The sequence below is a fragment of the Actinomyces respiraculi genome (assembly GCF_014595995.2).
GTDB classification, from domain to species: Bacteria; Actinomycetota; Actinomycetes; order Actinomycetales; family Actinomycetaceae; genus Actinomyces; species Actinomyces respiraculi.
The window spans coordinates 229173-286843 of the sequence record NZ_CP063989.1 but is presented as its reverse complement, the minus strand read 5'-3'; the positions used below and the strand labels follow the sequence as shown (position 1 = coordinate 286843).

General features: G+C 70.4%; 45 protein-coding genes, 2 tRNA genes and 2 riboswitches (2 of these 49 cut by a window edge). Of the genes, 22 read left to right on the top strand and 25 right to left on the bottom strand.

The features are described 5' to 3' along the window. From ID810_RS01205 to ID810_RS01175, 7 genes are all read right to left on the bottom strand, one after another. Positions 1–1446: the 5' end (the start) of a DNA helicase gene (locus ID810_RS01205; protein ID WP_166857153.1), read on the bottom strand. 2736 nt of this gene lie to the left of the window's left edge; 1446 of the gene's 4182 nt are visible here — the first part of the coding sequence; the start codon lies at positions 1444–1446; its stop codon lies beyond the left edge, outside the window. 244 nt (positions 1447–1690) lie between these two features. After that, a tRNA-Arg gene (locus ID810_RS01200) sits at positions 1691–1763 on the bottom strand. A gap of 1098 nt (positions 1764–2861) precedes the next feature. Then, the gene (locus ID810_RS01195; protein WP_166857152.1) at positions 2862–3803 is read right to left on the bottom strand and encodes a universal stress protein; all 942 of its coding nucleotides are present in this window, start codon (positions 3801–3803) and stop codon (positions 2862–2864) included. Between the two features lie 189 nt (positions 3804–3992). Further along, positions 3993–4742 carry a C40 family peptidase gene (locus ID810_RS01190; protein ID WP_166857150.1) on the bottom strand — a complete coding sequence of 250 codons (750 nt, stop codon included), beginning with the start codon at positions 4740–4742 and terminating at the stop codon, positions 3993–3995. A 7-nt stretch (positions 4743–4749) separates the two neighbouring features. After that, positions 4750–4905: riboswitch (cyclic di-AMP (ydaO/yuaA leader) on the bottom strand. A 223-nt stretch (positions 4906–5128) separates the two neighbouring features. Continuing rightward, positions 5129–5887 (bottom strand): C40 family peptidase, encoded by a 759-nt coding sequence (locus tag ID810_RS01185; RefSeq protein WP_166857148.1) that lies wholly within the window; start codon positions 5885–5887, stop codon positions 5129–5131. A gap of 7 nt (positions 5888–5894) precedes the next feature. Beyond that, a riboswitch (cyclic di-AMP (ydaO/yuaA leader) is annotated at positions 5895–6047 on the bottom strand. A 198-nt stretch (positions 6048–6245) separates the two neighbouring features. Beyond that, complete coding sequence (locus ID810_RS01180) at positions 6246–6917, bottom strand: metal-dependent transcriptional regulator (RefSeq protein WP_166857146.1); 672 nt, start codon at positions 6915–6917, stop codon at positions 6246–6248. A gap of 106 nt (positions 6918–7023) precedes the next feature. Then, complete coding sequence (locus tag ID810_RS01175) at positions 7024–8469, bottom strand: MFS transporter (protein ID WP_235931546.1); 1446 nt, start codon at positions 8467–8469, stop codon at positions 7024–7026. 230 nt (positions 8470–8699) lie between these two features. Here ID810_RS01175 and ID810_RS01170 point away from each other — a divergent pair, with 230 nt between their 5' ends. Genes ID810_RS01170 through ID810_RS01160 form a run of 3 tightly spaced genes read left to right on the top strand, consistent with a single transcriptional unit; the run spans position 8700 to position 11808 of the window. After that, a complete protein-coding gene (locus ID810_RS01170) occupies positions 8700–10904 on the top strand; it encodes a PrsW family glutamic-type intramembrane protease (protein WP_166857143.1) in 2205 nt (734 codons plus the stop codon). After that, a complete protein-coding gene (locus tag ID810_RS01165; RefSeq protein WP_166857141.1) occupies positions 10834–11136 on the top strand; it encodes a Tox-REase-5 domain-containing protein in 303 nt (100 codons plus the stop codon). The genes ID810_RS01170 and ID810_RS01165 overlap by 71 nt, the downstream gene beginning before the upstream one ends. A gap of 33 nt (positions 11137–11169) precedes the next feature. Then, positions 11170–11808 carry a hypothetical protein gene (locus ID810_RS01160; RefSeq protein ID WP_166857139.1) on the top strand — a complete coding sequence of 213 codons (639 nt, stop codon included), beginning with the start codon at positions 11170–11172 and terminating at the stop codon, positions 11806–11808. A 200-nt stretch (positions 11809–12008) separates the two neighbouring features. Here the strand turns inward: ID810_RS01160 and ID810_RS01155 are convergent, their stop codons facing one another. The 3 genes from ID810_RS01155 to ID810_RS01145 all read right to left on the bottom strand — a co-directional run bounded on the left by ID810_RS01155 (position 12009) and on the right by ID810_RS01145 (position 17530). Then, on the bottom strand, positions 12009–13454 hold the full coding sequence (locus ID810_RS01155; RefSeq protein ID WP_166857137.1) for an NCS2 family permease: 1446 nt from the start codon (positions 13452–13454) through the stop codon (positions 12009–12011). A gap of 100 nt (positions 13455–13554) precedes the next feature. After that, positions 13555–15033: a DUF3027 domain-containing protein gene (locus ID810_RS01150; RefSeq protein ID WP_235931547.1), complete on the bottom strand. Its 1479-nt coding sequence runs from the start codon at positions 15031–15033 to the stop codon at positions 13555–13557. A gap of 55 nt (positions 15034–15088) precedes the next feature. Continuing rightward, positions 15089–17530, bottom strand: coding sequence for a helicase-associated domain-containing protein (locus ID810_RS01145; RefSeq protein WP_166857135.1), 2442 nt, complete (start codon positions 17528–17530; stop codon positions 15089–15091). A gap of 117 nt (positions 17531–17647) precedes the next feature. On the opposite strand from ID810_RS01145, the gene ID810_RS01140 reads away from it, so the two are divergent. Further along, the gene (locus ID810_RS01140; protein ID WP_166857132.1) at positions 17648–18817 is read left to right on the top strand and encodes an ATP-binding protein; all 1170 of its coding nucleotides are present in this window, start codon (positions 17648–17650) and stop codon (positions 18815–18817) included. Positions 18818–18885: 68 nt separating this feature from the next. Continuing rightward, entirely contained in the window at positions 18886–20568 is a 1683-nt protein-coding gene (locus ID810_RS01135) for a DNA repair helicase XPB (RefSeq protein WP_166857130.1), read from the top strand. 143 nt (positions 20569–20711) lie between these two features. Here the strand turns inward: ID810_RS01135 and ID810_RS01130 are convergent, their stop codons facing one another. Beyond that, entirely contained in the window at positions 20712–21605 is an 894-nt protein-coding gene (locus tag ID810_RS01130; RefSeq protein WP_166857128.1) for a type 1 glutamine amidotransferase, read from the bottom strand. 161 nt (positions 21606–21766) lie between these two features. Between ID810_RS01130 and ID810_RS12620 the strand changes: the two genes are divergently transcribed. The 7 genes from ID810_RS12620 (at position 21767) to ID810_RS01095 (ending at position 30802) form a co-directional block, all read left to right on the top strand. Next, positions 21767–23845, top strand: a complete 2079-nt coding sequence (locus ID810_RS12620; protein WP_166857126.1) for a TPM domain-containing protein — start codon at positions 21767–21769, stop codon at positions 23843–23845. 997 nt (positions 23846–24842) lie between these two features. Continuing rightward, positions 24843–25664 (top strand): PspA/IM30 family protein, encoded by an 822-nt coding sequence (locus ID810_RS01120; RefSeq protein ID WP_166857124.1) that lies wholly within the window; start codon positions 24843–24845, stop codon positions 25662–25664. 194 nt (positions 25665–25858) lie between these two features. Continuing rightward, positions 25859–26461 carry an NYN domain-containing protein gene (locus tag ID810_RS01115; protein ID WP_166857122.1) on the top strand — a complete coding sequence of 201 codons (603 nt, stop codon included), beginning with the start codon at positions 25859–25861 and terminating at the stop codon, positions 26459–26461. A gap of 66 nt (positions 26462–26527) precedes the next feature. Further along, on the top strand, positions 26528–27268 hold the full coding sequence (locus ID810_RS01110) for a response regulator transcription factor (protein WP_166857120.1): 741 nt from the start codon (positions 26528–26530) through the stop codon (positions 27266–27268). Positions 27269–27305: 37 nt separating this feature from the next. Then, the gene (locus ID810_RS01105; protein ID WP_166857118.1) at positions 27306–28916 is read left to right on the top strand and encodes a sensor histidine kinase; all 1611 of its coding nucleotides are present in this window, start codon (positions 27306–27308) and stop codon (positions 28914–28916) included. 153 nt (positions 28917–29069) lie between these two features. Beyond that, positions 29070–30329, top strand: coding sequence for a hypothetical protein (locus ID810_RS01100; protein WP_166857116.1), 1260 nt, complete (start codon positions 29070–29072; stop codon positions 30327–30329). 170 nt (positions 30330–30499) lie between these two features. Next, entirely contained in the window at positions 30500–30802 is a 303-nt protein-coding gene (locus ID810_RS01095; RefSeq protein WP_166857114.1) for a WXG100 family type VII secretion target, read from the top strand. A 137-nt stretch (positions 30803–30939) separates the two neighbouring features. Here the strand turns inward: ID810_RS01095 and groL are convergent, their stop codons facing one another. Together groL and ID810_RS01085 are read right to left on the bottom strand one after the other, a co-directional pair. Then, complete coding sequence (gene groL / locus ID810_RS01090) at positions 30940–32562, bottom strand: chaperonin GroEL (RefSeq protein ID WP_166857111.1); 1623 nt, start codon at positions 32560–32562, stop codon at positions 30940–30942. 267 nt (positions 32563–32829) lie between these two features. Then, positions 32830–33462 carry a LytR C-terminal domain-containing protein gene (locus ID810_RS01085; RefSeq protein ID WP_166857109.1) on the bottom strand — a complete coding sequence of 211 codons (633 nt, stop codon included), beginning with the start codon at positions 33460–33462 and terminating at the stop codon, positions 32830–32832. A gap of 71 nt (positions 33463–33533) precedes the next feature. Between ID810_RS01085 and ID810_RS01080 the strand changes: the two genes are divergently transcribed. Then, on the top strand, positions 33534–34211 hold the full coding sequence (locus ID810_RS01080; RefSeq protein ID WP_166857107.1) for a uracil-DNA glycosylase: 678 nt from the start codon (positions 33534–33536) through the stop codon (positions 34209–34211). A gap of 84 nt (positions 34212–34295) precedes the next feature. Continuing rightward, entirely contained in the window at positions 34296–35105 is an 810-nt protein-coding gene (locus ID810_RS01075) for a Rossmann-like domain-containing protein (RefSeq protein ID WP_166857105.1), read from the top strand. A 432-nt stretch (positions 35106–35537) separates the two neighbouring features. Here ID810_RS01075 and ID810_RS01070 read toward each other — a convergent pair. From ID810_RS01070 to ID810_RS01060, 3 genes are all read right to left on the bottom strand, one after another. Then, positions 35538–35613, bottom strand: a tRNA-Thr gene (locus ID810_RS01070). A gap of 63 nt (positions 35614–35676) precedes the next feature. After that, positions 35677–36513 carry a DsbA family protein gene (locus ID810_RS01065; protein ID WP_166857103.1) on the bottom strand — a complete coding sequence of 279 codons (837 nt, stop codon included), beginning with the start codon at positions 36511–36513 and terminating at the stop codon, positions 35677–35679. Between the two features lie 143 nt (positions 36514–36656). Beyond that, a complete protein-coding gene (locus tag ID810_RS01060; protein ID WP_166857101.1) occupies positions 36657–38486 on the bottom strand; it encodes a serine/threonine-protein kinase in 1830 nt (609 codons plus the stop codon). 224 nt (positions 38487–38710) lie between these two features. On the opposite strand from ID810_RS01060, the gene ID810_RS01055 reads away from it, so the two are divergent. The 4 genes from ID810_RS01055 (at position 38711) to ID810_RS01040 (ending at position 42603) form a co-directional block, all read left to right on the top strand. Further along, entirely contained in the window at positions 38711–39838 is a 1128-nt protein-coding gene (locus tag ID810_RS01055; RefSeq protein WP_166857099.1) for an ABC transporter ATP-binding protein, read from the top strand. A 107-nt stretch (positions 39839–39945) separates the two neighbouring features. Then, complete coding sequence (locus ID810_RS01050) at positions 39946–41322, top strand: DUF4032 domain-containing protein (RefSeq protein ID WP_166857097.1); 1377 nt, start codon at positions 39946–39948, stop codon at positions 41320–41322. 247 nt (positions 41323–41569) lie between these two features. Then, positions 41570–42013, top strand: coding sequence for a LytTR family DNA-binding domain-containing protein (locus ID810_RS01045; RefSeq protein WP_166857096.1), 444 nt, complete (start codon positions 41570–41572; stop codon positions 42011–42013). A gap of 143 nt (positions 42014–42156) precedes the next feature. Beyond that, positions 42157–42603: a DUF3021 domain-containing protein gene (locus tag ID810_RS01040; protein ID WP_166857094.1), complete on the top strand. Its 447-nt coding sequence runs from the start codon at positions 42157–42159 to the stop codon at positions 42601–42603. A gap of 58 nt (positions 42604–42661) precedes the next feature. Here ID810_RS01040 and ID810_RS01035 read toward each other — a convergent pair whose 3' ends face one another. The 5 genes from ID810_RS01035 to ID810_RS01015 form a co-directional block, all read right to left on the bottom strand. Continuing rightward, a complete protein-coding gene (locus tag ID810_RS01035) occupies positions 42662–43858 on the bottom strand; it encodes an ADP-dependent glucokinase/phosphofructokinase (protein ID WP_166857092.1) in 1197 nt (398 codons plus the stop codon). A gap of 51 nt (positions 43859–43909) precedes the next feature. Next, positions 43910–44770: a ketose-bisphosphate aldolase gene (locus ID810_RS01030; RefSeq protein ID WP_166857090.1), complete on the bottom strand. Its 861-nt coding sequence runs from the start codon at positions 44768–44770 to the stop codon at positions 43910–43912. 34 nt (positions 44771–44804) lie between these two features. Continuing rightward, on the bottom strand, positions 44805–45647 hold the full coding sequence (locus ID810_RS01025; RefSeq protein WP_166857089.1) for a carbohydrate ABC transporter permease: 843 nt from the start codon (positions 45645–45647) through the stop codon (positions 44805–44807). A 1-nt stretch (position 45648) separates the two neighbouring features. Beyond that, on the bottom strand, positions 45649–46590 hold the full coding sequence (locus ID810_RS01020) for a carbohydrate ABC transporter permease (RefSeq protein WP_166857087.1): 942 nt from the start codon (positions 46588–46590) through the stop codon (positions 45649–45651). Positions 46591–46663: 73 nt separating this feature from the next. Next, positions 46664–47947, bottom strand: coding sequence for an ABC transporter substrate-binding protein (locus tag ID810_RS01015; RefSeq protein ID WP_166857085.1), 1284 nt, complete (start codon positions 47945–47947; stop codon positions 46664–46666). 170 nt (positions 47948–48117) lie between these two features. On the opposite strand from ID810_RS01015, the gene ID810_RS01010 reads away from it, so the two are divergent. Both ID810_RS01010 and ID810_RS01005 read left to right on the top strand, forming a co-directional pair. After that, positions 48118–48924 (top strand): DeoR/GlpR family DNA-binding transcription regulator, encoded by an 807-nt coding sequence (locus tag ID810_RS01010; RefSeq protein WP_166857083.1) that lies wholly within the window; start codon positions 48118–48120, stop codon positions 48922–48924. A 13-nt stretch (positions 48925–48937) separates the two neighbouring features. Next, the gene (locus ID810_RS01005) at positions 48938–50158 is read left to right on the top strand and encodes an AGE family epimerase/isomerase (RefSeq protein ID WP_166857081.1); all 1221 of its coding nucleotides are present in this window, start codon (positions 48938–48940) and stop codon (positions 50156–50158) included. Between the two features lie 157 nt (positions 50159–50315). Here the strand turns inward: ID810_RS01005 and ID810_RS01000 are convergent, their stop codons facing one another. The 3 genes from ID810_RS01000 to cysS form a co-directional block, all read right to left on the bottom strand. Beyond that, positions 50316–51557 (bottom strand): hypothetical protein, encoded by a 1242-nt coding sequence (locus tag ID810_RS01000; protein WP_166857079.1) that lies wholly within the window; start codon positions 51555–51557, stop codon positions 50316–50318. A gap of 105 nt (positions 51558–51662) precedes the next feature. After that, positions 51663–52658: a 23S rRNA (guanosine(2251)-2'-O)-methyltransferase RlmB gene (gene rlmB / locus ID810_RS00995; RefSeq protein ID WP_166857077.1), complete on the bottom strand. Its 996-nt coding sequence runs from the start codon at positions 52656–52658 to the stop codon at positions 51663–51665. 92 nt (positions 52659–52750) lie between these two features. Then, complete coding sequence (cysS, locus tag ID810_RS00990) at positions 52751–54253, bottom strand: cysteine--tRNA ligase (protein ID WP_166857075.1); 1503 nt, start codon at positions 54251–54253, stop codon at positions 52751–52753. Between the two features lie 119 nt (positions 54254–54372). Here cysS and ID810_RS00985 point away from each other — a divergent pair, with 119 nt between their 5' ends. After that, positions 54373–54837, top strand: a complete 465-nt coding sequence (locus tag ID810_RS00985) for a transcriptional accessory protein (RefSeq protein WP_166857074.1) — start codon at positions 54373–54375, stop codon at positions 54835–54837. A gap of 344 nt (positions 54838–55181) precedes the next feature. After that, entirely contained in the window at positions 55182–56405 is a 1224-nt protein-coding gene (locus ID810_RS00980; protein WP_244960921.1) for a methyltransferase domain-containing protein, read from the top strand. Between the two features lie 14 nt (positions 56406–56419). On the opposite strand, the gene ID810_RS00975 is transcribed toward ID810_RS00980, so the two are convergent. After that, positions 56420–57671 carry the 3' portion of a PAS domain-containing protein gene (locus ID810_RS00975; protein ID WP_188232604.1) on the bottom strand. It continues 254 nt past the right edge of the window, so 1252 of the gene's 1506 nt are visible here — the last part of the coding sequence; its start codon lies beyond the right edge, outside the window; it ends in the stop codon at positions 56420–56422.

The following is a 57671-nucleotide window of genomic DNA, read 5'->3' as shown; positions in this document are numbered from 1 at the left end:
GGCGGACACACCCCAGGGCTCACGGTCCTCGTGGAGGGCGTCGACGCTGCCGCCCAGGCGCTCACGCAGGGTGGTCAGGCGCTCACGCAGGTCGACGATGGCGGCGACGTCCAGCTCCGGCGGCTGGGCGCCCAGGGACTCCTTGATGGCCTCGGCCGCGTGGCGGCGCCAGGCCGCGTCCTCCGTGAGGTCCAGGACCAGGCCTCCCAGCCCCAGCTCGCCCAGGGCATCGGCGACGGCGTGGCCGTCTGCACTCGTGGCGGGCACGTGCAGGACGGTGCGGCCGGAGGCGGCGGCGTCGGCGAGGACGGCGGCCAGGGTCGCGGCGACGTCGGAGCCCGGAGGCGCGTCCAGGAGGATGGAGGCGCCGGAGGAGACGGCTTCGACGGCGGCGAGCTGGGCGACGTCGAGGTCTCCGGCACCCCGCTCCTGCTCGGGGGCGCGGTCCGTGAGCTGGGCGGGGGGCAGGGCGACGTCGAGGGCCTGGCGGGCGGGCTCGTCGCCGGCGAGGGCGGCGACGAGGGCGGAGGCTCGGGAGCGCTCGAGGGTGGCGTCGAAGTCCTCGACCAGGGCCTGGCCCGGGTGGACGAAGGCGCCGATGACCAGACGTTCATGGACGATGAAGTCGCGCAGGAACTCACGGCCGAGCGAGCCGATGCGGGTGAGGGCGGCACGGGGGGTGAAGCCCTCGGCGGACAGGGAGTCGCTGGCCAGGGCCTCGACGTCGGCGCTGGAGCCGGCCTCGCGCAGCGCCCGGGTGAGGACCGGGTTGAGCTCGACGGAGGGGTCGAGGGTGATGGCGGTGTCCGTGCTGGTGGCGGCCAGGCGCACGGGGCGCAGGAGGACCGGGGCGTTGACACTGCGGGTGAAGGGGACGGGGGCCGGATCCACGGCATCGGCGTCAGCAGGGGTGCTGTCGGCAGGGGCGCCGGTGCCGGCACTGTCGGCAGCCTCAGGCGCGACGGGTCCCTCGCTGTCGGGTCCCTCGCCGTCGGGCTCGACCACCTGGGTCCAGGAGGCGACGCCGATGGCCAGGTAGACGGGGGCGACACCGAACTGCCGGGCCAGCAGGTCCGTTCGCCCGGCGACCTCACGCAGGGACTGGCGGGCGACGCCGAGGGCGCTGCGCTCACGCACGAGGCTGGACAGGAGGGTGGCGCGCCCGGCGTAGAGCTGGGCGATGCCCGAGGGGTGGGCCGCCGTGAGGTCGACGACGCCGTCGAGCAGGGTGATGTCATCGAGGCTGGCGACCCCGCCGAGGTCGACGAGCTCCTGGCGCCAAGTAGCGAGGGCCTCCTCGACCGCCTGGGAGCGGGCGCTGAGCGGCGCCGGGACGGGCGGCTCGGTGGGGGCGCTCGGCGCGGACGCGGTAGTGCCCTCCGCCGCGTCCTGGGACGCGGCGGTCTCGCGGCGGTTGCGGCCGAATGAGAAGAGTGAGGGCGTCATATCCCACAACATATCGGGCGGTAGGCGGCGCACCGCGGCGGCGCACCGGGACGAGGGAGGCAAGCGCACATCGAGCTCGTCGTCACAAGGGGATCATCGTCCCCGAGGCCGTCCAGGCTAAGAACGACGGCCCGTGGTGCCGATGTGCGGGCATAGAGAGGAGATAAGAGCGGAGATCGGGGCTCCGAGCGCTTTCGCGACCCCGAGCCCCGATCTGCATGCCCTGGAGCACCAGGGGCTTGCGTGCCCCCGAGACGATTCGAACGTCCGACACCCGCTTTAGGAGAGCGGTGCTCTATCCCCTGAGCTACGAGGGCCTGTCGGCAACACTACCAGCGTCAGGCCCGTGCCCCGCCACCCTGCCCCCATGCCCGCCAGCATCGAACCCCTTGTTTTGCTCTGGAGAGTACGGTGTTTGGCCGTTGTGATGTCTTAGGACGTCGGTGGCGCTTGGGAGCTGTTGCTGTGTGTGCCCAGATCCGCTGCCGTGGCGCGCCGGTGGGGGAGCTGGGGCCCGGCACCTGTCACTGATCCCTGGTCAGAGAGTGTCGCGACTTCTCAGGTCGTTGGGGTTCCGTGGTTTCTGCGGCGCCCAGACAGGTCGGGGCGGGCTGTGGCCAAGAGGTGCATCAGGCGCCCCGCCCCCCCCCGGTGGGGCCGGGTGCCAGGCAGGCACGTGCCCCACACGGCGCACACGGCCGGCCTCGACGCTCATCCCGCCAGGAGGAACACGGCATGATCGCGGGAGCCCGGACGTCGGTGGTCGGCGCCGGCCGTGGTTGGTGCCCGCCGCACGCACACCAGCGCGGTGCAGGCGGGCGACGCGGTCGGAGCGCCCTGGAGGAGAATCGCGGTGATCACACCAGCACGGTGCAGGCGGGCGCCGCGGGGCCCGGGGCTTGCACGCTCACAGTTTTCGACACTCGTCGACAACGGCGCCATTGCTAGGGTTTGTCGACCGGTGCCCTCCAGTGCGCCGGCTCCCATGTGCACGGAAGCCGCCCACGCACATGGGAGCGTGGGCCACCACCGCAAACCCCAGTGCAACCGTTAACACCTGTCACATGAGCGTGCGAGCCCCCCCTTGCCGCCACCCTGCGGGGCACGCCCCCAGCCCCGCCGGCGGCCGGCCGCCGACGGATGCCGACGCCAGGCTCAAACCGTCACGGGCTCAGCACAGCAGGGTGCCGGAGCACACCACCACCACGACCAACCAGAAGCGTCCCCACCCCCACAAACCCCCGGAATTGCCACCGACGCCCTGGGACAGAACCGCCACCGACGCCCTGGGACAGAACTACCACCAACGCCCTTGAGGCAGAACCGCCACCAACGCCCCAAGACACCACAACGACACAACACCGCACTCCCGACAGCAAACCGAGAAGTTCGGTCGAGCGCGCGTGCCTCACGCGTCAGGCGCGTCCCCACGGGGTGCCGGAGTTGCGCTCGGGGACGGGGTCGCCCTCCTTGACACGCCACGGCACCACCATGACGGGGCAGGCGGCGTGCGAGAGCACACCCTGGCTCGTGGAGCCCAGCAGCAGGCCGGAGAAGCCGCCGCGCCCGCGCGAGCCGACGATGACGAGGTCAACGGCTGTGGAGAACTCGCTCATGAGCTGGGCGGCGTTGCCGTCGAGCGCGTGCCGGCGCACGGTGACACCGGAGTGTCCGTCCAGCGCCTCCGCGATGGCGCGGTCGAGCCCCGCCCTCACGTCGGCCAGGACCTGGTCACGGTCCACGGCGGCGGGCAGCCAGGCCAGGGCGCCGGCTCCGGTGGACATGGGCACGGCCGCAACGGCGGTGAGCTCAGCCCCCCAGGCCTCAGCCTCCCGCACGGCGTGGCGCAGGGCCTTGCGCGCGGAGTCCGAGCCGTCCACACCAACGACGATGCGCTTGACCGGCGTATAGGCGGCGCCCTCGGTGTGGCGGGGCACGACGACGGTCGGGCAGTGGGAGTGCGCGGGCAGGGCCGAGGAGACGGTACCGAGCAGCCGGTCGGCGAAGCCTCCGCCGCCACGCGTGCCGACGACGGCGATGGCGGCATCCTCACTGAGGTCCACGAGCACACCGGCCGGGTCACCCGTCTCGAGCGAGCTGGAGACCTTCACCCCCTGGCCCTGGGCACGGGCAACAGCCTCGTCGACGACGGCCTGTGCCCCGGCGCGGATGGCGCTGTCATCCAGGGCCGCGTAGCCGCCGTCGAGGGAGGCAGTCGTGAACGAGGGGAGCGAGTAGGCACACAGGATGTGGACGCGCCAGCCGTTGCGTGCGGCGCGGGCGACCGCCCAGTCCACCGCTCCGAACGACTCCGGTGATCCGTCCACGCCGACGAGGACGACTTTGTCTTCGTTCATGAGTTCTGCCCCTTTCTTCGGGCGTCGCCTGTCCGACACCCCCATTCTGTAACGAAGGGGCACTGTGCTCCAAACCACTTTCCTGAATTCCGACGTCGTGTCCGGTGCGCTTCGCCGGGGGCATGACGACGGCGAGGGCCCCGACCGTGGCAGGTCGGGGCCCTCGTGCGCAGTGCGTGAGGAACGGCGTTAGCCGACGCGGACGTAACCGCTCGGGGATCCCCAGACCGGGCGGTAGACGGTGCCGGTGCCCGGGTTGCCGGCGTCGACCATCATGCCGTCACCGACATAGATGCCGACGTGGTAGCCGTAGTAGACGATGTCGCCGGGCTGGGCCTCGGCGGCGGAGACGAGTGTGCCCGCAGCGCCCTGGTCGTAGGAGGTGCGCGGCAGGGCGATGCCGGCCTGAGCGTAGACGTACTGGACGAAGCCGGAGCAGTCCCACCCGTTCGGCGAGGCACCGCCGGTGACGTAGGGAACGCCCTGGTACTGCATGGCAATGCCGGCGATGGACGAGCCGCCCGGGTTGGCGGCGGTGGTCGTGGTGGAGGCCTCAGCAGTCGCGGCCTGCTCGCGGGCAGCCGCGGCCTGCGCTCGGGCAGTCGCGGCCTGCTCCTCGGCAGCGCGGGCGGCAGCCTGGTCCGCTGTCTCCACCTCGACGGCGACGTCGGAGGCGACCTCCTGCGCGCCGGCACTGACCGAGATGGCGGCGTTGGTGGCAACGGCCGCGCGGGCGTCGAGCGTGATGGTGCCCAGGGAGGCGTCCAGCGAGCCGACCGAGTCGGCCACCTCAGTGCTCGAGGCGGCATTGGCACCGGAGGTGAGCATGGTGATCGCCATGCCGGAGGAGGCGGCGAGAGCAAGGCCACGACGGGTAGCAGGGGCCATGCTCGACAGCGGCGTCAGCGGTCGTGAGGCCTTGCGGTGACGGGTGGTCATAATCGAGATGATCTCCTGGTGTGCCGACGGGGTGAGCTGTCGGGTTCGAGCTGGAGACGCCCGGCCCACCGAAGTGGGCTTGACCCCAAGGTTCCGGATTGCTCCGGGACCACACGTGGTTCCCCCCGTTCCTGCCGTGTTCTGGAAGCCGCCGGAGCGAGCGGCAGGACTGAGCCCCGTTCCGACGACGATGCCAACCAAGGTCGGCATCACCTAGGACGCTACCCGAGACTCCGACCTCGCGTCACGCTTTCGTTAGGGAGCCCACACCTCGCGCCGTGACGATCGCCACGCGCGCCCCTGGCGCAGGCTCAGGCCACCAGGAGCACGACGGCGCCCCCTTCCGTTTCGGAAGGGGGCGCCGTCGTGAAACGTCAGGAGACGGATCAGAAGCGCAGGTAGGTCGCGCCCGAGTCAACCGACTCGTAAACCACGCCGACAGACGGGTTGTTGGCCGAGACCATCATGCCGTTGCCGGCGTAGATGGCCACGTGGCCGGGCCACCACAGCACGTCACCGGGCTGAGCCTCGGCGGCGGAGACGGCGGTGCCGGAAGCGCGGATCTGGCTCGAGGAGTGCGGCACGGCGATGCCGTGCAGGCTGTAGACGTAGGCCACGAGGCCGGAGCAGTCGAAACCAGCGGGGCTGGCGCCTCCGCTGAGGTAGGGGGAGCCGACGTACTGCGTGGCGGTGGCAGCGATGCCGCCAGCGCTGGCCCTCGGGGCGCGGTCCGAGCCGTCGGCGGGCGCCTGGGTCGCATAGCCGACCTGCTCGGCCGCCGCAGCCGCCTCGGCGGCGGCCTGCTCCTCAGCGGCGCGGGCGGCGGCCTGGTCGGCGGTCTCGACGACCTCAACGGCGGCGTCGGAGGCGATCTCCTGCGCAGCCGCCTCGGCGACGACCGGGGCATTGGTGGTCACAGCGCTGCGTACTTCAGCAGTGAGGGTGCCCAGGGAGGCGTCCAGCGAACCAGCGGAGTCGGCAACCTCAGTGCCAGAGGCAGCGTTGGCGCCGGTGGCGATCATCGTCAGGGCCAGGCCGGACGAAGCGGCGACGGCAAGCCCACGACGGGTGGACGGGGCGAGGCTCGACAGCGGCGTCAGCGGGCGGGATGCCTGGCGGTGACGTGCAGCGGGGCGTGTGGTCATATGACGGTTCTTCTCCTGTGGTGCCGACGGGGTGAGCTGTCGGGTTCGAGCTGGAGACGCTCGGCCCGCCGAAGCGGGCTTCACCCCAAGACGCTGGATGGTGTCCGGCGCCGAGATTGGGTCCCCCGTTCCTAGCCTATGCGGTTGGCCCCAGACCGAGCGGCAGGATTGAGCCTCGGCATGGGGGACATCCCCTAGGGGACATCCAGGTCACACGCTACCCGAACAGGTCGGCGACGTCCTGGAGAGATGGCACTCATCTTCGTGACTCACGTTACATTTGTGTAAAAGCTTGAGAACACCCACCACTACGACCTCATGGCACCCATCAAGCGGTTGGCAGGCCATCGGAGCGCGCTCAGCGCGCGAGGAAGAGGTGCCGGGCAACGTCGTTGGGCAGGACAACGGGGTCCTCGGCGTCGGAGACAATGCGCACACCGCCACTCACCCGCCGCAGCCGCACCCGGGCCCCCCGGACAATGCCCGCATCGATGAGCTCGGCGATGAGCTCGGTGTCCGCCTGGATGGGTTCGCCGATGCGGCGCACAGTCCCCTCGACCTCGACCTCGCGCACGGCACGATCCGCCGACAGATCCTCAGCGGCCGGGTGCGGGTGGCCGACGGCGCGCGCCGGCACGGGGTTGCCGAAGGGGTCGGTGGTGACGTCGTCGAGAATCTCGGCAAGCCGGTCCTCGACCTGCTCACTCATCACGTGCTCCCAGCGACAGGCCTCTTCGTGGATGAGACGCGAGTCCAGCCCGATGACGTCCAGCAGCAGCCTTTCGGCAAGACGGTGCTTTCGGATCACCTCGGTGGCCACGCGCCGACCCTCGTCGGTCAGCTCGAGGGAGCGGTCCTCGGCGACCCGGATGAGCCCGTCGCGCTCCATGCGCCCGACCGTCTGGGAGACCGTCGGGCCGGAGTGCCCCAGGCGCTCGACAATGCGCGCGCGCAGCGGAAGAACGCCGTCCTCCTCCAGCTCGTAGACCGTCTTGAGGTACATCTCGGTGGTGTCGATAAGCTCGCTCATAGTCGGGTCCTCCTCGGGGTATCGGGGCAGCGGCCCGTGCCGTCCCGGGTACGGACGGCGGGCGGGCCTTGGGCGCGTCAACCGCTCCCGGCAGGATATCGGCCGGTCAACGAGGACTCCCGGGAGCCCGGCCGTCGGCGTCATCGACCCGTCCGTCATCGACGTCGACCCGACCCTCCTGAGCATCCCAGCCGTCGCCGTCGTCACCCGCCTGGGGCGGCGCCCCCTCGACGGCCCCCTCCTCAGCCCGGGCGTCGCCGTCGGCCCGCCCGACCTCCAGGGCCCGCTCGCGTGGACCCACGGTGGACAAGAACGGACGCGAGGAGGAGTAGGCCAGCCCGACCTGCCACTGCCTGCGGGCCCACAGTCCCGCCAGGACGGAGACGACGACGGCGGCCGCCCCGCCCACGGCAATCGCAACCCTGGGCCCCCACTGGTCCGAGACCCAGCCCATGAGCGGCGAGCCGATCGGGGTCGTCCCCAGGAAGAAGAGCATGTAGATGCTCATCACGCGCCCGCGCATCGAGGGCTCGGTCGTGAGCTGGACGCTCTGGTTGGCGCTGGTGAGGACCGTGAGCACGGCGAGGCCCACGGGGATGGTGGACAGGACGAAGAGCGGGTAGGTGGGCATCACCGCCATCACGAGGCTGGAGACGCCCAGGAGGAAGGAGGCGATGACGAGCGTGCGCACCCTGGGGGCCTTGCGGCGCGCGGCCCACAGGGCGCCGCCGAGCGAGCCGACGGCGAAGATGGAGGAGACGGTGCCGTAGGCGTCGGACTCGAGGTCGAAGGCGCTGCGCACCATGGCCGCCATCGTCACCTGGTAGTTGAGGGTGAGCATCGACACCACGGAGATGACGACGATGATGACCACGATGTCGCTGCGCGAGCGCACGTAGGCCAGCCCCTCACGCAGCTGCCCCTTGGCGCGTGCGACGCGGGGCACGTCATAGAGCTCGTTCGCGCGCATGAGCATCAGGGCGACGGCGGGCACGAGGAAGGTCGCGGCGTTGAGGATGAAGACCCAGCCGGGTCCCACCCAGGTGATGGCGACGCCGCTGGCCGCCGGCCCGAGCAGGCGGGCCGCGTTGAAGGAGGCGGAGTTGAGTCCGACGGCGTTGGACAGGTGGCTCGGGGGCACCATCCGCGAGACGAAGACCTGGCGGGCCGGGGCGTCGTAGGCGGCGCCGAGGCCGGACAACAGGGCGGCGAGGTAGACGTGCCAGAGCTCGGCGCGCCCGAGGACGGCGTCGATCCCGAGCAGCAGGGAGACCACGCCCATGAAGGTCTGGGTGGCGATGAGGAAGCGGCGCTGGTCGACGCGGTCCGCGATGAGGCCGGCGTGGGCCGATAGGAGCATGGCGGGCAGGAACTGCAGCGCCGTCGTGACGCCGGTGGCGGAGGCGGAGTCGTCGGTGAGCACGCGCAGCACGAGCCAGTCCTGGGCCACGCGCTGCATCCAGGTGCCCGTGTTGGTCACGAGGGCCGCGATGAACCAGATCCGGTAGTTGTAGAACTTCAGGGAGTCGAAGGTTCGGGAGGGCGTGGACACGGGTGACGGATGCCTCTGGTTTCGTGTGGGGTTGGTGGGTCGGTGCGGCGTGACCGCCCGGCAAACGACGGTCCGGGCGGTCGTCATATCCTACGCTCCGACGTACGGGGCTCCGCTCCCGACGTTCCGCCCATAGGTCGCTGGTTCCGAGACGATAACGGTAGTGTGACCCACGTTACGTCTTATCGGGGAGCGCTGACCCGGTCCCCGCGCACGAGGTCAAGGGGCCCATGTCCGAGTTCGAGCCGTTCACGCACCCCGGCGGGCAGTCGGAGCCCCGTCGCGAGTGGTGGGAGGACCTCGGGGCGCGCCTGGCGGGCGCGCGGACGCTCGCACCGCTCAGGCGTGTACGTGTGGTGGTGACATGGGCGGCACTCGTCGTCGTACTGATCGCCGTGGCGGTCTGGCCACTCATGCGCACGGCGCTCGGAGCCTGGGTGGGGTGCGTATGGGCGATGGCCGCGTGGTTCCTGCTCGCACGCGCCAAGACCGTCTCGTGGTCGCTGGTGTCGGGCGTGTTCTCAGTGGGGATGGTGCTGGCACCGCTGGCAGCCCTGGTCTCCGCCCGACTTGCCCTGGCCGCCGAGGTGTCCGTGAGCAGTGCCTCGGCGGCGGTGGTGGTCGCCTCTCTTGTGGAGGAGACCCTCAAGCTGGTGCCGCTCGTCGCGCTGGGCCTGATCGCCCCCGGACGCACCCGTCGTCTCCTTGTCAGCGACTGGCTGGTACTGGGCGTCGCCTGCGGAACGGCGTTCACCACAGTGGAGGAGACGGCCAGGCGGTTGGTGCTGCTGGGTAAGCCCAGCGGGTTGTTCGATCTCTTGACGGCCCTGGCGTGCCCTTCCACGGGCACCGAGGCGCTCGAGTGCCGGGGCATCAGCGTCTTCTCCCTCAACCCGATCTCGGGCGCTGCGGGCGAGTACGTCATGTTCGCGGGACATGGCGTAGTCACCGGCCTGATTGCGGGGGCGGCGGGCCTAGCACTCGTGACATGGCGACGCGCATCCCGCCTGGGCGGTGCCCGACGGGTGCTGGCACGCGCTGGTGCGGGGGCGCTGGTAGCGGGCGCGTGGTGGATGGCGGTCGTCGACCACATGGGACGCAACGGCTCGTACTCCAGCCTGTGGTCGCGGACAGGAGGCGAGGCACCATGGTGGCCAGTGGGTGCCACTGCCACCCTGACCGGCAACGGCCACGGGCGGGGGCTGCTCCTGTTCGTCATGCTCGCCATCGCCTGGGTGGTGGACGTGCGCACGCTGTGGGCCAGCGGCTACACCCTCTCGTTGGAGGGCGACGATGGCGGCGGCCGGTGGGGCCGGTGGCGGTGGCGAACCTGGCACCGGCTGCCCGGGTCGGCCTGGCTGAGGTTGCCCGGCAGCGGGTGGAGGGCGCTGGCCGCCGACGTCGTCGACCTCGTGGCCACGACCGCCCTGGAGGTCCGTGCGGTCCTCATGAGCGTGCGCGAGGCGCAGACGACCCGCCGACCCGGACTGCCAACGGAGACGCTCATCCGGTTGCGCCTGGCCCGCCAGGACGCGGCACGCGAGCAACTCGACCCGCCACCCGAGCAGTGGTGGCGCACCCGCGTTGCCGCCGCCTGCGCCGCGGTGCTCGGACTGCTGGTGCTCACGACAGTACCGCCGCTCACCCACTCGCTGGCGGTGAGCCTCGGTGAGACCGACGTGTTCTGGCTCGCCGGTGTCCTGGAGGGCCTGGCGGATGTGTGGGACTCCCTGTCCTGGGGGCAGAAGGGACTGCTGCTGCTGGTCGCTGGGGCAATTGTCGTCTTGTCGGGTGGAACGCTGGGCATGGCGCTCAACGTCGGCATGGGCCTGATGACGGTGATGAGCGCACTTCGCGGCGGGGCCGCCTTCCTGCGGGACCCGCGAGGAGCGGTGCGCTCCTACCTAGCAACCCATACTCCTGGTGAGATCGCGGCTGAGGTCGCGCTATGGGTCCTGACCTCCCTGGGCGGCGGGGTGCTGGGCTACCTCGGGGGTCAGGCGGGACGCCTGTCCTACTATGCCTACCGGGAAAGCCGTTGGGGCGCCTACCTGTGGCGGCACAACCGTCACGCGTGGCACTCCTACGCCGCTGAGCGACGTGCCGCCGTGCGGCGCTTCCTCCGGGACGAGACTGGGGGCGCCCGCCCCGGCCATCCGTCCAACGATTTGACTGACGGCACACACTACCCCGGGGTACGTAGCGTCCCCCACGGGCACGCCGACGGCGGGCCCGGCGCGTGGGGGCCGGGCTGTCATCACGTCGGGGGTGCGCGAGGTGCGTGGCGGCGGGCCCGGCGCGTGGGGGCCGGGCAGCAACAACGGCTCGCTACGCGCCCAGCTCTACGAGGAGCAGGTCACAGGCGTGCGGGTGCAGGACTCCTACCACGTCGACGGGATCGAGTTCGACGGCTGGGATGGCACTACTCTCATTGAGGCCAAGGGACCGCGCTGGGACGCGCTCCTCAACGAGGACTGGGCGACCAGGGCCCGAGATGAGATCGTCGAGCAGGCACACCGTCAGATCACTGCCGTCCGCAACACCCGCCCCGGCACTCCCATCCAGTGGCACTTCGCCGACGACGGAGCACTCGAGTATGTGCGCAACCTTCAGCGGCAAGGTTTGTTCCCCGCGGACATCGATCTGATCTTCACACCCAACGCGTGAGACACCAAGCACGCACGCGAAAGGAACTTCTCCATGGATTGGTACATCAGTTTCCGAACCCGTCGTACAGACAAACTTGAGGACGACGCACACCGGGTCTGGACGTGGATGCAGGCCCTGGCCCCTCTGACACCCGCCCTGTCACTGTGGCGACCCACCAGTGACAGCCGCAAGAAGGCCTACGCCTCACCACCCATCACCGAAGCCGAGCTCACCCAGCGCATCCTCGACGCCGAGACCCGCACTGAGTTGCCCATCTTCACCTGCTCACCCACCTTCGTCGGCACCATCGACGGGCAAGGTTCCAAAACCCTTATCAGTTTCAATCTGCCCGAACCCGGCGACATGGGAGTCTCCCTCGAAGGCGGCGTACAGCTGAGTGCGGCCATCGACGCCAGCGAGGACCTCGCCGACGCCATCATGCGCACATCCATCACCGTCCTCGCCCCCACCATCGGAACCATGAACCTACTCAGGAAGAGCGCCTACATGTACGGAGGCGGCCCCGCCCCCTTCACGTACTCACCCGGCTGGAAGATGTTCTTCTCCACCACCTCACCCCACCACGCACACGCCCTCCAACTCGCCACCCGCACCGAACCCACCACCCACGGCACCCTGTGCACCTTCGGCACACCCGACACCTACCCCGACATCCTCGACCAGTGGTAGCGACACCACACCGCCAAGGGGCGTGGACACGGGTGACGGATGCCTCTGGTTTCGTGTGGGGTTAGTGGGTCGGTGCGGCGTGACCGCCCGGCAAACGACGGTCCGGGCGGTCGTCATATCCTACGCTCCGACGACGAGGCGGCGGCCCGGTGGGGCCGCCGCCTCGTGCTCAGCGAGGGATCGCCGTGGAGGCCGCAGTGTCAGCCGACGCCGAGGATCGCCTTGATCGGCTCGAGCGTGAAGTACACGACGAACAGGGCCGAGGTGAGCCACATGAGCGGGTGGACCTCCTTGAGCTTGCCGCGCGCGATCTGCACAACGAGGAAGGCGATGAAGCCCGCGCCGATGCCGTTGGTGATCGAGTAGGAGAAGGGCATCATGATGATCGTGATGAAGGCCGGCAGGGCGATCTCCGGACGCTTCCAGTCGATCTCCGTCACCTGCATCATCATGAGGAAGCCGACGATGACCAGGGCGGGGGTCGCCGCCTCGTAGGGCACCATCGTCACCAGCGGGGCCAGGAACATCGAGGCCAGGAAGAGCACGCCCGTGACCACGGAGGCCAGGCCCGTACGGGCACCCTCGCCGACACCGGAGGCGGACTCGACGTAGGAGGTGTTGGAGGACACGCCACCGACACCACCGGCGACCGCGGACAGCGAGTCGATGATGAGGATCTCGCGCATGCGCGGCGGGTTGCCCTGCTCGTCCAGAAGCTCGGCCTCAGAGCCGACGGCGACCATCGTGCCCATCGTGTCGAAGAAGTCCGCGAGCATGAGGGAGAAGACGAGCAGGACGACGGAGACGATGCCGACCTTCTCGATGGAGCCCAGGAGGTTGAACTGGAAGAAGGTGGAGAAGTCCGGCAGGGACACCGGCGAGCCGCTCAGGGCCGGCACCGACAGGGACCAGCCGGTCGGGTTGTCCTCGGGGTTGTAGGGGCCCAGGTGCGCAATCGCCTCGATGACGACGGCGACGGCGGTGGAGCACAGGATGCCGATGAGGATCGCGCCCTTCACCTGGCGCACGTAGAGCACCACGATGAGGAACAGGCCGAAGAGGAAGACGAGGACCGGCCAGCCCTGGAGGCTGCCGCCCAGGCCGAGCTCGAGCGGGGTGCCGCCGGGGCCGACGATCTTGGCGTTGATGAGGCCGATGAGGGCGATGAACAGGCCGATGCCGACGCTGATGGCCGTCTTGAGGTAGGCGGGCACGGCCCGGAAGACCGCCTCACGGAAGCCCGTGAGCACCAGGACGAGGATGATGACACCCTCGATGACGATCAGGCCCATGGCGTCGGCGTAGGTCATGCCGTTCGCGCCGACGAGCGTGTAGGCGACCATGGCGTTGATGCCCAGGCCGGCCGCCATGCCCATCGGGAAGTTGGCGATCAGGCCCATGAGGATCGTCATGACGCCGGCGACGGCGGCGGTGCCGGAGGCGATCGCCGTCTGGGAGACGTCGCTCGTCGCCGACAGGATGAGCGGGTTGAGCACGAGGATGTAGGCCATCGCGAAGAAGGTGACGAAACCGCCACGGACCTCACGGGCCACGGTGGAGCCGCGCTCGGTGATGCGGAAGAATCGGTCGAGGGCGCTGGAGGGGGCCTGCGCGCTCTGGGAACGGGGGGTGGTTGTTGCACTCACCCACCGGATTCTTCCTCAGGTGGCCGCCCCTGCGCGCCGGGATGCTCGTCACACCGGCGGGCGCGCGCCAGGCGGCCTGGGTCGGGCCGGGGCGCCGAGCTCAGTCGCGGAAGGGGAGGACGGCCTCGAGCTCAGCGAGGGCCTCGGGGGTGGGCTTGTGCTCGGGGGCGACGTCCGGCAGTGACGCGGTGAGGTCGGCGACGGCGTCCAGGGCGGCGGCGTGACGATCCTCCTCCGTGGCCCCGGCCGAGGTCTGGGCGGCGGGCTCGGGAGCCGTCTCCGCCTTGCGACTACGACGCCGAGCGGCACGCGCGGGCTTGGTAGGCCCAGCGGACCCGGTGGCAGTGGGCTCGTTCTCCTTCGTCCGGTTCGTCCGGCGAGCGGTCCGACGTCGAGGTGCGCGTGCGGTCGGCACCTCAGTCCCCGGCTCCGGGTCAGCGGGCTCAGGGCCCTCCGACTCCGGGGTCTCCGACTCCGGGCCGCCGGATTGCGTCGGCGCGTCAGCCGGCTCCTGCTCGGACGACGGGCCGGTGTCCTCGGCAGCGCCCTCACCAGTGTCCTCAGCCGACTGGACGGGCGAGGACTCCTCAGCGGCCGCCTGCGCCTGGGTGGCCCCATCGCGCAGCGACACGCCGTCGGTGCCGATCGGTTCCATCGCCGTCTCGTCCAGACGCGAGGGCACCACCGGCCACTCAGGCCCCTGGTCCGGCAGGTCCGTCTCCGAGTGGGCGCCGCAGCCGTGGTCAAGGGAGACCACACGGCCGTCGTCGGCCGCCCACTCGTTGGCACACACGCCGAAGACCGCACGCATCGGCCCCGCCATCGGCATGAAGAAGCCACAGGTCGAGCAGGTCGCGTGGGCCTTGCGCACACCGTCCGCCTGCGGGCCGTGCTCGCCGTCGTACCAGCGCTGGGCGGCGCGCTGGACGCCCTCGGGGCTCAGCACCCGGGCACGACCGAAGTCGACGGCGTCGGTCCCCGCCAGAACCACACCGTCCGGGGTCTGGTCCCCCTCGCCGTCGGCCGTCGCCTCCCAGCCCGGCTCCAGCCGCTCGTCCGTCTCCCGACGCGGCAGGCGGTCCGAACGGCTGATGTCACCGGGCTGAAGCCGATCCGCCCACGGCACCCACGTCGGTGCCAGAAGCGCCTCCTCACCCGGAAGCAGCCCCATCTCGCTCACCGTCGGCGTGCGCGAGCGCGGCACCCGGGTCAGCGTCACGGCCCAGCGCCAGCCGCGGTAGCCCGCGAGGTTGCACTCGAAGAGGTGGGTGATGACCCGCTGCCCCTCGGGGCGGGCCGCCATGTACTCGCCGACGCTCAAGGGCTCCGTGATCTCGGCCAGGCAGTCGCGGGCCAGCGCGATGGCCTCGTCGGAGGTCAGGGTCTTGTCCTTGCCCGCGGCGCTCGCCTCGGCGAGCGAGGGCATGGAGCCGGGGCGGGGCAGGGCGGAGGTTGCAGGGTCCTTGAGGGTGCCGGCCGCACCGGGAGCCAGGGGCTCGACCACGCGCGCGGCGGTCGTGGCGCTCGCCGGCGAGTCGTAGGACTCGAGCTCAGGCGTCGCGTTCATTACGTCAGTCACTCCGCCAGTGTAGGCGGCGACGCCACCGGCGGTCACCGACGGGCGTCCCCGGCCCTCACTCCTCCTCGACGGAGACGACGCGGTGCACGGCCACCGTCAGCTCGGTCTCGCGCTCCACGTCCGCCAGCCGCACCCGCCCGGCCTCGACGGCGAGCACCCTCACCCGGCGCTCCTGCACCACGCCGTCGGGACCCGCCAGGCGCAGGCGCAGTCGGGACCGTGAGGACTGGGCCTGGCGCATCACCGCCAGGGCGTGCACCGGGTCCGTGGCGGCGCCGGCGGGCACGGCCGGATCCCGGCGCGCCCGCTCCCCGGCGCGCAGGCGCCCCACCAGCACGGCCAGCTCCCGGGCGGAGTGGCGATGGCGACGCGTGGCGGTCACGGCGCCCGGCCTCACGGGCTCAACACCGGGGCCGCCACGTCGGGCGGTGACGGCGTCGCCCGCCAGCAGCAGACGCCCGCTCGTATCCTCCAGCACCGGGGACAGGCCCGCGGCGCGCAGTTCGCGCAGCACCTGGCCCGCTGGGGCGGTGGCCAGCAGCACCCCCGGGGCAACCTCATCGAGCCCCAGCCCCTTCAGACGCGCCTCAGCCAGGAGACCCGCCGCAGTGGCCGGGTCAGGGACCCTGAGCACGCTGGCGACCTCGCGCACGCGCACGGCACCGTGGTGGCGGGCCACATCCTCAATGAGGGTGGTGAGGGCGGAGGGCAGGGGCGTCGGGGTCCAGCGCTCCAGGGCCTGCCGCAGCTCGACGGCGGACCAGCCGGAGTCCAGGGCGGCGCGCACCGACTCGTCGGTGAAGCGCACGGCGAGGGCGCTGCCACGGGACTCGACCGTGGCGGCCTTGTCCAGCAGTGCTGCGAGGTCGGGCTCGGGACGGCCGGGGACGACCGCCGTGAGGTCGGACTGCACGAGCAGGAGGCCGACCGGGGCGGCCAGGTCCTCCTCCAGGGCCCGCTCCAGGGCACCGAGCAGACGGGGATCGGCCTCGCCGTCGGAACTCAGCAGCGTCTCGTGGCGCACAGAGCGGGCGAGCAGTCGGCCCGCACGGGACAGGGCTCCCCCGCCGGTGATGCCCAGGAACTCAGTCTCATCGAGCACACCGGTGACGTCGCCGTCGAGCACGGGCCTGCGCGGGCGGGCCCAGGTGAGGGCCTCGTACACCCAGGTGGGAGTGACGACGGCGCCCTCCGGCAGGGAGTCGAGCAGTAGGAGTATCCGACGGCGCAGGCTGCCGGCCCGGGCGGTCTCGAGGCCGTCGCCGAGGACGGCACGCAGGGCGCCGTCCTCACCACGGGTGCCGACGAGCCAGGGGGCGCGCGCCGAGCAGGCCCAGGCGACGGCCAGCGGGGCCCAGCGCTCGGGCAGGGTGGCGGTGCGCCAGAGCGGGACCTGCGTGGAGGGCACCCAGGTGGCGCCCGCATCGTCGAGGCCGAGCAGGCCGGCACCGGCGGCCAGCTCGATGACCCGGGCCGCGGGCGCGCCCTCCAGGCCGAGGGCGTCGGCGGTCCTGGCCAGGGCGCGCACGCCCACGCCGCCCGTGCGCAGGATCGGCCCGCCCTCGCGGCCCCACTCGTCCACGAGGGCGGCGACGAGGCGGACGGCCTCCTCGGCGGCGCGCGAGGACTGGTCGGCGGTCGTGGCGGGGTCCTGGATGGGCAGCGCGGCGGGGTCCGGGGCCGTGGGGGGCCGGCGCAGCAGGCGGCCACCGCGCAGGGCGAGGGCGACGCGGCGCGGCAGCAGGAAGCGCGTGGTGCCGGACTCGTCCTGGGTGCGCTCAAGCCAGCCGCGCTCGACCAGTGAGGCGGCACCGGGTGCCTGGCCGCCCTCGCGCAGAGTTCCGGTGGGTGGGCCCCAGGTGAGCGCGTCGAGCACGGCGAGAGCGGCCGGGGACAGGACGGGGGTGTCCTCCAGTGGGGTCGCGTCGCGGGCGGCGGCCTGCTGGGGGCCGGGCCGCTCGGCGGCGGCCCGCTGGGAGTTGGCGTGCTGGGACGCGGCCGACCGGGCGGTGGCGTGAAGCGTCTGCAGCGAGGGTGGCGGGGGTGCGTCGGGCCTGCCCTCCTGCGGTGCCGCTGCCGGGGCGAGCCCGAGCGGGTGGGGACCCACGGCCTCCACGAGGCCGGCAACGGGACCCGAGTCGAGGACGAGCGCAAGGCGGCGCAACGTCGCCAGGTGGGCGGCGACGTCGTCGGAAGAAAGGAGAAGGGCGGGACCGAGGAGGCCCGGGTCCTGAACACCGGTGGCGACGACGGCCTCGGCAACCGCGAGCACAGCGGCGTTGAGGTCCGCGAGCGCAGTCTCAACGCTTGGGCGCGCCCCGGCGCGGGCGGCAAGCATGGTGAAGGAGGACGATGGCGGGGCGAGAAGATCCGGGCGGGCCAGGAGGAGGTCGGCGATCTCGCGGTCGGGCAGGGCGGTCAGGCCCGCAGCCAGGTCCTCCACCGTCGCTGGGACTGGTGCGCTCGCCGCGCACCACCACGCTGCCTCATTGCTCATCTCACCAACGGTACAGCCCCGCACCACCCCACCCCGCGCCGACTACTTCTACAGTCATATACACGTGTATCTGAAAACAATATACTCGTCTATAGGCCTATAGATTCGGAGGGCTTCATGGACCCCGTGCTGAACCCCTACGTTCCCGGAGCAGGTCGCCGACCTGCCGCGCTTGTGGGACGCGATGACGTCATCAACGTCTGGGACATCATGCTGCGTCGTGCCGAGCGCGGGACGACGGACCAACCGCTCGTGCTCTACGGGCTGCGAGGAGTCGGGAAGACCGTCCTCCTCACCCGCCTGCGCCACGATGCGGACAAGCGCGAGTGGATCACGGTCCAGATCGAGGCCGGGACCGGCAAGGGCCTTCGCGAGATTGTGGGTGAGGGGCTGTACGGCCCCCTGAGTGACCGCGCGCGCCCCTCCGCCGGAACTCGCCTGCTGCGCGCTCTGAAGACCGCTCTCTCCTTCAAAGCCTCCTACGACCAGACGGGCTCATGGTCCTTCGGCATCGACCTGAGCGGGCGAAGCGGCGGCGGCGCCGACTCGGGAGTACTTGAGACGGATCTCAAGAAGATCCTCAAGGACGTCTCGCTCGCAGCTGCGGAGGAGGGCAGCGGGCTCGCGCTCCTCATCGACGAGGCGCAGGACCTCTCAGCCGAGGACCTCACCACGTTGGTGGCCGTCTCCCACGCCGCAGCCCAGGACGACTGGCCGGTGCTCTTCGCGCTCGCCGGCCTTCCCAGCCTCCCACAGACGCTCTCGGAAGCGCGGTCCTATTCTGAGAGGTTCCGCTTCGTCAAGGTCGAGCGTCTTGACCCGGATGGCGCTGCCGCAGCGCTCGCCGATCCTGCGAAGGCGGAGGGTGTGATGTGGGACAACGACGCTCTATCGCACGTCGTGGAGCACTCCGGGCGCTACCCGTACTTCATCCAGCAGTTCGGGCAGGAGGCATGGAACGCCGCATCCGACACACGCATCGACAGGCCAGCGGCTGAGCTCGGTGTCGTCTCAGGTCTGACCCAACTCGACAACGGGTTCTTCCGCGCCCGCTGGGACCGCACGACCCAGGCGGAGAAGCGTTACCTGCGGGCCATGTGCCCCGAAGGCGAGGATGGTATCGGCAGCGGCGAGGTCGCCAGCCGGCTGAACCGGACCATCCAGAGCCAGAGCGGGGTCCGCAACTCCCTCATCCGTAAGGGCATCGTGTACGCGCCCGACCACGGTGTCGTCGCCTTCACAGTCCCGGGCATGGCCGGATTCATCTCCCGGCAGCATGGGGAGTAGGGGCCGGCTCCACCGACGTTGGTGAGCACTCATACCCTCTTCCGCGCCAGGAGCGCGATACTCCCCCCATGCCCGCCACGCCCGGCCCGCCCGACGGCCCCCTCATCGTCCAGAGCGACAAAACCGTCCTGCTTGAGGTCGCCCACCCCGCCGCCGACGACGCCCGCCGCGCCATCGCACCCTTCGCCGAGCTCGAGCGGGCCCCCGAGCACATCCACACCTACCGCATCACCCCGCTGGCCCTGTGGAACGCCCGCGCCGCCGGCCTCGACCCCGAGACCGTCATCCACGTCCTCATCACCTACTCGCGCTTCCCCGTCCCGCACTCCCTGCTGACCGAGGTCGCCGAGACGATGGGCCGCTACGGCCGCCTCCAGCTGCTCTCCGACCCGGCGCACGGGCTCGTGCTGCACGCCACGGACGTGCCCGTGCTCGAGGAGGTCGCGCGCTCGCGGCGCACCGCCGGGATGCTCGGTGAGCGCCTGTCCCCCGAGGACGTCGTCGTCCACCCCTCCGAGCGCGGCAACCTCAAGCAGGCGCTCATCAAGCTGGGCTGGCCCGCGGAGGACCTTGCCGGCTATGTCGACGGCGAGCGCCACCCCATCACCCTGACCGACGACCCCGCGGGGGCCGCCGCGCACGCACCCGGCGCCTTCGCGCTGCGCCCGTACCAGTCCCAGGCGGTCGAGGCCTTCTGGGCGGGCGGCAGCGGCGTCGTCGTCCTGCCCTGCGGGGCCGGCAAGACCCTCGTGGGGGCCGCCTGCATGGCCAGGAGCTCAACGACGACGCTCATCCTCGTGACCAACGCGGTCTCGGCCCGCCAGTGGAAGGAGGAGCTGGTGCGCTTCACCTCCCTCACCGAGGACGAGATCGGCGAGTACTCGGGCTCGCGCAAGGAGGTGCGACCGGTCACCATCGCCACCTACCAGGTGCTCACCACCCGCCGCAAAGGCGTCTATCCCCACCTGGACCTGCTCGACGCCCACGACTGGGGTCTTATCGTCTACGACGAGGTGCATCTGCTGCCCGCCCCGGTCTTCCGCATGACGGCGGAGCTGCAGGCACGCCGTCGGCTCGGGCTGACGGCAACGCTCGTGCGCGAGGACGGCCGTGAGGACGAGGTGTTCAGCCTCATCGGGCCCAAGCGCTACGACGCGCCGTGGAAGGATCTGGAGAACCAGGGGTGGATCGCGCCCGCCGTCTGCACGGAGGTGCGCCTGGCCCTCGAGGCCGGCGAGCGCATGACCTACGCGACCGCCTCGCCCGAGGACCGCTACCGGCTGGCCGCGACGACCCCGCGCAAGATCGGCGTGGTCGACCAGCTGCTTGCCCGCCACCCCGGCGAGAGTGCGCTCGTCATCGGCCAGTACGTCGACCAGCTCGAGGAGATCGCCGAGCACCTGGGGGCCCCACTCATCACCGGGGCGACGACGGTCCGCGAGCGTCAGCGGCTCTACGCCGCCTTCCGCTCCGGTCAGGTGGGCACGCTCGTGGTGTCCAAGGTCGCCAACTTCTCCATCGACCTGCCGGGGGCCTCAGTGGCGGTGCAGGTCAGCGGATCTTTCGGCTCGCGCCAGGAGGAGGCGCAACGCCTGGGCCGGATCGTGCGGCCGAAGGAGGATGGGCGCCAGGCCCACTTCTACACGGTGGTCGCGCGCGACACGGTGGACCAGGACATAGCGGCGCACCGTCAACGTTTCCTGGCCGAGCAGGGGTATGCCTACGACGTCGTGGACGCCGCGGACCTGTAAGGGAACGTGGGTCCGACGGCGTGGCCCGGCCGATCCGGACAGATCACGGCCGTCACGCCCACCTGGGCTCGACGACTGGTTCTTCCGTGCACCCGGGTGGGCCCGCCGTCGTCGGCCCCCTCACCTACCCGGCCGCCCGCACCTCAGCGGCGCGTGACCGCGTAGGCCCGGGCACTGAGGACCAGCTGCCGGGCGAGCTCACGACCGAAGGCCTGGATGACAGCATCAACCCTCTCCGCCTCAGCGCGCGCCTGCCTGCCAGCCTCGACCGCCTCGGCGGGCAGGTCGGCGTCGTCCATCGTCTCACCCGCCTGCCCCTCCAGGTCGAGCCCCATCTCGCGGGCCGCGTTGCGCGCCTGCCAGTGCTCGATGCGGGCGGGCGTGGACTCGGGGTGGTGCTGCAGAGCCAGCAGGCGGCCGACGCGCCAGGCGTGGATGGGCGCTGCGTCGGAGGTGGCGAGCAGGGTGGCCTCCTCGGGCAGGCGGGCAACGCCGTCGGCATGGGAGACGATGACGGGCAGGTGGGTGCCGTCCTGCGTGGGGACACCGGTGCGCACCGCGGCACGCACCGCGGCGTCGATAATCGGGGCGAGGAAGGGGTCCTTGGTGGCCGCCTCGGTGAGCTCGATGTCGACGACGCCGTTCTCGGGCCCGTGGGGAGAGGGGACGGCGGTGGCGCCGCCGAGCGCCTCGGCAGCGACCTGGGCGCCCAGGCAGATGGCGACGGTCGGCACACGCTCCTCGACGACGCGGCGCACCAGGTGACGCAGGTCGGCGAGCCAGGGGTGGGCGTCGTCGTCGTGGGCGCTCATGGCACCGCCCAGGAGGACGAGGCCGTCGCCGACGTCGGCCAGGTCGGGGATCGACTCACCCTGCCAGGGGCGCACCACACGCAGGCGGGCGCCGCAGGCGAAGAGCCACTCGCCCAGGCGGCCGAGGGGGGCGAAGGCCTCAGGCTCGATGACCGTGAGGACGGGGGCGCTGGCGCTGCGGGCTCCTGTGGAGTCCTGCCGGAGGGGTTCCTCTATGTCAGTCATGCGGACTATTCATGCCATGAACCGGGGGCCGTGCAAACCCGACCCGCCGCGGTGCGGCGTGCGCGCCGGGCGCCCGGCCGAGGTCCGACGTCCCTGCTCTGGCGCGTGCTTGCGGTGAAACGGCTTGCGGCAGGCGGGCGCTCAGGCGACGATGACGGGTGATGGAGACAACACGCCTTGCCCGTCCTGGGGCACTCGCCCGTCTGTCCGCCTGCGGCCTGCTCGTCGCCGGGGCCCTGGTGCTGCCCGCGACGGCGGTGGCCGCCCCTGTCACGTGGCAGGAGCCCGCCCGGGTAGCGCCCGCGACGACGTCGACCGTCCTGTCCCAGCCGGTCACCGACGGTGCCGGGGTGTTGGACGACGACGCCGCCCAGGATGTCGTCGACCAGCTCGCCAAGGAGGGGGTCGGGCTGTGGGTGGTGACGCTTGATGACGACTCGGTGACGGCCGAGAGCTACGCCGCGCAGGCGTGGGTCGACTCGCGTCTGGGCACGCAGGACCTCCTGCTCGTCATCAACACGTCGAGCGCAGGGCGCACCTACGCCTTCTCGGGCTCTGCCCGGGACAGCGTGTGGAGCAAGGAGACCACTGACCGGGTGCGCACCGCGATCTACGGCCAGTTGCGCAACAGCGACTACGACGGCGCCGTGCGGGCGGTCCTCACGGGGCTCTCGGGCGCCGACGGCGACGCGGGTGCGGCCTCCGGTGCCGGCGGCGGGCGCGGTGGCGCCGGGGGCATCGGCCTCGCACTGGGGGCGGCGGCCGTCGTCGGCGGCGGGGCCCTGGTGTACTCCCGCTCACGACGCAAGAAGACCCCCGGCCAGGCGGGCGGGTCGGCCGGGCAGGTCCCGCTTGCGGAGCTGTCGGTGCAGGCCGGCAACGCGCTCGTGACCGCCGACGACGCCGTGCGGGCCGCGGATGAGGAGCTGTCCTACGCGCAGGCCCAGTTCGGCCTGGCGTCCACGGACGCCTTCGCCCAGGCGCTCGCCACGGCCCGCGAGCATGTGGCCCACTCCTTCGAGCTGCGCCGCCTGCTTGACGACGCGGTCCCCGAGACCGAGGCGCAGCAGCGTCAGATGAACACGGAGATTCTCTCGCGCTGCCAGGAGGCGGTGCGGGTGATCCAGGAGCAGGAGGCGGCCTTCAACGAGCGGCGCGGGCTCGAGGCGAACCTGCCGGCGTCGATCGCGGAGACGGCCCAGCGGGCTCAGGAGACCGAGCAGTCCATCAAGGCCGCCCAGACGCTGCTGGTGACCCTGCACGCCTCCTACCCCGCCTCCGCGCTCACGAGCGTGTCCGAGGCCCCGGCCGAGGCCGAGCGGTTGCTGGCGGCCGGGCGCACGGCCCTGGACCAGGCGCGCGCCTCGGTTGAGGCCGGCGAGCAGTCCACGGCCGTGGAGCAGGTGCGCATCGCCCAGGGTTCTATCGCCCAGGCGGGCCGGCTGGCCGCGCAGGTCTCAAGTGCCCGCGAGCGCCTGTCGACGGCGGCGGCGGACCTGAGCGCGGCCATCACCTCGATCTCCTCCGACCTGGTGGATGCGGCGCGGCTCAAGGCCCAGGTTCCTGCTGCCTCCTTGGCGCCGCTCGTGGCGGATGCCGAGGCGGCTGTGGCCGAGGGGCGGGCCGCGTCCACGGGTAGCGGCTCCGGTGGCACGGGCGGGGACCCGCTGGCCGCCCTCGACCACCTGGCGCGTGCGGAGAGCGCGCTCGACGCGGCCCTGGCACCGGCGCGCGCCCAGGAGGAGAACGACTCGCGCGCCCGCACCCAGCTGACCTCCCGCCTGGCGCGGCTGGGCGCCCAGGTCGAGGCGGTCACCTCCTATGTCACCACGCACCGCGGGGTCATCGGCCCCTCGGCCCGCACGGCGCTGAGTGAGGCCGCGCGCCACGCGGCGGCGGCCACGAGCCTGCAGACGACGGACGCGGCGGCGGCCCTTGCTGAGGTCGCAGCTGCGGAGCCGCTTGTGGCGCAGGCCCAGGCCCTGGCGGAGGCGGATGTGCGCAACCACCGGGACTCGTGGGGCTCGGGCTCCTCGGGTGGCTCCGGCATCGACCTGGGCTCGCTCGTCCTGGGCGGCATCCTCTTGGGTGGTGGTGGTCACCGCGGCGGCTATGGCGGCTGGGGCGGCCACGGCGGCGGTTTCAGCGGAGGCTTCGGCGGAGGCTTCGGAGGCAAGAGCCTTGGAGGTGGCGGCTTCGGCGGAGGCGGAGGCTTCGGCGGCGGAGGCGGCCGCTTCTGACCCGTCTGCGAGCCACCTACCGGCCGAGTCCGGCCCGATGATCGGGCGGTGGCGGCCGTCGCGGTGACATGTGCGGTGGGGCTTGCACGCTCACGCTTATCGGCCTCTGTCGCAAGCCGCGGAATCATGCGGTTTTCTCGATCGGCGCCCTCGAGAGCCTCGGCTCCCATGTGCATGGACCACGCCCATGCACATGGGAGCCAAAACGCCGTTTTGACCAAGAGAACCAAAACGGCGCAATACCAACGAAAAACCCAGATCCGCCAGATCACACCAGTCACATGAGCGTGCACGACCCCTCCCAGCACCCCGGGCACGAGCCCGCACGGCACCGGCCGACCACCGCACGTCACCCCCGAACTCGCGGCGCACCAAGACCCACCGGGGCGCGCGCCAGTGGACCCGAGCTGGCGCGCCCACGGGGGCAGTGCCCCGGCGCCAGGGATGCCCACACGGCGGACATGACTGCCACCTCGGCGCCGGGCACCTGGAGGCAAGGGCCAGATTGCGCAGCTCTGGGCGTGACCATCATTGGGATGCGCCGCCCATGTCCGCCGCGTGGACACCGGCGGTGAGTGCCACCGGCAGCTGAGCCCGTGGCAGCACGCTGGCCTGGTGGCGCTAAGGCCGCCAGGCCAGCGCGCTCCCACGGGCCCGGCGAGCGCGCAACTGGAGGACACCACCCCCAAACCAACCGGAAGTCTCACCCCCGCAAAGCCCCACAGCGTCTCCGATGTCCTGAGACGTCACAACGCCGTGGCGCCGTACGTTCGAGCGCAAAGCGAGGAGTTCGTCGGCTGAGTTCCGCGCCCACCCGGCCGCCGTCGGGACGGTCGGCGCCAGGGCTCACGCCATCAGCGATACGAACCTCTTACCGGCCGCGGTCGCCCGGACACGGCACCCCTTTCCGTGCGAACATCCTCACGAGGCACGCACGCGCCGCTCCCATCGACGCGAGGCCCGCCCTGCCACCGTGAGAGAACGAAAGGCCACCGTCATGGTTGAGAAGCAGTCGATCCTGGGGCGTATCGCCCAGCTGACCCGAGCCAATGTCAACGCCCTCCTCGACCGCGCCGAGGACCCGGAGAAGATGCTCGACCAGCTCGTGCGCGACTACACCGCATCCATTGCCGAGGCCCGCGACGCCGTCGCCCAGACCATCGGCAACCTCCGCCTGGCCGAGAAGGACTACGAGTCCGACCTCAACGAGGCCAAGGACTGGGGCGCCAAGGCGCTCGCCGCCTCCACCAAGGCGGACCAGCTGCGCGCCGCGGGCGACGCCGCCGGTGCCGACAAGTGGGACTCCCTGGCCAAGGTCGCCCTGACCAAGCAGATCTCCGCTGAGAACGAGGCCAAGGCCTCCGAGCCGATCATCGCCTCACAGCGCCAGGTGGTCGACCAGCTCAAGACCGGTCTGCAGCAGATGGAGGCCAAGCTCTCCGACCTCAAGTCCAAGCGCGACACACTCGTCGCCCGGCAGAAGTCCGCCCAGGCCCAGGTCAAGGTCCAGGGAGCCATCCGCTCGATCAACGTCATGGACCCCACGAGCGAGCTCTCCCGCTACGAGGACCAGGTGCGTCGCATCGAGGCCCAGGCCGCGGGCCAGGCTGAGATCGCCAGCGACTCTCTTGAGGCCCAGTTCGCCGAGCTGGAGGCCTCCTCCGCGGTCTCGGAGGCCGAGCTGCGTCTGGCCGCCCTCAAGTCGGGTGGCGCCATCGAGGCGCCCGCTCCCGCGGCCCAGATCACCGACGGGCAGGTCGACGAGGCCTTCGCCTCCCTGAAGGACGAGGCCGAGGAGACGCAGGAGTCCTCCTACTGAGGTGACCTGCTGAGGGACCCGGCCGAGCACCACGGTCCCCAGCGCCACCGTGAGACACCTGTGACACCACAGTGACGGCGGCCGCGCATGAGGCGCGGCCGCCGTCGCGCGTCCGGGCGGCCGTCACGCGTGCCCGGTCCTCCGACGCACCGCGCCCGGGCCGCCGACGCACCGCGCCCGGCTAGCATGGGCGCATGACTGCGACCCCCACGTACCTGCTCGTTGACGGTGAGAACATCGACGCGACCCTGGGCATGAGCGTCCTTGGGCGCCGCCCCGAGCCGGAGGAGCGTCCCCGCTGGGACCGGGTCCTGTCCTTCTGCGACGACCTGTCCGACTCCACGGCCGGTGGCCAGGGACCGGACACGACCGCCCTGTTCTTCCTCAACGCCACCAGCGGCCACATGCCGATGGGTTTCGTCCAGGCCCTCATGGCGATGGACTACCGGCCGCTGCCCCTGGCCGGCTCCGGCAGCGCCGAGGAGAAGGTTGTCGACATCGGTATCCAGCGCACACTGGACGCGCTGACCGAGCGGGCCGAGTCCGGCCAGCTGGTGCAGGTGCTGCTGGGCTCTCACGACGGCGATTACGTACCCCAGATCGAGCGCCTACTGAGCGCGGGCGCCACCGTGGGGGTGCTGTGCTTCCGCGAGTTCCTCAGCACGCACCTGGCAGCCCTACAGGACCGGGGCCTGCAGGTCCACGACCTGGAGTACGACGTCGACGCCTTCAACTCGCCGCTGCCGCGCGTGCGCATCATCCCGCTGGCGGAGTTCGACCCCTTCGCCTTCATCTGAGCTGCGGCCCGCCGCCCTCCAATTCCGTTCAGCAAACACTCAGCCGAGGCGGGCACAGTGCCATCCATGGACCGAACCCAGGACTCACAGAAGCGAGAGGCACACCTGCTCGTCGTCGACGACGAGCCGAACATCCGAGACCTGCTTGCCTCGTCCCTGCGTTTCGCCGGCTTCGAGGTCTCCACGGCCGCGGACGGAAACGGTGCCCTGCGCGGCGTGGACGAGGGCGAGCCGGACCTCATCGTCCTCGACGTCATGCTGCCGGACATGGACGGCTTCACGGTGGCCCGTCGCCTGCGCGAGCGCGACATCATCACACCGATCCTCTTCCTCACCGCCCGCGACGACATGTCCGACAAGGTCCAGGGCCTGACCGTCGGCGGGGACGACTACGTCACCAAGCCCTTCGGCCTGGAGGAGGTCGTGGCCCGCATCCGGGCGATCCTGCGCCGCACTCGGGCGGTGTCCGAGGACGACGACGGCACCCTGCGGGTGGCGGACCTTGTCCTGGACGAGGACGCCCACGAGGTCCATCGCGCCGGCATCGAGGTGGACCTGTCCCCCACCGAGTTCAAGCTGCTGCGCTACCTCATGCTCAACCAGGGGCGCGTCGTGTCCAAGGCACAGATCCTCGACCACGTCTGGGAGTACGACTGGAACGGGGACGCCGCCATCGTTGAGTCGTACATCTCTTACCTGCGCCGCAAGGTGGACCAGGTCGAGACCGCCGACGGTGAGCAGGTCACCCCGCTCATCCAAACCCGCCGCGGCGTCGGCTACATGCTCCGTGAGCCCAAGGGCGAATGAGCACCGGCCGCGCGGAACGCGTCGGCCGACGACCAGCATGGCGTCCCTCGCGGCGGCGCGCGACCAGTGGGCCTGCAAGCCCCCGGACCGTCAGCACCGGCCGCTGAAGAAGGGCCGCTTCCACCCGGTGGTCAAGGTCAGCCGCCTGTGGCGCGCCCAGCCGCTGCGCTCACGCCTGGTCCTCATCACCACGGCCCTGCTCACCGTCGGCCTGCTCTCCGCCTCCCTGGCGATGACCTCGCTGCTCCAGACGCACCTGCTGAGCCAGGTCGACGATCAGCTGCGCACGACGGCGACGGCCATCGGCTCCCAGGGCGCGGCACAGATCCGCACGGGCAACGAGTCGCTCATGCCGTCGTCCTACTACGTCGAGGCCCAGTACCTCGACGGCGAGTCCGGCTTCATGATCAACCCCGACACGGCCCGCGAGTACGGCGTCCCCCAGGTCGGTGAGCTCAGCCTCGAAGAGGCCCTCGACCAGATCTCCACCCCCCGGCCCTACACGGTCGCCTCCGACCTCATCGGGCATCCCTGGCGGGTCATCTCCCTGCCGCTGCGGGACTCGCACACGGGCGAGTACCTGGGGGTCGTGGCCATCGCCCTGCCACTGACGGACCTGCTCGAGGCGGTGGAGCGCTCCCGCCTCGTCGTGGCGCTGACGGACGTGGCCATCATCCTCGTCGGCGCCGTCGCGGGAACCTACCTCGTCCACCGCTCCTTCGGGCCCCTGCGCCAGATCGAGGCGGTGGCCGGGCGCATCGCCTCGGGCGACCTGTCCGCCCGTGTGCCCCTGACGGAGCCGCGCGACACCGAGGTGGGCTCGCTCCAGCGCGCGCTCAACCAGATGCTCCAGCAGAACGAGCGGGCCTTCAGCGTCCAGGTGGTGGCCCAGGAGCGCATGACGCGCTTCGTCTCCGACGCCTCCCACGAGCTGCGCACGCCGCTGGCGGCGATCCGCGGCTACGGCGAGCTGTACCGCATGGGCGGCGTGCCGCCCGAGCGGCAGGCCGAGGTCATGGGCCGCATCGAGACAGAGGCCTCGCGCATGGGCCGTTTGGTGGAGGACCTACTGCAGCTCGCGCGCATGGACGAGGGCCGCAAGATGGTCTTCGAGCCGGTGGACCTCACCGGTGTGTGCGCGGGGGCGCTGGCGGACATGACCGTCCTGGCTCCCGAGAGGGACTGCACCCTCGTCAACCTGATCGACGACGGCGCCGAGCCGGGTCCCGTCGTCGTCACCGGTGACCGGGACCGCCTGAGCCAGGTGATGACGAACCTGCTGGGCAACGTCACCCGCCACACGCCGTCGGGCTCCCCGGTGGAGATCGCGGTGGGACCTGTGGGTGCCGACGGCGGCGGCCGCCTCGCCGTCGTCGAGGTGCGTGACCACGGGCCGGGGGTGCCGGCCGCGGAGGCGGAGAAGGTCTTCCAGCGCTTCTACCGTGCGGACACCTCCCGCAACCGGGAGACGGGTGGCTCGGGCCTGGGGCTGGCGATCGTGTCCGCGATCATCGCTCGGCACGGGGGCAGCGTGCGCATGCTCGAAACGCCGGGGGGTGGCGCGACCGTGCGCATCGAGATCCCCATGGCGGCGCCGGACTCACAGGGCTCGCCGGACTCACCGGGCAGCACGCCCGCGGCCGCCTGAGCCCAGGACGAGGGTCCCGGCGTAGGGCGGCCCGAGTGCCTGCGGTGTGACCTCGCTTGCCCTGAGGTGGTCTTTGGAACACCGGTAGAGTCTCTGCCAACCGTGTGGCGGTCCTACGATGGGGCGTCCTAGGTTCCGATCCGGAGGCTCTCTATGGGCGTCATCGACGCACCGCAATGGCTCCTGCCCGCCTACGTCCGCTCTGTACGGGCGTTGGGCTCGACTGCACCCGCCGAGCAGGTGCGCGAGGCAGGTGAGCGTCTCATCGAGATGTGGGCGAGCCCCGAGCGCCGTTTCCACAACCTCAAGCACGCCATCGACATGCTGGCGCGTGTCGACGAGCTCCAGGACGAGTCGCACAACCCGGACGTCATGCGTCTGGCCGCCTGGTACCACGGCTGCGTCTTCTCCTCGACCACGGAGCAGATCTACCGCCGCAACGGCGGGGAGGACGAGGAGGCCTCGGCGGCCTACGCCCGTGAGGACCTGACGGCCCTGGGCGTGCCCGAGCGGGTCACCGAGCGCGTGTGCGCGCTCATCATCAACCTCAAGCGTCACAACCTGGATCAGGGCGACATCGACGCCCTTGCGCTCAATGACGCGGACCTGGCCACGCTCGCCGCGGACCCGCAGGAGTACAAGCGCTATCGCGAGCTCGTGCGCCAGGAGTACGCCCACATTCCCGACCGCGACTACCTGCGCGCCCGCCTGGAGATCGTCTCGAGGCTCCTCGCGCGCGAGAACCTGTTCTGTTCTCCGCTCGGTCAACGCTGGGAGGTCGCCGCGCGCGAGAACCTCGAGGCGGAGCGCAAGCGCCTGGAGGACTGTCTGGCCGCTATGCCGGAGGGTGACGCCGCGCCCGCGGCCGACGTCGCTGACCGTTGTGAGTGCGCGGTCGTGCACGACGGCGAACCCTCCTCCGCCCAGTCTCCCGCTGCCGCTGCGCCGACGACGCCGGGCGGATCGGGTGCACCGGGTGGCCCCGTTGTGCCGGGCGGGTCCGCCGCGCCGACGACGCCGGCAGAGCCGGCCGACTCGGCTCAGTCGGCTCCCGCCGCCCCCACCTCTGCTGGCGGCCCGCAGAACGTGAGCACGCCGTCGACCACCCGCACAAGCCCACCTGCCGCGCGCCGCGCCGAGCCCGCACAGGGTGCACCGGAGGTCTCCCGGGTCATGGAGCACGCGACCTCGATGGAGTCCTGCATCGAGGACATCGACGCGATCCTGTCCTCCAAGCCGCAGGGCCAGAAGGCGCCGCCGGACCGTCAGGCCCAGGCCGAGTCCGAGCGCCAGAGGATGGCCGAGCGCCTGCGGCTCAAGGCCGAGGAGGCCAAGTCCCTGCGCGAGGCGCGCACGGGTGAGATCGCGCCGGTGATCGCTGAGATCGTCGACGACGGCGCCGACGAGCTCTGAGGCACCGGGCTCCGAGGCGCCGGGCTCCACAGGCCCCTCTCACGGCTGCCGCCCACCCAGTTGTCCACAGGTGGATGACCGGGGTCTCGCCGCCGGCGCGCCGTCTTCCTAGCGTGGTCCTGCGCCCATACCGGGCGCTTCCCCCAAGGACCCCCAGGAAGGACCCCGCCATGCCCGTCTTCGCCGTCGACACCCAGGCCGTCATCGACACGGCCGCACGTACCCGCGCACGCGTGACCACCATCCAGGAGGAGGTGGACGCCATGAGCGCAGACATCAGCCTGCTGCAGGAGTCCTGGACCGGTGGCGCGGCCACCTCGATGGCTGCCTGCGCCAGCGACTGGCACCTGACCCAGCTGCAGGTCCAGTCCAGCCTCGACGCTATCAGCCTGGCCCTGGACCAGTCGGCGACCTCCTACGACGAGGCGGAGAGCGCGAGCACCTCCCTGTTCACGACCACGCCGGCGCGCTGAGCCGACGGTGCCGCCCGCCACCCGGCGGCGCGTGCGGCACCCCGCGCCGAACGAAGGCGAGAAATGCGACCGGGCCGCCCCTGCAGCAGGGGCGGCCCGGATCATGGCCGTGCGAGGTCAGCCGTCTGATCGTGGGATCAGTACATGCCACCCATGTCGTCACCACCGCCGGCGGCCGGGGCGGCCGGGGGCTCGGGCTTGTCGGCCACGACAGCCTCGGTGGTGAGGAACAGGCCCGCGATGGAGGCGGCGTTCTGCAGGGCCGAGCGGGTCACCTTGACCGGGTCGGCGATGCCGGCGCCCAGGAGGTTGACGTAGTCACCGGTGGCGGCGTTGAGGCCCTCACCGACGGGCAGGTTGCGCACGCGGTCGACGACGACGCCGCCCTCGAAGCCGGCGTTGACGGCGATCTGCTTGAGCGGGGCCTCGACGGCCACGCGGACGATGGTGGCGCCGGTGGCCTCGTCACCCTCGAGCTCGAGGGAGTCGAGGACCTTGGCGGCCTGGATGAGGGCGACGCCACCACCGGCGATGATGCCCTCCTCGACGGCGGCCTTGGCATTGCGCACGGCGTCCTCGATGCGGTGCTTGCGCTCCTTGAGCTCGACCTCGGTGGCGGCACCGGACTTGAGAACGGCGACACCACCGGCGAGCTTGGCCAGGCGCTCGGAGAGCTTCTCCTTGTCGTACTCGGAGTCGGAGTTCTCGATCTCGCCGCGGATCTGGGAGACGCGGGCCTCGATGGCGTCCTTGTCCCCAGCGCCCTCGACGATGGTGGTCTCGTCCTTGGTGACGACGACCTTGCGGGCCTGGCCCAGGTCCTCGAGGGTGGCGTTCTCAAGCTTGAGGCCGACGGTCTCGGAGATGACGGTACCGCCGGTGAGGATCGCCATGTCCTGCAGCATCGCCTTGCGGCGGTCGCCGAAGCCGGGGGCCTTGACGGCGACCGACTTGAAGGTGCCGCGGATGCGGTTGACGACGAGGGTGGCCAGAGCCTCGGCCTCGACGTCCTCAGCGACGATGACCAGCGGCTTGCCGGACTGCATGACCTTCTCCAGCAGGGGCAGCAGATCCTTGACGTTGGAGATCTTGGACTCGACGAGCAGGATGTAGGTGTCCTCGAGGACGGCCTCCTGGCGGTCGGCGTCAGTGACGAAGTAGGGGGAGATGAAGCCCTTGTCGAAGCGCATGCCCTCGGTGACCTCGAGCTCGAGGCCGAAGGTGTTGGACTCCTCGACAGTGATGACGCCGTCGTGGCCGACCTTCTCCAGGGCCTCGGCGATGAAGGAGCCGATCTGCTCGTCGGCGGCGGAGATCGAGGCGGTGGCGGCGATCTCCTCCTTGGTCTCGACGTCCTTGGCGTCCTCGAGCAGGCGCTCGACGATCTTGGAGACGGCCTTGTCGATGCCGCGGCGCACGGCGATGGGGTTGGCGCCGGCGGCCACGTTGCGCAGACCCTCACGGACGAGTGCCTGGGCGAGGACGGTCGCGGTGGTGGTGCCGTCACCGGCGACGTCGTCAGTCTTCTTGGCGACCTCCTTGACCAGCTCGGCGCCGATCTTCTCATAGGGGTCTTCCAGCTCGATCTCCTTGGCGATGGTCACACCGTCGTTGGTGATCGTGGGGGCGCCCCACTTCTTGTCGAGGACGACGTTGCGGCCCTTGGGGCCGAGGGTGACCTTGACGGTGTCGGCGAGAACGTTGAGTCCCCGCTCCATTCCGCGGCGGGCCTCCTCGTCGAAGGCGATGATCTTGGCCATGTGGTGATTCCTCCACTGGGGTTGGGTGACCGGCCGGTGCCCGCGACGGACGAGTCGGCGCTCCGCGTTCCTGTCCCGCGGGGCGCCGGCCCTCACCTGCTGGTCTGGTTGCCTCACTGGGGCCGCGTCGTCGCCAGAACGGGTCCGGCTGTCACTCGACAGCCCCGAGTGCTAACCGCAACTCTGGCACTCTCGCCCCTTGAGTGCAAGACGCTCAGATCCGGGTCGGCTGGCGGCGAACTGAGCGCACCGCCGTCGCCACCGGCCTCACCCGACGAAGTCGGGGCGCAGGACCAGGACGATCGGGTTGGACACCGCCATCGTCGAGTCCTCGACGACCCTCGTGATGCCCAGGGCCTCAGCGACCGCCCGAGCGGTGGCGGCGTGCTCCGGGGCGGAGTAGAAGACGGTCGTCTCCGACGGCTCCTCCTGCTCGTAGGAGCCGGGGGAGACCGTGACCGCGGTGTAGCCGGCGTTGGAGAGCCGGTCCGAGGTCCGGGCGGCCAGCCCGTTGGTGGACGTGCCGTTGTGGACCGTGACGCCCGTCGTCAGATCCGCCGAGGCGGGCGGCTCGGTGGTCGCAGCCGGCGCGGGCGCGGCCGGGGCCTGGGTCTCGGCAGGAGCCTCGGTCTCGTCGGCGGCCGGCTCCGACTCCTCCGACGTGGCGGTCTGCCGGGCAGCCTCAGTCTCGGCAGAACCCGTCGCCGCGCTGGGCGGCGAGGACCGGGAGCCGAGCAGCGCCACCGCGCCCCAGGCCAGCAGGGGCACGACGACGATGACCACCAGCAGCGGCAGCCAGCCGCGCCAGGTCGGCACAGGGGCGCGGTGGACTCCGACGGGCACGGGCCCGTCGTCGCTTTGGACGTCGAACTCGTCCTCGGGGTACGTGTACTGGCTCACGCGGCGAGAATAGCCGTAGCAGGGCGGATTGGGCCGTGCGGCGCGGCGAAGACTCTGGCTACGCTCGGTGCGTGAGCGACGCCAAGCCCCTGTCCGAGCTGATCGACCCGTCCTGGGCGGCGGCACTGGCCCCTGTCGAGGCCACGATCCATGAGATCGGCGCGCGCCTGCGCCAGGAGATTGCGGCCGGGCGCGGCTACCTGCCCGCGGGCACCGACGTCCTGCGGGCCTTCACCTACCCGATGGATGAGGTCAAGGTCCTCATCGTCGGGCAGGACCCGTACCCGACGCCGGGCCACCCGATGGGGTTGAGCTTCTCCGTGCAGCCGGGGGTCCAGCCCCCGCGGAGCCTGGTCAACATCTACACCGAGCTGGTCTCGGACCTGGGTGTCGAGCGTCCGACGACGGGTGACCTCACGCCGTGGTCGCGCCAGGGGGTCATGCTCCTCAACCGCGTGCTCACGGTGCGTCCGGGGGACCCGGCCTCGCACCGCGGGTGGGGCTGGGAGACGGTGACCCAGCGCGCCATCGAGGCGCTGGTTGAGCGAGGAGGGCCACTGGTGGCGATCCTGTGGGGACGTCCGGCGCAGTCGCTGACGCCTCTGCTGGGGATGACGCCGATCATCGCCTCGCCCCACCCGTCACCACTGAGCGCGTCGCGGGGGTTCTTCGGGTCGCGTCCCTTCAGCCGGGCGAACGAGATGCTGGTGGCGCAGGGGGCGGCCCCCGTGGACTGGCGTCTGCCCTGAGGGGCCGACGGTGAGACGGCCGTGCGCAGACACGCCCGAGCACCTATGGTGAGGCCAGCCTTACCTGACCGAAGGAGTGGGACCGTGAGCAGCCCCTGGGAGATCTACGACGCCCTCATTGACGACCTCCCGGACGACGTGACGGTCACCGCCTCGCACCGCGACCCGCGGTGGACGCGCGTGTTCTCCACCGCCTCTCCGCTCACGGGCGCCGCCCCGGGCATGGGCACGGCGTGGACCATGCAGGTCTCCTCCCGCCCGGCCCTCTCAGGCGACACACCCCCACAGGGCCGTCCCCTGCGCGACGTGGCCGCGCTCGTGCGCAGCTGGAACCTGGAGGAGGCCTCCCTGGGTCTCGCCGCCCTCAACTCCTGGTACTCGCGTCCCGAGACCGCCGCCTTCCACGGCTTCACGCCCACCGGCCCGGGCCTGACCTGGGGGCAGGTCTTCGACCCCTACCGTGACCTCGTGGACGGGCTGACGGTGGCGATCGTCGGCCACTTCCCCTTCGCCCGCGCCGCCCTGCCGACGGCGGCCGAGGTGCAGATCCTCGAGCGGAGCCTGCGCCCGGACGACTACCCGGACACCGCCTGCGAGTACCTGCTGCCCGAGGCGGACTACGTCTTCATCTCCTCCTCGTCGCTGGTCAACAAGACCGCACCGAGGCTCGTGGCGCTGGCGGCCGACGGCGGCGCGCACGTGGTCATGGTGGGCCCGTCCACGCCCATGCACCCCTTGTGGCTCGAGATGGGCGTGGAGACGGTGACGGGCTGGGTCCCGGACGCCGGGATCAGCCCCGACCGGCCGCTGTCCCTGCCTGCCGACGGCAGTATCGGGGCGGGTACCCGCATGCACCTGGGGCTCACCCCGGGCCAGCAGCACCCGGCACTCTGACAGAGCCGCCTATCGGGCTCGAACCGATGACCTGCTGTTGACGAGACGGCCGCTCCGCGCGACGATAATCCGCACGATACCAACGATTCATGCTCCCGAGATGGGGGCTGGTGCAGCCATCTCGCGCAAGAACGGATCATCCCCGCTCCAGCGGCGGGCGGTGATGTTGAGTGCGGTCATTTCTTGCTCCCCTCGATCGCGTTCAGGGCCTTGCGGACCAGGCCGGGCGAGACCTCACGGGTTCGGGTGCAGGCCCGCCTGGATGCAGTCCAGCTCGCGGTTGACCGTGTGGGGCTGGCGCCGGCACCGCAGGCCATGATCCTCTCCCGCCCCGCGTTTGGTCGGCCATTAGGTCGGCCATCTCCAGTCCACTCCAGAGTAGTCCTGGCTACTACGGGGCGCCGCAGGAATGGCGGTTTCCTACGGAAATCTTGGAGCCGCGTATCGGACTCGAACCGATGACCTGCTGTTTACAAGACAGCTGCTCTACCAACTGAGCTAACGCGGCGTTGCGGGACAGCCTACAGGCGCACACCGTGACGGATCCGCCCGGGCTGCCCCGGCGTCGGGCTCAGCCCGCGACCCCGCCCGCGCGGATGAGGTCGGTCAGGCCCGTGGGAGTGCCGATGCTGTTCAGGTCCGTCCTCTGCCCGGCGACAAGGACCGTGGGGGTCGCGTTGACGCCGTAGTTCTTGAGGGTCTGGTCCCCGAGGGCGGTCCAGGCGGCGTAGCGGTTCTCCTTGATGGCCGCGTCGAACCCGGCGGACACCTCCGCCGAGACACCGGCCTCGGTGGCGGCGGCGACGATGTTGGCGACCGTCGCCATCGACTGGTCCTTGGTGTCGAAGATCCGGGCGAAGAGGGTCATGAGGGCGGCGTGGAAGGCGAAGGAGGCCTCGGGCTGCTCGTCGAGCACCACGCCCATGGCGTTCATCGCCATGTCCGTCCAGCTGCTCCGGAGGAGCTTGCTGGGCCGCAGCACCACCGTGACGTCCCCACTCTCCACGAGGCTGGTGATCTCGTCGTGGTGAAGGTTCTCGAAGTAGGCGCAGAAGTGGCAGGAGTAGTCGAAGAAGATCTCGACGATGGTGGCGCCCGACGCGATGGACCCGGGCTCAAGGGAGCCCCCGTAGGTCCAGGAGGCGTCGGACAGGACGGGGCCGGGCACTCCGGAGGTGTTCGCCTTGGCGCTGACGATGGTGCCGCCACTCAGGTGGGGACGGTTGCGGGACTGGACGTACATGGTGCCGCCGACTCCGGCGACACCGACGACTGCGGCACCGATGAGAGCGCGGCGGGTCAGGCGGGCGCGCTTGTCCCTGCGCTCCTGCTCCTCGCGCATGGCCTTGGCCTTGGCGCGTGCAGCCTCACGGCGCTGAGCCTTGGTGGTCCTGTCGTTCGACGCCATGGGTCTCCTCGCTCTCGACCGGTCGCACTGTCGCTGGCCATTGTGCCTGTCGGCCCCTGGGAGCGCAGCCACGGGCGGTGAGTCATCCCTCACGGCCCACCGGGCGGAACCGCTCAGAGCCACTCGAAGCCGCTCAAAGCCGCTCAGGGGGTCAGCGGCGCCAGGGTCGTCGGGGGCATGGCGCCCAGGGCGAACAGCCCCACCACGCCCAGCGCCGCCGACAGCAGCACCATGACGAGGATGAGGCGAGGAGAGGCGGAGTGGGTGAAGGTCTCGATGAGCCTGCGCCCGCCCCGGCGCGTGGGCAACCCCCACGGCACGAACCAGGCCACCGCCAGGAACACGGCCACGAGCGCGGCACTGAAGGCGCCCGCGCGGTGGTACTCACTCAGTCCCTGCACCACCCCGGGCAGCGCGGTGAGGTCCAGTCCGACGACGGCGCCCCCGACGGCGAGGAGGACCGCCACGATTCCCCCCACGAGGACGGCGGCTGCGGAGGCCGCAACCGAGCGCAGGAGGTACACCGGGGACAGGGCGACCATGCGGGCCGTGTCCCCGCGTCCAGCGCGACCGGCCTCCAGGCGCCCGACGCGCCGGGCGTCGTCGGCCCTGCCGACCGTGCCCGCCACGACGATGAGCACCGCGGCGACGAGGACGGACCACGTGGGCACCCACACCCCCAGGACGGCCAGCAGCAGGGCGATGGAGGCCACCACCAGGCGGTGCGGGCGCGGCTCACGCGCCCACCCGGGCAGGACGAACGCCTTCTCGCCTCGCCGATCCTGCTCGGGCAGCTCAACGGACCGGGACTGCGCGTAGGCGCGCGGGTCCGGGACCACGGCGGCGCGCGCACCGGTCGGGGCGGAGAGGTACCCGTAGCTTCTCGACGACGCCGGCCCAGTGACGGGAACGGGGCGGGATCCCGGGCTCATCGCACTCACGGGATTCACAGGACTCACCCCGGCCGCCGACGCGACCGACGTCGAGCCGTACGGCGACGCAGCACCGTACGCGGCGGAGCCGTAGGACGAGCCGTAGGAGGAGGTCGTGGCACTGTCCCCGAGCGCCCGCGCGAGGGCCGCCTCACCGCTTCCACCGTCGGCAACCTCATCCAGCACAGTGAGCAGGTCATCCATGCTCAGGCGATCGCCCTCTTCGGGGGCCAGGGCGGCGGCGAAGGCGCGGGAGAGGGCGGGGCAGGCCGTCTCCAGGCCGCCGAGCTCGGGAGTCCCGCCGTACACGCGACGGAAGACGGCCTGCCACGGGCCCGACCCGAAGGGGGCGCGGCCGGTGACGGCGAAGAGGAGGACGCCGGCACAGGCGTACCAGTCGACGCCGGGGCTGGGCTCGCCGCCGTCGAGCATCTCCGGCGGGATGAAGCCGGGGGTGCCGGTGACCTGGCCGGTCTGGGTGAGGCGGACGTCGTCGGCGACCTGGGCGATACCGAAGTCGATGAGGACGGGGCCCTGCGCACCCAGCATGACGTTGGAGGGCTTGAGGTCGCGGTGTATGACCCCGGCGGCGTGGACGGCCTTGAGGGCGTCGACGAGTCCGTGGGCGAGGTCGGCCAGGTCTCGGGCGTCCTCGCTGAGGTCGTAGGCGCCCTCGTGGTCCACCTCGTGCTGGAGGGTGGGGCCGTCGACGAGCTCGGTGATGACGAAGGTGACGCCTGTGCCGTCAGCACCGTCACCGGTCTCGATGTCGAGGATACGGGCCACGCGCGCGTCACGCACGCGTGCCAGCACGGAGGCCTCACGGTCCAGGCGGCGGCGGGCCATGGGGTCCGCGGCGATCTGGGGGTGGAGGATCTTCATGGCGACGTGGAGGCCATCGCCGTCGGAGACCTCCCACACGACTCCCATGCCCCCGGCACCGAGCCGACGGACGAGCCGGTAGCCGCCCACTTCCGCCCCGGCGCGCAGGCCGGAGAGGGAGGTGGGGGTGGTCGCCCGCACGTCCGGGATCTCTGTCATGGACGCCACCTTACCGGGCTGCCGCTCGTCACCCCCGTTGTGACCGGAGTCACTCGCGGCTGCTGGAAGTCAGACAAATACTCAGTGGTCCGACGGGCACCTCACATGACAGGATGTGACCGCGCCCGGCACCTGGCTGGACGCATGTGTCAGTGCGGACACGCATCGGCACCTTTCACGACGGATCGTCCGGCACGTACCTGCCGGTGAAGGGATTGCTTCTTATGGCAACGGTGACCTTTGACCACGCCACCCGTATCTACCCGGGCAACGACCGCCCCTCGGTGGACCAGCTGAACCTGGAGATCGCCGACGGCGAGTTCCTCGTCCTCGTGGGCCCCTCCGGCTGCGGTAAGTCCACCTCCCTGCGCATGCTCGCCGGCCTGGAGGACGTCAACTCCGGCCGCATCCTCATCGGTGACAAGGACGTCACGGACGTCCAGCCGAAGGACCGCGACATCGCCATGGTCTTCCAGAACTACGCCCTCTACCCCCACATGTCCGTCGCGGACAACATGGGCTTCGCACTCAAGATCGCCGGCACCCCCAAGGCCGAGATCGAGCAGCGCGTCAAGGAGGCCGCCAAGATCCTGGGCCTGACCGAGTACCTCGACCGCAAGCCGAAGGCCCTGTCCGGTGGTCAGCGTCAGCGTGTGGCCATGGGCCGCGCCATCGTGCGTAAGCCGAAGGTCTTCCTCATGGACGAGCCGCTGTCCAACCTGGACGCCAAGCTCCGTGTCCAGACCCGCACCCAGATCGCCTCCCTCCAGCGCTCGCTGGGCGTCACCACGGTCTACGTCACCCACGACCAGACCGAGGCTCTGACGATGGGTGACCGCATCGCGGTCCTCAAGGACGGCCTCCTGCAGCAGGTCGGCACCCCGCGCGAGATGTACGACAAGCCCGCCAACGAGTTCGTCGCCGGCTTCATCGGCTCCCCCGCCATGAACCTCGGTCGCTTCAAGATCGAGGGCGAGGACGCGGTCCTGGGCTCTGCTCGTGTCCGCCTGTCGCGCACCACCCTCGACGCCATCAAGCCCGAGGACAACGGCAAGATCGTCATCGGTTTCCGTCCCGAGTCGCTCGACGTCATCGCCGCCGAGGACGATCTGTCCATCCCGGTGCGCCTGTCCTTCGTCGAGGAGCTCGGCTCCGACGCCTACATTTACGGCGAGCTGGTCGGCGCTGAGAGTGCTGACGAGAAGCTCGGCTCCGGTGAGGACTCCTCGCAGATCATCGTCCGCGTGCCCCCGCGTACCGCCCCGAACCCGGGCGAGACCGTGCACGTGCGCATCCGCCCCGGCCAAGAGCACCTGTTCTCCGCCTCCACCGGGGAGCGCCTGCCGGCCTGACGGCACCCGTCAACACCACGACGAGCCCCGTCCCTCCCCGAGGGACGGGGCTCGCCCCATCTGCGCCTGACTCGCCTGCGCAACCCACCACCTGAAAGAATGTGGTTATGCCCCAGTCCATGCAGATCACCGCAGCGACCATCGACCCCTCGCTGCTCGACCTGCCGTGGGAGACCCCGCTCAAGCAGTGGCCTGCTGAGGTCCTGGCGGCACTGCCCCGGGGTTTGTCCCGGCACATCGTCCGCTTCGCCAACCTCTCCGAGCGCCTCATCGCCGTCAAGGAGATCGGCGAGTCCGTCGCCCACCGCGAGTACGCGCTCCTGCGCGATCTCGGGCGCCTGGGTGCGCCCTGCGTGGTGCCCACCGCCGTCGTCACCGGACGCACCGACCTCAACGGCGAAGCGCTCAACTCCGCCCTTGTCACCGAGCACCTGTCCTACTCCCTGCCCTACCGCGCCCTGTTCAGCCAGTACATGCGCCCAGAGACCGCCTCGCGTCTCATTGACGCCCTCGCGGTGCTCCTCGTGCGCCTGCACCTGATCGGCTTCTACTGGGGCGACGTCTCACTGTCCAACACGCTCTTCCGCCGCGACGCCGGGGCCTTCGCCGCCTACCTTGTTGACGCCGAGACCGGTGAGCTCTACCCGGAGGGCCTGACCGAGGGCAAGCGTCTGTACGACATCGATATCGCGCGCACCAACATCATCGGTGAGCTCATGGATCTCCAGGCGGGGGCGCTGCTCGAGCCCAGTGTGGACACGATTGAGGTGGGCGACCGGATCGTCAGCCGCTACACCGAGCTGTGGAGCGTCCTGACCGGCGAGGTGACCTTCCCGATGGACGAGCGCTGGCGCGTGCGCCAGCGCATCGAGCACCTCAACGAACTCGGCTTCGACGTCGGCGAGCTGTCCATGAAGACGACGGCCGACGGCGGTGCCACCACGATCTCCATCCAGCCCAAGGTGGTCGACGCCGGCCACTACCACCGCCAGGTCATGCGCCTGACGGGCTTGGACGTCGAGGAGCGCCAGGGCCAGCGCATGCTCAACGACCTCGAGGCCTACCGCGTCTACCGGGGCCTTCAGGACCAGCCCATCGAGCTTGTCGCCCACACGTGGCTCGCCGAGGTTTTCGAGCCCACCATCCAGGCCGTCCCCGTCGAGTTGCGCCGCAAGCTCGAGTCCGCCGAGATCTTCCATGAGGTCCTGGAGCACCGCTGGTACATGTCCGAGCAGGCCCAGCGGGCGGTGAGCACCAAGGAGGCCCTTGCGGACTACGTCGCGACCGTCCTGCCGCAGCACCGGGATGAGCAGGCCTACCTGTCGCTGGGTGACACCCAGGAGATGACCGCGATCTTCGACGACGATGAGGCGCCGGAGCCCGAGGACGACGCCGAGTTCGCCGCCCGCGACGAGGAGACCGCCGCCGCCTACAGCCTCAACCCCTTCGGCTTCACCGCCGGGATGAAGTTCAAGGGCGAGTAGGGGCGGCGCCGCCCTGCCGACGTCGCACGCGCCGGCCCGGCCCGCGTGAGAACACACCCTCGACGAGGCCCCGGGCAATCTGGAGTGCTGGGTGTTGTTCGGACTGTGTGATGTTGGTGTGTCAGGCCGCTTGTCGCGCCCCAGCAACCGCTTGTCCCGCTCGGCACCCGTCCGCGACCTCACCCGCGCTTGACTGGATGCGGGGAACAAGCCCTACTCCTTCCCCGCCGTCACACCAGAGGCCCCCGTGAAGATCAACATCCACATCGACCCCAGCGTCGAGGAGACGCGGGTGGACGTGCGCGCCCCCACCCTGGACGCGGAGGTCAGACGCATCGAGTCGGCGCTGACCCGCCTGGGCGAGCCCCAGCGCCTGACCGGCACCGACGGCGAGCGCACCGTCCTGCTGGACCCCGCTCGCATCCTGAGGCTCTTCACCCGCGATAAGCGGGTCTACGCGCATGACGCCGCGGGCACCTGGCGCATCCAGCCACGCCTGCACGAGGTCGAGCACCGCCTTCAATCCGACAGCTTCATCCGCATCAACCAGGGCGAGATCATCAACCTCGCCCACGTGGCCTTCATGGACCTGTCCGGCACCGGGACGATCGCCGTTCAGCTGCGCGACGGCACCCGTTGCTTCGTCTCGCGACGCTCCATCCCGCGTTTCAAGGCTGCGCTCGGGCTCTAGCCCCGCTCCAGATCACCCCCACCCCACCACCCAGTGTCACCCCCACCCCACCACCCAGTGTCACCCCCACCCCACCACCCAGTGTCACCCCCACCCCACCACCCAGTGTCACCCCCACCCCACCACCCACAGGAAGATTCATTATGACCACCACACACATCCTCAAGCGCACGGGCACCGGCGCCCTCGGCGGCATCACGATCGGCAGCCTCACGACGCTCGCCTTCTCTGCAGCCCACTCGACGCACTACACCCCGGGCGTCCCCGAGTTCCTGGTCGGCTTCGCCAACGAGAACGTCGCCGTCCTCGTCCAGCTCGTCGTCTACGCCCTGCTCGGCGCGGTCTGTATGCTCGCCTCCGAGGTCTACCGCTCCGACCGCCTGAACATGTCAACCGCCTCCCTGGCTCACCTGGTGCTCGTCGGCGGGGGTGTGGCCGCGGCCGGCTGGTACCTCCAGTGGTTCTCCGGCCCCACGGCACTGAGGTTCGGCGTCGTGTTCATCCTCGTCTACGCCGTCATCTGGGTAGCCACCTACCTGCGTTACCGCCACGTGGTCAACGCCGTCAACGCCCGCCTGAGCACGCGCTGAGCGAGACTCGAACAAGCACGGAGCCGATGCACCGTCCGTCGTTCGGCCACCCCCGGACTCAAGCGGCACGATGCGCCAGGTGCCCTACGACACCGCCGATGAAGGCGTCGCCCAGCCCGATCGTCGTCGGGTGCTCGGTACGCACGGCGAAGCCGGGGGCGATGCGCACGCCGGCGGCCAGGAGCCCCGCGTCCCGGGCGAGCGCGGTGCCCACCTGCTCGCGCGCAGCCGTGGCGACGGCGTCGTACTCGGCACGTGTGTAGGCGTCGCCGTGCAGGAACCTGGTCGAGGCCATGAGACAGCCCGCCTGCCCGGCCTCGCGGTAGCGCTCGGCGTCGGTGCCGATGACGGCGGCGTACCGGCTGGTGTGGACCATGACGGTCGGCGCGCCGAGGATCTCGCGCAGGTCGGTCATCATCGTCGCGACCTCGGCGGGGTCGGCGAGGTCGACCGGCCGCCCCAGGTAGCGCTGGGCCTCGTCCTCGTTGAGGGAGTGCAAGCAGAAGGCCCGTCGTACCGCCTCCAGCACGGCACTGCGCAGGGCGTCGTCGTGAAACCCGGCATCCTCGTAGACAATCGGGGTTCCGGGCGGCACCACAGCCAACACCCTCTCGAGCTCGGCGAGCCGACAGCGCAGCTCAGACTCCGACTTCATCGTGTTGAAGCCGCTGGCGAGCACGACGCTGGCGTCATGCAACACCGTCGCCAGCTGCGCACTGAGCCTCATGTGCTCGTTGGGCGGGTCGTTGACGAGGATGACCCGGTTGGGTCTGGAGGCGAGCACCGTGCCATCCGCCACCCGGATGCGGGCGCCCGCCGGGTACTGCACGATGACGTGGGGATCGGCAGAGTCCTCGTCGGCCGAGCAGATCCAGTCCACGCCGTCGGGCAGCAACCGACGGACCTCGTCGCTGATGGAGACCAGGTGGACTGTCGACCCGACGCCGAGGCGCGAGAGCGCGAGGGCCGCCCGCACGCAGGTGCCGCCCAGGGTCACCCGGTGCTCGAAGCGGGCGTCGAAGGCGAGCAGGTCACCGCGGTCCCTGACGAAGACCTCGCAGCCGATGGAGTGGTGCATCGAGCGCAGGACATCCCTGATGATCTCCCGCTCACTGCCGACGGCCAGGGACGGAGCGTCCTCGAGCTCGGTGAGCGTGATGCCGTAGCCGTCAACGAGGCGCTGGAACGCCGCCGCGTCCCAGACGACCTCGTGGTCGACGGTGCCACCGAGTCCGAGGACGATCCGTCCCGACATGCCAGTCTCCTGATCGGGCGAGGGGGGTCGGCGCCGACCTCCCGGGAACAGTCAGTACAGGTCAGCCTTGCCGGCCGACTCGAAGAGGTCGATCTTCTGCGCGGCGCAGACCTTGAGGGCCTCCTCGCAGGGCGGCTCGATGACGTTGGGCTCACGAAGGTGGACGTCCTGCAGCACCTCGCGCATCCGGGTGAAGTACGCGGACTTGATGTCCGAGGAGATGTTGATCTTGTTGATACCGCCACGCACCGCTCCGGCGATCTCAGTGTCGGAGTTGTTGGACCCTCCGTGGAGCACGAGCGGGATCGGCAGCCGGGACTTGATCCCCTCCAGGAGGTCGAGCCGCAGGGCGGGCTTGACTGAAGAGGGGTACAGGCCATGGCGGGTGCCGATGGCGATGGCCAGCGAGTCCGCACCCGTGGCCTCGATGAAACGCACCGCGTCGTCGGGGTTGGTGTAGAGGATCTCCTCAGAGCCGGTCTCCCCGTACTGATCGGAGACGCCGATAGTGCCCAGCTCAGCCTCCACGGACAGCCCGACGGCGTGGGCCGCCTCGACCACACGGCGGGTCTCGACGACGTTCTCCTCGAAGGAGACGAAGGATTTATCGATCATCACGGAGGTAAAGCCGCATTGGATCGCCCAGAGAACCTGCTCGTAGGAGCCGCCATGGTCCAAGTGGATCGCCGTCGGAATCGAGGACTCGTGGGCGATGCGGATGACCGAACTGAGCATGTCCGCACGGGTGTGCGCGAGCTCGTCCGGATGAATCGCGATGATGTGCGGGGAGCGCTTCTGCTCGCAGACATCCACGACGGCGTGAAGCATGGAGTAGGAGGAGATGTTGAACGCCGGGACCGCGAAGCCGTGATCATTGGCGACGGCGAGGATCTCATTTCCTGTGGTCAGCATCTGGTGTGAACCTTCCTGTGTGCGGCCGCCAAGATCAGTTCTTGACGGATCCAGCGGTCATGCCTCCGATGAAGTACCGCTGGAAGAAAATGAAGAGGACGACGACGGGGATGGAGCCCAGAACTGACATCGCCATCATCTCGTTCCACTCGTAGGAGTGCTGCCCCATGAGCAGCTGGATGCCGATCGGCACTGTGCGCATGTTGTTGGTGCGCGTGAGCGTGAGGGCGAAGAGGTACTCGTTCCACGCGATCATGAAGGTGTAGATGCCGACGGACACGATTCCCGGGACCGAGATGGGCACGAGCACCTTCCACAGGGCCCCAAAAGTGCTGGTGCCGTCAACCTTGGCGGCCTCGTCCAGCTCGCGCGGAAGTGTGTTGAAGTAGCCGGTCAGCATGATGATCGCGTAGGGCAGCGTGAACACCATGTAGGTGAGAATGAGGCCCTGGTAGGTGTTGTAGAGCCTGAGCGTCACCATGAGCCCGAAGAACGGGATGAGCAGGGTGATGGGCGGCACCGCCTGCACCGAGATGACGATGACGTTAAGGACGCGTTTGCCCGGGAACTCGAAGCGGCTGAAGGCATATCCCGCCATGATGCCGACGACGAGGGTCAGCGCCGTCACCGTGAGCGCCACGAGGTAGCTGTTGACGAAGAACCGGATCTTCTCGGGGTCATGAAAGATCGACAGATAGGCGGCGAAGGAGCTGTCCTCCTCAATGATCCTGGGCGGGGTCGCGAAGATGCGCGCGTTGGGCTTGAAGGAGGAGACGAGCATCCACAGGACAGGCAGGCCGGCGAAGCAGCCTCCGAGGACGAGCCCCACCCAGACCGCAGTGACGTGCAGGAGCCGACGGCGTTGCTTGGCACGCATGTCAGTCCCTCGCCTTCTGGCTGCGCACGTAGAAGAACGCCAGGACCATCGACAGGACGAGGATGATGACCGCGCTGGCCGAGGCCCCTGCGAAGTCGTACTCGGAGAAGGCCATCTTGTACGTGAAGGTTGAGAGCATCTCCGTCTTGTTGAGTGGGCCGCCGCCCGTGGTCATCCAAATGAGGGCGAACTGCTGGGAGGTCCAGATGACGTCGAGCAGCGCCATCGAGATGATGATGGGGCGCAGCTGGGGGATGGTGATCGACCAGAAGCGCCGCAGCACTCCCGCGCCGTCGACCTCCGCCGCCTCGTAGAGGTCACGGGGGATGCCCTGGAGTCCGGCGAGGATGGAGATCATGAAGAAGGGGTAGCCGCTCCAGATGTTGATGAAGGTGACGACGGCGAGGGCGAGGTCGGGGTCGGCGAGCCATTCGTGCTGGCCGGACACCACGCCTAACGCGGACAGGAGGGCGTTGACGACTCCGTTGGGGTTGAGCAGCAGACGCCACAGGATCGCGATGATCGCGACCGTCAACAGCCAGGGCAGGACGAAGATCGTGCGGAAGACGGCTTGAGTGACGTTGGAGACGGCGTCGGAGTTGAGAAGTAGAGCGAAGCCGAGCCCGATGAGCATGTGGGCGACGACGCTGACGACAACGAAGACGATCGTGTTGCCCAGCGCGGTGCGGAACTTCGCGCTGGTGAGAATGTCGATGTAATTCTCCAGCCCGACGAAATGAGACTGCTTGGTCGTGATGACGGCGTCCTGAAGGGAATAGCCGATGACGATGATGATCGGCACGACCATGAGCACGAGGAGCAGGGTCACCGTGGGTGACAGGTACGCAAACGGCACCAGGGCCCTGGTGACGCGGGTGCCCAGCGGCAGGGTCCGCGTACCCGCGCCGTTGTCTTGTACGGGAGCGGCTTCACTGACGCTCATCTACTCACCTTCCTGGGCTGCTGTGGGTCCGGCCGATGACCGAGCCCACAGCCGTTGGTGACGGCAACGGGCGTCAGAACGCCTCGTCCCACGCCTGCTGGGTGTTGCTCAGCATCGTGTCGACGTCGATGTCGCCGCTGAGGTAGGCCTGGAACTGCTCCTCGAAGTCGCGCATGAGCGTCTCCGAGACCGGCAGGCCCACGAACTCGTTGGCGGGCCTGCCCGCGGACCAGATCTCGAAGGCCTTCTTGAGGATCTCGTCGCTGTTGACGTAGTCGGGGGTGGCGGTGGTGTTGCCGGGGAAGGCCTTGGCGTCATTGGACAGTGAGGCGTTGACCTTGGCGGACATGAGGAACTGGACCAGCTTCCATGCCTCAGCGGGATGCTCCGTCGAGCCCGAGACCCCGATCCCCCAGGAGGCGTAGGGCATGCCTCGCTCGCCGTCGTAACCGGCGACGGCGGGCAGGGCCGAGATGTCGAAGGTGAGGTCGGGGTTGCCCTCGCGGATCGTGTGGACATGGGCGAGGGAGTCGATCATGAGCCCGACGCGCCCATTGGTGAAGTCCTCGACCTTGTCCTGCTCCTTCATGGTGAAGGCACCGGGGGAGACGACACCTGCGTCCCACAGCCGCTTGATGAACTCCGAGGCGCTCTTGACGTCGTCGTTGCCGACGAGCTTGGGCTTGCCGTCGTCGGTGAGCATGGAGCCGCCCGAGGCCCAGACCCAGGACATGATGTCGTTCTGAGCGCCGTTGGGGGCCTCGAGCGACAGGGGCAGCGCCCATCCGGACACGCCCGGGGAGGTGGCGGCGACCGCCTTGGCCGTCTCCTCGAACTCCTCACGGGTCGACGGCATCTGCGTGAGGCCGGCACTCTCGAGCAGGTCCATGTTCGCGAACATGGGGTAGACGAAGTTGACGACGGGGATCATGTAGGTGGCGCCGTCGATCGTGACCTGGCTGGCGAGCTCGCCGTCGTCATAGCCCTGTTCGGCCATGAGCGCCGTGAGGTCGGCGATGGCGCCCTGCTTGGCGAAGTCACTCACCCAGGCGCCGTCCAGCCCGACGACGTCGGGCATCGTCTGAGCGGCGGCGCCTGCGACGAGCTGCTCCTTGGTGGAGGCATAGGGCCCGGACAGCAGCTCGACTGTGATGCCGGGGTTCTCCTGCTCGAACTGGTCCATGAGGGCGCGGAAGGTGCCGTCGGGCAGCTCGGGCTCCCACCACTGGGCGAACTCAAGCGTGACCTCACCGCCCCCCTCACCCTCGGAGCCGCCACCGCAGCCCGCCAGCCCGAGCGCAGCCAGGGCGGACGCGGTCGCCGCCATCTTCCCGAATTCACGCCTGCGAAGTTCCATGGTTCACTCCATCGTCATTGATACGAGTTGCGCCATCGTGCTGCTTTCTACACGTTTTTGACGCCTGATGCGAAGAATAATGCGTCTTTATGCGTCTTGTCTAGAGGCAAAATAAGTAACGAAACCGTAACCAGCCGACTGTGACCGCATGCCGCCCTTATGCTGGGCCCATGAACGACGCAGCCTCCCGCCTCCCCGCCGGCCGCAAAGCGGAGGTCGCGGCTTACGTCAACCGTCTCGGACAGGTCACTGTCTCAGCACTGGCTGAGCGCTTCGGCGTCTCCGCAGACACCATCAGACGCGACCTCGACCAGCTCGACTCCGACGGTCAGCTCATCCGCACCCACGGGGGCGCCATGTCGACATCCGCGGTCCCCTGGCACGACACCAGCCTCGACGACCGCTCTCGGCTCCAGGCCGCCCAGAAGGACGTCATCGGCCGGCTCACCTCCGACCTCATCGTCGATGGCAACGTCCTGTTCATCAACGGTGGCACCACCACGCTCGCGCTCGTCCCCCACATCACCGAACGCCGCGAGCTCATCATCGCCACCAACAACCTGTCGCTGCCACCCCTGCTCAACGACGAGATCTGCCGTGACCTGTACGTGATCGGCGGCCACGTGCGGATCTCCGGGCTCGTGACCGTCGGCCCCGTCTCCTTCTTCTCCCCGATCTCAGACGCTGAGAACGAGATCCACGTCGACCTCGCCATCATCGGAGTCGGCGCCGTCGACACCGAGGGCCCGTCCACCTCCAACCTCGACGAGGCGGCCATGCTCGGCCAGATGGCTCGACGCGCCCAACGCGTCGCCATCCTGGCCGACACCACCAAGCACAACCGTAGGCTCTTCGCCTCGGTGTGCGACTGGTCCCACGTGAACTACCTCGTCACCAATGACCGGCCCTCGGGCGAGCTTCACGAGGCCCTGAGCGACGCCGACGTCGAGGTCCTCGTCCCCACCCACCAGAACTGACACGGGAGACCCCATGACCTCCGACTCCATCCGGCCGCTCCTCGACGCCGAGGCACGCGCCCTGCTCGACTTCGGCAAGCAATCACGAACTGAGGCCGGATTCGGCTGGCTTGACGACGACGGCGAAGTCGACCCCTCCCAGGGCACCCAGTTGTGGATCACCGGCCGCATGACCCACTGCTTCGCGCTCGGGCACCTGCTCGGTGACGAGGACTGCCTGCCTCTTGCCACCCACGGTGTCACCACCCTCCTCGACTGCCCCCTGCACTGCGCCGACCGCAACGCCTGGCTCTCACGCGTCGAGACCGACGGCACGCCCGCCGACGGCCCTCTCGTCTCCTACGACCACAGTTTCGTCATCCTCGCCGCCGCCTCCGCGCTGCTGGCGGGCGTCCCGCGCGCCGCCGACCTACTCGATACCGGGCTGACCACCTTCGAACGTCTGTGGTGGGACGAGGAGGCCGGGATGGTCGTCGATGCCCGCGACCGTCACACCCTCGCGATTGACCCGTACCGCGGTGCCAATGCCAATATGCACACCGTCGAGGCGCTCCTGGCCGCCTACGGCGCTACACGGGACACCCTGCACCTCAGGCGGGCCTCGCGCATCACGCGCCGCATCGCCGAGGCCTTCGCCAGCCACGGTTTCCGTCTTCCTGAGCACTTCGACGAGTCCTGGACCGCCCTCCTCGACTACAATCGGGACATCCCGGCGGACGCCTTCAGGCCCTTCGGCTCGACGGTCGGTCACTGGCTCGAGTGGTCCCGGCTCATGGTCCAACTGCGCCAGGCCTGCGAGAGCGAGGGTATGGACACCCCCGCCTCCCTCACTGTCATCCCGCAGCACATGTACCGCCGTGCGCTCCAGGAAGGCTGGGGGCCCGACGGTGAGCCAGGCTTCGTGTACACCGTCGACTTCGAGGGGCGCCCCGTGGTCCACCAGCGCATGTACTGGGTCCTGTGCGAGGCCATCGGTGCGGCCGAGACCCTGCGCCGCGTGAGCGAGGACCCCTCCTACGATCTCGACGTCAACGTGTTCTGGAACTGGGCCCGCACCTACCTCATCGAGCGTCCCGGACAGTGGCGCGAGGAACTGGACGCCGCCAACCAGCCCGCCTGCGGCACATGGTCCGGCAAGCCGGATATCTACCACGCCCTGCAGGCCATGCTCATCGGCACGCTGCCCGTGACCCCCTCCTTCGCCACCGGCCTGCTGACCGCCCGCCCGAGCTGACGAGCCATGGCCTCGCCCGCCCTCGTCATCCACCGCGCCGCCACCACAGGCGCCATGGTCACCTCGGTCACCGGGGCCGACGGCGGCGTCATCGACTGAGGGCGCTCAGGCGCTGTGCTATCCGAGGGCACTCAGGCTCCGTGCTATCTGAGGGCACTCAGGCTCCGAGTTCCTCGGCGACCAGGGCCATCTCCTCGTCGGCCCGGCGCCGCAGCTCCTTGTGCCGCGCCCAGGAGGCCATCGACAGCTCCACCACCGCGTCGACCACGAGCATCGCGCCAACCGCCGCCAGGCCCGCCGAGACGTGCCCCGTGCGCTGGCGCCGCTGCACGCCCTTGCCGATGAGCGTGCCACCGAGAGCCGCCTCAAGCGCCACCAGGCCGCGCACCAGCCACGGACGCTCCGTCACCGTGTAGATGTAGGACTGCCACAGAGCCGAGCCCGGGATCTGCGGGTCACGCAGCATGAGCCCCACCGAGCGGCCCACGGCGTTGGACAGGCCACGCGGCTCGTGCACCACCGCGCCCGGCACCTCCGCCGGCGCCAGGCGACCCGTCAGCACCTCATCCACCCACTCGGGCAGCCCCAACGCACCGATCATCGCGGCCATGCCCGCCGCACCCTCCGTGCGCAGCGCAGCCGTGGCCGCCTCCACGTCCGCGCCCGGCACCGCCTCAGCGATGGCCGTGGCGTCCGTCGAGTCCGTCAACAGCTCCTCCACGAGGCGGCACAGCGCCGGCCCCGGCTCAGCGACCGAGCCCCACACGTAGTGCGAGGTCATGGCCCACGAGTAGACGGCGTCGTCCTCGATATCGTCAGTCATCACCGCCCGCACCGTCATGTCGCCGTCGCCGGCGGTCAGGACCAGAGCCGGCAGGGACTCCTCGTCCCAGCCGAAGGCGCCCAGGCCGGGACCCTCCCCCGTGGACATGACGATGCGACGGTCAATGCCGGGCACAGAGACCACCGTCAGCGACCGCTCCAGCAGCGTCGCCTGCAGCGGCACCGTGTAGGCGCTCAGCGGGGAGACCACCACCGTACGGGTGGACTCCGACGCCCCCGAAGGCACCTCGGGCAGGGCGACGTCGTCGGGAAGCGCGTTGAAGGAGGCCGGACCGATGGTGACGTCGGCACCCAGCTCGCGGGCCACCTGCTCCGCCAGCTCGGACACGCCCGTGCCCGGCACCACCCCACCGCGCGACGGCGGCGTCACGGCCACGCGCCCCTCGGCATCGGTCAGCAGCACCAGGCCCACGAGGTGCGAGGTCGCGGGGTACCACTCCATGCGGGCGACGACGTCGTGCCCGCTGAGGCAGGCGGCGACCTCGTCCGGGGTGGTTCCCGGGGCGATGAGCACGCCCTCCGTGCGGTTCCAGCGTTGGGAAGCGTCCTGTGCCATCTCTGGCCTCCTGTCAGTCAGGTGCGGCGTACTGGGGCCATTCTGTCAGCAACCGGCCCGCGGCGGCAGGCTCTGGCCCTACTCACTGCCCTCGCAGCGGCCCGGTCAGGCCTGTGCAGCCTGCCGACGGCGCAGGCGGTCCACCTCATACAGGGCAATGCCCGTGGCGACGGCGGCGTTAAGGGACTCGACGGTCCGCGAGATCGGGATCGAGGCGATGGCGTCGCAGGTCTCACGCACGAGGCGCGACAGGCCCGCCCCCTCGGCGCCGGTGACGACGACGAGGGGCACGTCGGCGAAGGTGAGGTCCTCGACGAGGGTGTCAGTGCCGCCGTCCAGCCCGACGACGAAGCAGCCCTCCTTCTTCAGCTTCTCGAGGGCGCGCACGAGGTTGGTCTCGCGCGCCACGGGCACGCGGGCGGCGGCCCCGGCCGAGACCTTCCAGACGGTGGCGTTGACACCGACGGAGCGACGCTCGGGGATGATGACGCCGTCGGCACCGAAGGCCCCGGCGGAGCGCGTGACCGCCCCGAGGTTGTGCGGATCCGTCACCTGGTCGAGGGCCACAAGCAGGGGCGTGCGCCCGAGCATGCGCGAGCGCTCAAGCAGGTCGAGGGCGGTGACGTACTCGTAGGCGGGCACCTCGATGGCCACACCCTGGTGGACGGTGCCCTCTGTCAGGGCCTCAAGGTCGAGCTTGGTCGTCTCCAGGACAGGGGCGCCCAGAAGGGTTGCCCGGCGGATGACGGCGCCAAGACGGTCGTCGGACTCGGCGGAGACGGCCATGAAGACGCGGCTGATCGGCGCGCCGGAGCGGGCGGCCTCGGCGACGGCGTTGCGTCCGCAGACGATCTCGTAGCCGTCGGGCACCTCGAAGCGGCGGCGAATCATCTCCAGCTGCTTGGCCCGCGTGGGCTGGGCGGCACGAGCCTGGGCACGGGCCTTCGCCCGGGCCTTGGGGTGGCCGACGCGGTCCTCCGCCTTCGGGGTGGGGCCCTTGCCCTCAAGGCCCCGGCGGCGGTTGCCGCCCGAGCCCTTGGTCGGACCCTTCTTGCTTCCGGGTCGGCGCCTGGCGCCGGGGTACTGCTCATTTCCAGCCATTGTCTCGGTCCTTTCTGGGCCGGTGCTCATGTCGTGGGGGTCCTGCACGGTGCCTTTCTGCGCTCCCGTGCTTCCTGCGCCTCCTGTGCCGGTCAGGCCAGGTGCCAGCGCGCCCCGGTGGGCGAGTCCTCGACGACGACGCCGGCCTGCGCGAGCCGGTCGCGCAGGGCGTCGGCCCGGGCCCAGTCCTTGACCGCGCGGGCCTCGGCGCGCTCCTGGACGACGGCGGTGACGAGGTGGTCGAGGGCCTGCATGGCGGCGTCCTGCCCACCGGCGGACCCCGCGCCCAGAACGCGCTCACGCCAGGGCGCCGCGAGCGGGTCGAGGCCAAGAACGTCAAGCTGGGCTCTGAGGTCCAGGGCGGTGGCGGCGACACCAGCGGCGTCGGGCTGCGGGCTGGACAGGGCGGTGTTGAGGGTCTTGAGGGCAGCGTGGACGACGGCCATGGCACCGGCCAGGTTGAGGTCCTCGTCCATGGCGGCGCTGAAGTCCTCGGGCAGGAGCCGGTCGCGCAGCCGCTGGGACGGGAGGTCGACGGCGTCGGCCCCCGCCACCTCCATCGCCCGCAGGAGCGCTCCACTCAGGCGCTCCCACAGGGCGGCGGCCTCCGCCAGGCCCTCCTCGGAGAACTCGACCGTGGAGCGGTGGTGGACGGTGCCCAGGGCCAGGCGCAGGACGGCGGGGTCGTAGCGCTTGAGCAGCTCAGCCACCACGAGGGAGTTGCCCAGCGACTTGCTCATCTTCTCGCCCTTGACCGTCACCCAGGCGTTGTGGACCCAGTGGCGGGCGAAGCCCCAGCCGGCGCCGTGGGACTGCGCCTGCTCGTTCTCGTGGTGCGGGAAGCGCAGGTCGATGCCGCCGCCGTGGATGTCGAACTCCTCGCCGAGGAAGCGTCGGCTCATGGCGGAGCACTCCAGGTGCCAGCCCGGTCGGCCCCGCCCCCAGGGGGCGTCCCAGGCGGCGTCGGCCGGCTCGGAGGGCTTGGCGCTCTTCCACAGGGCGAAGTCGCGCGGGTCGCGCTTGTCGGCCTCAACCTCCACGTCGATCTGGGACTCGTCCTCGGTGGTGGCCAGGTCCTCCAGGCGCTGGTTGGTCAGCGTCCCGTAGTCCGGCAGGGAGCGGACGTCGAAGTAGACGTTGCCGGCCTCGCCGACGTAGGCGTGACCGGCGTCGAGCAGACGCTGGACAAGGTCAACCTGCTCGGGGATGGTGCCGGTGGCGCGAGGCTCGTAGGTGGGGGCGGCGACGCCGAGGGCGCGGTAGGCGGCGTCGAACTCGCGCTCGAAGCGCTGGGCCCAGGCCCACCACTCGACCGGAGGCTCAGCTGCGGCGGACTTGGCGAGGATCTTGTCGTCGATGTCGGTGACGTTGCGGACCATGAGGACGCGCTGGCCCTGACGCTCGAGCCAGCGGCGCAGGACGTCGAAGGCGATGCCCGAGCGCATGTGACCGATGTGGGGCGATCCCTGGACGGTGGCACCACACAGGTAGATCGCGACCTGCCCAGGGGTGACGGTGGGCGCCAGGGGTACGACGGCGCGAGCGGCCGAGTCGTACAGGCGCAGGGAAGGCGCGGGAGCGGCAGTGTCAGTCACAGGCCCAGACTACGGGCCCAGGCTACTGGGGTGATCCCGTGCGGCCCGGAGGAATCCGTCACCCACCCATGGATAGCGCTGCCCCTCCGCGCCCGAAGCCCTGCGGTTAGGCTGCGCCCATGATCATCTGGCGTGGCTTCGGCATCCTCGGCGTCGTCATCATTGTCGGCTTCGTCGCTCTCTTCATGGCCCTCCTGGGGAACCACAGCGGCCCGATGGACAACATCGCGGGGGGCCTGGGCCTCCTTACTGGCGGCGCCGCTTGCGGCGCTCTGGGCTGGTGGCTCAATCTCCAGCGACCGGAGGCGAAGACGCAGGAGCACCTCACTGCCATGCGCGCCGAGCTGTGGCAGCGTGTTCACGCCGGGACCTTCCAGGTCCAGCCGGGTGCTGCCGCACCGACCAGCGAGCTGGAGGCCCGTTCGCAGGTCGAGCAGGTCGTCGCCTCGCAGGAACAGGGCGTGCGCAAGACGCTGCGCAACAACCACTCGCTGTTCTTCATCCCCCTGCAGTGGGTGGGCCTGCTGGCCATCCTCGGCGGGACCGTCTCCGTCGTGTGGGGAGTCGTCGGCCTCATCTCGTGACCGAAGCGGACGCCTCCCCATCGTGCTCAGCGTTCCCATATATTTCCCAGGTTTTCTCTGGGGCAATGCCCAGGTCCGTCCGGTTATCTATGTTTTACCGCAGGACGGAAAGAACCGAGAGGGTTGGGGAACCCGATGACCGATTCCAACCGAGGTCCGGCAGGGTCCTAGGGAGCCCCGCTGGACCGTTCCTGCGAGGGAGGGCCGCTCCCGCCGGACTGGGAACCCGGTCGGTGAGCCCCTCAATGACGAAGGCCCTCGGGCCCGGGAAACCGGGTCCGAGGGCCTCGTCATGCCACGCGCGTCACGCAGACATCCCCCCACCTCGCAAGGGGCGGCCCGGTATCACCGACAATGGGCCCGTGACCGCCGCCTTCTGTCCACTCCACGTGAGCGGAGCCTGCCGCTCCTGCCCCCACCAAGACTCGCCGGTGGCCGAGCAGCTGGCCGCCAAGCAGGCGCGCGTCGCCGCCACCCTTACCGCAGTGCCCGACGACGCCTGGCTGACCCCGGTGCCCAGCGCCCCCATGCGCTTTCGCAACAAGGCGAAGATGGCCGTCTCCGGCACGAGCACCCACCCGGTCCTCGGGATCCTCGGTCCCGACGGCGTGGGCACCGACCTGCGCGACTGCCCGCTGCACGTGGAGGAGATCGAGCGGGCCCTGCCGGTCCTGGCCCGGACGATCACACGCCTTGGGCTGGAGCCCTACGACGTCGCCGGCCGTCGCGGCGAGCTCAAGCACCTGCTCGTCACCGCCTCGCCCGACGGCGACCTCATGGTCCGCTGGGTGCTGCGCTCGCACCGTCACCTGCCCGCACTGTGCGCCGACCTGCCGCGGCTGCGGCGAGAGCTGGAGACGCTGGCCGTCATGAGCGCCAACATCCAGCCGGTGCACCAGGCCGTCATCGAGGGCAAGGAGGAGGTCCTGCTCACCCAGGAGCCGGGTGCGGACCACGTGCTCATGCGCCTGCACCTGCCCGACGCCGACGGGCCCGGCCGCGAGCTGCCACTGCTGCTGCCCACGCGCTCCTTCTTCCAGACGAACACGGCGGTGGCCGAGCACCTGTACGCCACCGCCTCCGCCTGGGCCGGGGACGTCACCCCCATCCGGGCGGGCGAGCCGGTGCGCGTGTGGGACCTGTTCTGCGGGGTGGGCGGCTTCGCCCTCGCCCTGGCCGCTGCCGGCCGACGGGTCCACGGTGTCGAGATCTCCGCCCCGGCCATCGAGGGAGCCAGGGCCGCCGCCGCGCTCATGGGTCTGAGCGAGCAGGACGTGTCCTTCGAGGCCGGGGACGCGCGGGTCCTCGACCCGGCCGGGGCCCAGGCCCTGGGCGGCGTGCCGGACCTTCTGGTGGTCAACCCTCCCCGGCGGGGCATCGGCGCGGACCTGGCGGGCCGGATCGCAGCCTCCGGGATACGTCGAGTGCTCTACTCCTCCTGCCACCCCGAGAGCCTGGCCAGGGACCTATCGCTCATGGCACCGCTGCGGGTGCGCCGGGCGCAGGTCTTCGACATGTTCCCGCACACCGACCACACCGAAGTGCTGGTCGACCTCGTGCGCGACTGAGGCGCAGCGGGGCCTCAGCGGCGCAGGGAGGCCAGCGTCCCACGCACGCCGACGAGGGCCTTCGCAATGGCCTCGGACTCGTCCGGAACCTCGAGGTCGCGCACAGCCACCGCCGCCTCCGCCAGGGCACGGGCCTCGGGGAAGCCCCCCGCTCCAAGTACGCGGGCACGCGCCGACGGCGTCATCCCGGCCACGGCCTGCAGCGCCGCGGCGGGCGCCGCCGGACCGCCCGCGAAGCCGACCGCACCGGCAGCCGCGGCGAGCCTCGGGTCCTGGGCAGAGCCCTCGTGCTGCGGGGCATCGTTGCCGGTGAGGACGGGCGGGGCGGCGTGGCCCTCGTCCGGTCCCAGGCCCGCCACGAGCTCGGACAGAGGGGCCTCGGTGTCGGTCAGGGTCTGGGCGACAAGCTCAAGGTCACCGGCAACGAGCGCTGCACGTGCCCGGAACAGGGCCAGACGCTGCGACAGGGACACGGATCCATCACTGAGCGCGGTCACGAGCTCGCGCAGGGAGCCGACGGCGTCGTTGTCCTCCAGGACGTCATCCCCGCCAAGCACCTGGTTGGCGAAAAAGCCCGCCGCGAGGTTGTGCAGGCGCAGCAGGGCAATGGTGAAGCGCACGGAGTCCGTGTCTGCTCGCAGCTCCTCCACCTGGCCCGCGAGCGGGTGCAGCTCCTCAGCCGCCTCGAGCAGAAGGCCGTCCACCTCCTCGTAGCGCGCCCGCAGGACGTCGTCGTCGGCGGCGGCACGCAGGGCCTCACGCAGCCCACCCAGGCGGGCGCCGAGAACACCAATGTCGGCCACGCGACGCCCCAGCAGGTCCACGAGGCGCGCACACTCGTCCAGCAGGGCGACGAGCCCACCGGTGGAGACCTCGACGCTGTTCATGCCGGCCAAGATCTCGGCCACCGGCCCCTCGGCCTCCGGACGCTCGGGAATGTCGACGCCGGCAGCCACGAGGGCGGAGACCTCCGCGGCCAAGGTCTGGCGGGTGAAGTCGACGGTGTCGCGGTAGCCCATCGCCCGCAGCTCGGTCAGGAGCGCGGCGTATCCTGCGGCGGCGACCTCGCGGGCCGTTGACCCGGCCTCGGCGGAGGCGGCCTCGACGGCGCGCACCCGCGCGTAGACCTCCTCAACCCGGTCGCGCAACTCAGTGAGCATCGGCAGGGTGCGCACGGACAGGTACCCGTCTCCGGAGGGGACGATGGTGCCGAAGACCCGGTAGGTGGCGCCGTCGGCGGCCTTATTGGTGATGTAGGCGGAGACG

Excerpts from the sequence above, each read along its gene's own strand:
- ID810_RS01195 (WP_166857152.1), bottom strand. The coding sequence starts at position 3,803 with ATGAACGAAGACAAAGTCGTCCTCGTCGGCGTGGACGGATCACCGGAG.
- ID810_RS01190 (WP_166857150.1), bottom strand. The coding sequence starts at position 4,742 with ATGACCACCCGTCACCGCAAGGCCTCACGACCGCTGACGCCGCTGTCG.
- ID810_RS01185 (WP_166857148.1), bottom strand. The coding sequence starts at position 5,887 with ATGACCACACGCCCCGCTGCACGTCACCGCCAGGCATCCCGCCCGCTG.
- ID810_RS01180 (WP_166857146.1), bottom strand. The coding sequence starts at position 6,917 with ATGAGCGAGCTTATCGACACCACCGAGATGTACCTCAAGACGGTCTAC.
- ID810_RS01170 (WP_166857143.1), top strand. The coding sequence starts at position 8,700 with ATGTCCGAGTTCGAGCCGTTCACGCACCCCGGCGGGCAGTCGGAGCCC.
- ID810_RS01160 (WP_166857139.1), top strand. The coding sequence starts at position 11,170 with ATGGATTGGTACATCAGTTTCCGAACCCGTCGTACAGACAAACTTGAG.
- ID810_RS01145 (WP_166857135.1), bottom strand. The coding sequence starts at position 17,530 with ATGAGCAATGAGGCAGCGTGGTGGTGCGCGGCGAGCGCACCAGTCCCA.
- ID810_RS01140 (WP_166857132.1), top strand. The coding sequence starts at position 17,648 with ATGGACCCCGTGCTGAACCCCTACGTTCCCGGAGCAGGTCGCCGACCT.
- ID810_RS01135 (WP_166857130.1), top strand. The coding sequence starts at position 18,886 with ATGCCCGCCACGCCCGGCCCGCCCGACGGCCCCCTCATCGTCCAGAGC.
- ID810_RS01130 (WP_166857128.1), bottom strand. The coding sequence starts at position 21,605 with ATGACTGACATAGAGGAACCCCTCCGGCAGGACTCCACAGGAGCCCGC.
- ID810_RS12620 (WP_166857126.1), top strand. The coding sequence starts at position 21,767 with ATGGAGACAACACGCCTTGCCCGTCCTGGGGCACTCGCCCGTCTGTCC.
- ID810_RS01120 (WP_166857124.1), top strand. The coding sequence starts at position 24,843 with ATGGTTGAGAAGCAGTCGATCCTGGGGCGTATCGCCCAGCTGACCCGA.
- ID810_RS01115 (WP_166857122.1), top strand. The coding sequence starts at position 25,859 with ATGACTGCGACCCCCACGTACCTGCTCGTTGACGGTGAGAACATCGAC.
- ID810_RS01110 (WP_166857120.1), top strand. The coding sequence starts at position 26,528 with ATGGACCGAACCCAGGACTCACAGAAGCGAGAGGCACACCTGCTCGTC.
- ID810_RS01105 (WP_166857118.1), top strand. The coding sequence starts at position 27,306 with ATGGCGTCCCTCGCGGCGGCGCGCGACCAGTGGGCCTGCAAGCCCCCG.
- ID810_RS01100 (WP_166857116.1), top strand. The coding sequence starts at position 29,070 with ATGGGCGTCATCGACGCACCGCAATGGCTCCTGCCCGCCTACGTCCGC.
- ID810_RS01095 (WP_166857114.1), top strand. The coding sequence starts at position 30,500 with ATGCCCGTCTTCGCCGTCGACACCCAGGCCGTCATCGACACGGCCGCA.
- groL (WP_166857111.1), bottom strand. The coding sequence starts at position 32,562 with ATGGCCAAGATCATCGCCTTCGACGAGGAGGCCCGCCGCGGAATGGAG.
- ID810_RS01065 (WP_166857103.1), bottom strand. The coding sequence starts at position 36,513 with ATGGCGTCGAACGACAGGACCACCAAGGCTCAGCGCCGTGAGGCTGCA.
- ID810_RS01060 (WP_166857101.1), bottom strand. The coding sequence starts at position 38,486 with ATGACAGAGATCCCGGACGTGCGGGCGACCACCCCCACCTCCCTCTCC.
- ID810_RS01055 (WP_166857099.1), top strand. The coding sequence starts at position 38,711 with ATGGCAACGGTGACCTTTGACCACGCCACCCGTATCTACCCGGGCAAC.
- ID810_RS01050 (WP_166857097.1), top strand. The coding sequence starts at position 39,946 with ATGCCCCAGTCCATGCAGATCACCGCAGCGACCATCGACCCCTCGCTG.
- ID810_RS01040 (WP_166857094.1), top strand. The coding sequence starts at position 42,157 with ATGACCACCACACACATCCTCAAGCGCACGGGCACCGGCGCCCTCGGC.
- ID810_RS01035 (WP_166857092.1), bottom strand. The coding sequence starts at position 43,858 with ATGTCGGGACGGATCGTCCTCGGACTCGGTGGCACCGTCGACCACGAG.
- ID810_RS01030 (WP_166857090.1), bottom strand. The coding sequence starts at position 44,770 with ATGCTGACCACAGGAAATGAGATCCTCGCCGTCGCCAATGATCACGGC.
- ID810_RS01025 (WP_166857089.1), bottom strand. The coding sequence starts at position 45,647 with ATGCGTGCCAAGCAACGCCGTCGGCTCCTGCACGTCACTGCGGTCTGG.
- ID810_RS01020 (WP_166857087.1), bottom strand. The coding sequence starts at position 46,590 with ATGAGCGTCAGTGAAGCCGCTCCCGTACAAGACAACGGCGCGGGTACG.
- ID810_RS01015 (WP_166857085.1), bottom strand. The coding sequence starts at position 47,947 with ATGGAACTTCGCAGGCGTGAATTCGGGAAGATGGCGGCGACCGCGTCC.
- ID810_RS01010 (WP_166857083.1), top strand. The coding sequence starts at position 48,118 with ATGAACGACGCAGCCTCCCGCCTCCCCGCCGGCCGCAAAGCGGAGGTC.
- ID810_RS01005 (WP_166857081.1), top strand. The coding sequence starts at position 48,938 with ATGACCTCCGACTCCATCCGGCCGCTCCTCGACGCCGAGGCACGCGCC.
- ID810_RS01000 (WP_166857079.1), bottom strand. The coding sequence starts at position 51,557 with ATGGCACAGGACGCTTCCCAACGCTGGAACCGCACGGAGGGCGTGCTC.
- rlmB (WP_166857077.1), bottom strand. The coding sequence starts at position 52,658 with ATGGCTGGAAATGAGCAGTACCCCGGCGCCAGGCGCCGACCCGGAAGC.
- ID810_RS00985 (WP_166857074.1), top strand. The coding sequence starts at position 54,373 with ATGATCATCTGGCGTGGCTTCGGCATCCTCGGCGTCGTCATCATTGTC.